The sequence below is a fragment of the Nocardia sp. CA-128927 genome, assembly GCF_050955855.1.
GTDB lineage: Bacteria > Actinomycetota > Actinomycetes > Mycobacteriales > Mycobacteriaceae > Nocardia.
In genome coordinates this window covers 113,378-170,638 of the sequence record NZ_CP192087.1, presented here as the reverse complement: position 1 = coordinate 170,638, position 57,261 = coordinate 113,378, and the positions used below count along the sequence as shown (strand labels likewise).

Annotated in this window: 52 protein-coding genes (2 of these 52 only partly in view); 32 read left to right on the top strand and 20 right to left on the bottom strand. The window is 67.5% G+C overall.

The window, feature by feature from the left end; genetic code table 11:
• Positions 1-637 carry the 3' portion of a DUF2470 domain-containing protein gene (locus tag ACQPW1_RS00860; RefSeq protein WP_433660868.1) on the top strand. 131 nt of this gene lie to the left of the window's left edge, so the window shows 637 of its 768 coding nt (coding positions 132-768); the start codon falls outside the window, past its left edge; it ends in the stop codon at positions 635-637.
• A 60-nt stretch (positions 638-697) separates the two neighbouring features.
• On the opposite strand, the gene ACQPW1_RS00855 is transcribed toward ACQPW1_RS00860, so the two are convergent.
• A complete protein-coding gene (locus ACQPW1_RS00855) occupies positions 698-1,612 on the bottom strand; it encodes an IS982 family transposase (RefSeq protein WP_433654482.1) in 915 nt (304 codons plus the stop codon).
• A 531-nt stretch (positions 1,613-2,143) separates the two neighbouring features.
• Positions 2,144-2,938, bottom strand: a complete 795-nt coding sequence (locus ACQPW1_RS00850; RefSeq protein ID WP_433660867.1) for a CPBP family intramembrane glutamic endopeptidase — start codon at positions 2,936-2,938, stop codon at positions 2,144-2,146.
• Positions 2,939-3,332: 394 nt separating this feature from the next.
• On the opposite strand from ACQPW1_RS00850, the gene ACQPW1_RS00845 reads away from it, so the two are divergent.
• From ACQPW1_RS00845 to ACQPW1_RS00835, 3 genes are all read left to right on the top strand, one after another.
• A complete protein-coding gene (locus ACQPW1_RS00845) occupies positions 3,333-4,655 on the top strand; it encodes an LCP family protein (protein ID WP_433660866.1) in 1,323 nt (440 codons plus the stop codon).
• Between the two features lie 10 nt (positions 4,656-4,665).
• On the top strand, positions 4,666-5,214 hold the full coding sequence (locus ACQPW1_RS00840; protein WP_433660865.1) for a ferritin: 549 nt from the start codon (positions 4,666-4,668) through the stop codon (positions 5,212-5,214).
• A 72-nt stretch (positions 5,215-5,286) separates the two neighbouring features.
• The gene (locus tag ACQPW1_RS00835) at positions 5,287-5,835 is read left to right on the top strand and encodes a ferritin (protein ID WP_433660864.1); all 549 of its coding nucleotides are present in this window, start codon (positions 5,287-5,289) and stop codon (positions 5,833-5,835) included.
• Positions 5,836-6,090: 255 nt separating this feature from the next.
• Here the strand turns inward: ACQPW1_RS00835 and ACQPW1_RS00830 are convergent, their stop codons facing one another.
• The 4 genes from ACQPW1_RS00830 to ACQPW1_RS00815 all read right to left on the bottom strand — a co-directional run bounded on the left by ACQPW1_RS00830 (position 6,091) and on the right by ACQPW1_RS00815 (position 9,526).
• Positions 6,091-7,011, bottom strand: coding sequence for a DUF5926 family protein (locus ACQPW1_RS00830; protein ID WP_433660863.1), 921 nt, complete (start codon positions 7,009-7,011; stop codon positions 6,091-6,093).
• A gap of 215 nt (positions 7,012-7,226) precedes the next feature.
• Positions 7,227-7,994: a glycerophosphodiester phosphodiesterase gene (locus tag ACQPW1_RS00825; protein ID WP_433660862.1), complete on the bottom strand. Its 768-nt coding sequence runs from the start codon at positions 7,992-7,994 to the stop codon at positions 7,227-7,229.
• Positions 7,991-9,061 carry a DUF4328 domain-containing protein gene (locus ACQPW1_RS00820; RefSeq protein ID WP_433660861.1) on the bottom strand — a complete coding sequence of 357 codons (1,071 nt, stop codon included), beginning with the start codon at positions 9,059-9,061 and terminating at the stop codon, positions 7,991-7,993. Before ACQPW1_RS00820 ends, ACQPW1_RS00825 begins: the two co-directional genes overlap by 4 nt.
• 93 nt (positions 9,062-9,154) lie before the next feature.
• On the bottom strand, positions 9,155-9,526 hold the full coding sequence (locus tag ACQPW1_RS00815; protein WP_433660860.1) for a rhodanese-like domain-containing protein: 372 nt from the start codon (positions 9,524-9,526) through the stop codon (positions 9,155-9,157).
• 531 nt (positions 9,527-10,057) lie between these two features.
• Between ACQPW1_RS00815 and ACQPW1_RS00810 the strand changes: the two genes are divergently transcribed.
• The 4 genes from ACQPW1_RS00810 (at position 10,058) to ACQPW1_RS00795 (ending at position 13,679) form a co-directional block, all read left to right on the top strand.
• Entirely contained in the window at positions 10,058-10,669 is a 612-nt protein-coding gene (locus ACQPW1_RS00810) for a hypothetical protein (protein WP_433660859.1), read from the top strand.
• A 382-nt stretch (positions 10,670-11,051) separates the two neighbouring features.
• A complete protein-coding gene (locus tag ACQPW1_RS00805) occupies positions 11,052-11,675 on the top strand; it encodes a superoxide dismutase (protein WP_357380064.1) in 624 nt (207 codons plus the stop codon).
• 453 nt (positions 11,676-12,128) lie between these two features.
• Positions 12,129-12,656, top strand: a complete 528-nt coding sequence (locus ACQPW1_RS00800; protein ID WP_433660858.1) for a peptidase — start codon at positions 12,129-12,131, stop codon at positions 12,654-12,656.
• Between the two features lie 294 nt (positions 12,657-12,950).
• Positions 12,951-13,679 carry a TMEM165/GDT1 family protein gene (locus ACQPW1_RS00795; RefSeq protein ID WP_433660857.1) on the top strand — a complete coding sequence of 243 codons (729 nt, stop codon included), beginning with the start codon at positions 12,951-12,953 and terminating at the stop codon, positions 13,677-13,679.
• 22 nt (positions 13,680-13,701) lie between these two features.
• Here the strand turns inward: ACQPW1_RS00795 and ACQPW1_RS00790 are convergent, their stop codons facing one another.
• Positions 13,702-14,379 (bottom strand): TetR/AcrR family transcriptional regulator, encoded by a 678-nt coding sequence (locus ACQPW1_RS00790; RefSeq protein WP_433660856.1) that lies wholly within the window; start codon positions 14,377-14,379, stop codon positions 13,702-13,704.
• Positions 14,380-14,405: 26 nt separating this feature from the next.
• Positions 14,406-15,284, bottom strand: coding sequence for an SDR family NAD(P)-dependent oxidoreductase (locus ACQPW1_RS00785; protein WP_433660855.1), 879 nt, complete (start codon positions 15,282-15,284; stop codon positions 14,406-14,408).
• Between the two features lie 192 nt (positions 15,285-15,476).
• On the opposite strand from ACQPW1_RS00785, the gene ACQPW1_RS00780 reads away from it, so the two are divergent.
• Both ACQPW1_RS00780 and ACQPW1_RS00775 read left to right on the top strand, forming a co-directional pair.
• A complete protein-coding gene (locus ACQPW1_RS00780; protein ID WP_433660854.1) occupies positions 15,477-16,220 on the top strand; it encodes a DUF4352 domain-containing protein in 744 nt (247 codons plus the stop codon).
• 126 nt (positions 16,221-16,346) lie between these two features.
• Entirely contained in the window at positions 16,347-17,114 is a 768-nt protein-coding gene (locus ACQPW1_RS00775) for an SDR family NAD(P)-dependent oxidoreductase (protein WP_357380070.1), read from the top strand.
• Between the two features lie 64 nt (positions 17,115-17,178).
• On the opposite strand, the gene ACQPW1_RS00770 is transcribed toward ACQPW1_RS00775, so the two are convergent.
• From ACQPW1_RS00770 to ACQPW1_RS00755, 4 genes are all read right to left on the bottom strand, one after another.
• Positions 17,179-17,997, bottom strand: coding sequence for a class I SAM-dependent methyltransferase (locus tag ACQPW1_RS00770; protein ID WP_433660853.1), 819 nt, complete (start codon positions 17,995-17,997; stop codon positions 17,179-17,181).
• Positions 17,998-18,150: 153 nt separating this feature from the next.
• Positions 18,151-18,609, bottom strand: coding sequence for an N-acetyltransferase family protein (locus ACQPW1_RS00765; RefSeq protein WP_433660852.1), 459 nt, complete (start codon positions 18,607-18,609; stop codon positions 18,151-18,153).
• A gap of 73 nt (positions 18,610-18,682) precedes the next feature.
• Complete coding sequence (gene htpG, locus ACQPW1_RS00760) at positions 18,683-20,653, bottom strand: molecular chaperone HtpG (RefSeq protein WP_433660851.1); 1,971 nt, start codon at positions 20,651-20,653, stop codon at positions 18,683-18,685.
• A complete protein-coding gene (locus ACQPW1_RS00755; protein ID WP_433665577.1) occupies positions 20,650-22,248 on the bottom strand; it encodes a TM0106 family RecB-like putative nuclease in 1,599 nt (532 codons plus the stop codon). Before ACQPW1_RS00755 ends, htpG begins: the two co-directional genes overlap by 4 nt.
• Positions 22,249-22,608: 360 nt before the next feature.
• Between ACQPW1_RS00755 and ACQPW1_RS00750 the strand changes: the two genes are divergently transcribed.
• From ACQPW1_RS00750 to rraA, 9 genes are all read left to right on the top strand, one after another.
• Positions 22,609-23,250: a DUF6474 family protein gene (locus ACQPW1_RS00750; protein WP_433660850.1), complete on the top strand. Its 642-nt coding sequence runs from the start codon at positions 22,609-22,611 to the stop codon at positions 23,248-23,250.
• Positions 23,251-23,261: 11 nt separating this feature from the next.
• Entirely contained in the window at positions 23,262-23,780 is a 519-nt protein-coding gene (locus ACQPW1_RS00745) for a hypothetical protein (RefSeq protein WP_433660849.1), read from the top strand.
• A gap of 41 nt (positions 23,781-23,821) precedes the next feature.
• Positions 23,822-24,481: a YcnI family copper-binding membrane protein gene (locus ACQPW1_RS00740; RefSeq protein WP_433660848.1), complete on the top strand. Its 660-nt coding sequence runs from the start codon at positions 23,822-23,824 to the stop codon at positions 24,479-24,481.
• On the top strand, positions 24,478-25,023 hold the full coding sequence (locus ACQPW1_RS00735; protein ID WP_433660847.1) for a copper resistance CopC family protein: 546 nt from the start codon (positions 24,478-24,480) through the stop codon (positions 25,021-25,023). Before ACQPW1_RS00740 ends, ACQPW1_RS00735 begins: the two co-directional genes overlap by 4 nt.
• Positions 25,020-25,979, top strand: coding sequence for a copper resistance D family protein (locus tag ACQPW1_RS00730; RefSeq protein ID WP_433660846.1), 960 nt, complete (start codon positions 25,020-25,022; stop codon positions 25,977-25,979). Before ACQPW1_RS00735 ends, ACQPW1_RS00730 begins: the two co-directional genes overlap by 4 nt.
• Positions 25,980-26,043: 64 nt before the next feature.
• Complete coding sequence (locus ACQPW1_RS00725; RefSeq protein WP_433660845.1) at positions 26,044-26,523, top strand: SRPBCC family protein; 480 nt, start codon at positions 26,044-26,046, stop codon at positions 26,521-26,523.
• A 91-nt stretch (positions 26,524-26,614) separates the two neighbouring features.
• Positions 26,615-26,989, top strand: a complete 375-nt coding sequence (locus tag ACQPW1_RS00720; RefSeq protein WP_433660844.1) for a DUF5313 family protein — start codon at positions 26,615-26,617, stop codon at positions 26,987-26,989.
• 50 nt (positions 26,990-27,039) lie between these two features.
• Complete coding sequence (locus ACQPW1_RS00715) at positions 27,040-27,405, top strand: DUF5313 family protein (protein WP_433660843.1); 366 nt, start codon at positions 27,040-27,042, stop codon at positions 27,403-27,405.
• 86 nt (positions 27,406-27,491) lie between these two features.
• Positions 27,492-27,983, top strand: coding sequence for a ribonuclease E activity regulator RraA (gene rraA / locus ACQPW1_RS00710; protein WP_433660842.1), 492 nt, complete (start codon positions 27,492-27,494; stop codon positions 27,981-27,983).
• Positions 27,984-27,993: 10 nt separating this feature from the next.
• Here rraA and ACQPW1_RS00705 read toward each other — a convergent pair whose 3' ends face one another.
• Positions 27,994-28,212, bottom strand: coding sequence for an RNA-binding S4 domain-containing protein (locus ACQPW1_RS00705; protein WP_433660841.1), 219 nt, complete (start codon positions 28,210-28,212; stop codon positions 27,994-27,996).
• A gap of 143 nt (positions 28,213-28,355) precedes the next feature.
• Between ACQPW1_RS00705 and lysX the strand changes: the two genes are divergently transcribed.
• Positions 28,356-31,679, top strand: coding sequence for a bifunctional lysylphosphatidylglycerol synthetase/lysine--tRNA ligase LysX (gene lysX, locus ACQPW1_RS00700; RefSeq protein ID WP_433660840.1), 3,324 nt, complete (start codon positions 28,356-28,358; stop codon positions 31,677-31,679).
• 126 nt (positions 31,680-31,805) lie between these two features.
• Positions 31,806-32,012, top strand: a complete 207-nt coding sequence (locus ACQPW1_RS00695) for a hypothetical protein (protein ID WP_433660839.1) — start codon at positions 31,806-31,808, stop codon at positions 32,010-32,012.
• A 63-nt stretch (positions 32,013-32,075) separates the two neighbouring features.
• Here the strand turns inward: ACQPW1_RS00695 and ACQPW1_RS00690 are convergent, their stop codons facing one another.
• Together ACQPW1_RS00690 and ACQPW1_RS00685 are read right to left on the bottom strand one after the other, a co-directional pair.
• Entirely contained in the window at positions 32,076-33,518 is a 1,443-nt protein-coding gene (locus ACQPW1_RS00690) for an MFS transporter (RefSeq protein WP_433660838.1), read from the bottom strand.
• Positions 33,519-33,639: 121 nt separating this feature from the next.
• Positions 33,640-34,218 carry a Uma2 family endonuclease gene (locus tag ACQPW1_RS00685; protein WP_433660837.1) on the bottom strand — a complete coding sequence of 193 codons (579 nt, stop codon included), beginning with the start codon at positions 34,216-34,218 and terminating at the stop codon, positions 33,640-33,642.
• Positions 34,219-34,370: 152 nt separating this feature from the next.
• Between ACQPW1_RS00685 and ACQPW1_RS00680 the strand changes: the two genes are divergently transcribed.
• Together ACQPW1_RS00680 and ACQPW1_RS00675 are read left to right on the top strand one after the other, a co-directional pair.
• A complete protein-coding gene (locus ACQPW1_RS00680) occupies positions 34,371-34,982 on the top strand; it encodes a histidine phosphatase family protein (protein ID WP_433660836.1) in 612 nt (203 codons plus the stop codon).
• A 137-nt stretch (positions 34,983-35,119) separates the two neighbouring features.
• Positions 35,120-35,398 (top strand): hypothetical protein, encoded by a 279-nt coding sequence (locus ACQPW1_RS00675; protein ID WP_433665597.1) that lies wholly within the window; start codon positions 35,120-35,122, stop codon positions 35,396-35,398.
• Between the two features lie 71 nt (positions 35,399-35,469).
• Here the strand turns inward: ACQPW1_RS00675 and ACQPW1_RS00670 are convergent, their stop codons facing one another.
• The 4 genes from ACQPW1_RS00670 to ACQPW1_RS00655 all read right to left on the bottom strand — a co-directional run bounded on the left by ACQPW1_RS00670 (position 35,470) and on the right by ACQPW1_RS00655 (position 44,600).
• A complete protein-coding gene (locus tag ACQPW1_RS00670; protein WP_433660835.1) occupies positions 35,470-36,369 on the bottom strand; it encodes a cutinase family protein in 900 nt (299 codons plus the stop codon).
• Between the two features lie 590 nt (positions 36,370-36,959).
• Positions 36,960-38,429 carry a glutamate synthase subunit beta gene (locus ACQPW1_RS00665; protein WP_433660834.1) on the bottom strand — a complete coding sequence of 490 codons (1,470 nt, stop codon included), beginning with the start codon at positions 38,427-38,429 and terminating at the stop codon, positions 36,960-36,962.
• A 59-nt stretch (positions 38,430-38,488) separates the two neighbouring features.
• Positions 38,489-43,138, bottom strand: coding sequence for a glutamate synthase large subunit (gltB, locus tag ACQPW1_RS00660; RefSeq protein ID WP_433660833.1), 4,650 nt, complete (start codon positions 43,136-43,138; stop codon positions 38,489-38,491).
• Positions 43,139-44,012: 874 nt separating this feature from the next.
• The gene (locus ACQPW1_RS00655; protein ID WP_433660832.1) at positions 44,013-44,600 is read right to left on the bottom strand and encodes a chorismate mutase; all 588 of its coding nucleotides are present in this window, start codon (positions 44,598-44,600) and stop codon (positions 44,013-44,015) included.
• A 320-nt stretch (positions 44,601-44,920) separates the two neighbouring features.
• Here ACQPW1_RS00655 and ACQPW1_RS00650 point away from each other — a divergent pair, with 320 nt between their 5' ends.
• Entirely contained in the window at positions 44,921-46,633 is a 1,713-nt protein-coding gene (locus tag ACQPW1_RS00650) for a DUF4407 domain-containing protein (protein WP_433660831.1), read from the top strand.
• Positions 46,634-46,957: 324 nt separating this feature from the next.
• Positions 46,958-48,577, top strand: coding sequence for an adenylate/guanylate cyclase domain-containing protein (locus tag ACQPW1_RS00645; RefSeq protein WP_433660830.1), 1,620 nt, complete (start codon positions 46,958-46,960; stop codon positions 48,575-48,577).
• 44 nt (positions 48,578-48,621) lie between these two features.
• On the opposite strand, the gene ACQPW1_RS00640 is transcribed toward ACQPW1_RS00645, so the two are convergent.
• The gene (locus tag ACQPW1_RS00640; protein ID WP_433665576.1) at positions 48,622-50,139 is read right to left on the bottom strand and encodes an MFS transporter; all 1,518 of its coding nucleotides are present in this window, start codon (positions 50,137-50,139) and stop codon (positions 48,622-48,624) included.
• Between the two features lie 114 nt (positions 50,140-50,253).
• On the opposite strand from ACQPW1_RS00640, the gene ACQPW1_RS00635 reads away from it, so the two are divergent.
• The 7 genes from ACQPW1_RS00635 to add all read left to right on the top strand — a co-directional run.
• Positions 50,254-50,841: a TetR/AcrR family transcriptional regulator gene (locus ACQPW1_RS00635; protein WP_433660829.1), complete on the top strand. Its 588-nt coding sequence runs from the start codon at positions 50,254-50,256 to the stop codon at positions 50,839-50,841.
• 84 nt (positions 50,842-50,925) lie between these two features.
• Positions 50,926-51,720 (top strand): hypothetical protein, encoded by a 795-nt coding sequence (locus ACQPW1_RS00630; RefSeq protein WP_433660828.1) that lies wholly within the window; start codon positions 50,926-50,928, stop codon positions 51,718-51,720.
• On the top strand, positions 51,717-52,757 hold the full coding sequence (locus ACQPW1_RS00625; protein ID WP_433660827.1) for a DUF4129 domain-containing protein: 1,041 nt from the start codon (positions 51,717-51,719) through the stop codon (positions 52,755-52,757). The genes ACQPW1_RS00630 and ACQPW1_RS00625 overlap by 4 nt, the downstream gene beginning before the upstream one ends.
• A 73-nt stretch (positions 52,758-52,830) precedes the next feature.
• Positions 52,831-53,820, top strand: a complete 990-nt coding sequence (locus ACQPW1_RS00620; protein ID WP_433660826.1) for an AAA family ATPase — start codon at positions 52,831-52,833, stop codon at positions 53,818-53,820.
• Between the two features lie 3 nt (positions 53,821-53,823).
• Positions 53,824-55,119, top strand: a complete 1,296-nt coding sequence (locus ACQPW1_RS00615; RefSeq protein WP_433660825.1) for a DUF58 domain-containing protein — start codon at positions 53,824-53,826, stop codon at positions 55,117-55,119.
• 111 nt (positions 55,120-55,230) lie between these two features.
• Complete coding sequence (gene mraY / locus ACQPW1_RS00610; protein WP_433660824.1) at positions 55,231-56,307, top strand: phospho-N-acetylmuramoyl-pentapeptide-transferase; 1,077 nt, start codon at positions 55,231-55,233, stop codon at positions 56,305-56,307.
• Positions 56,308-56,363: 56 nt separating this feature from the next.
• Positions 56,364-57,261 carry the 5' portion of an adenosine deaminase gene (gene add / locus ACQPW1_RS00605; RefSeq protein ID WP_433660823.1) on the top strand. Its footprint extends 119 nt past the window's final position, so the window shows 898 of its 1,017 coding nt (coding positions 1-898); it begins with the start codon at positions 56,364-56,366; its stop codon lies beyond the right edge, outside the window.

Here is a 57,261-nt window from a genome sequence, read left to right as displayed (position 1 = left end):
CGAGTGCGGCGACGCGGTGATCGCGGTGCCGACCACCTCGGTGGCGGCGATCGTGGCCGGGAACTCCCCGGACGCGGGCGCACCCGCGGTCCTCGAGCTCACCGATCATGCGCCGCTGCCGTTGCGAGAGCCGGTCCGCGCGCTGGTGTGGCTGCGTGGGTGGGTGCGCGCGGTGCCCGCACAGGCTCAGCGTGCGCTGGCCGGTGAGGTCGCCAAGGAGAACCCGGATCCGGGCCTGCTCGACGTGGGGCACAGCGCGACGCTGCTGCGGTTGGTGATCAACTCCGCGGTGGTGGCCGACTCGACCGGCGCGGAATCGGTGAGCATCGACGAGCTACGGCTGGCTCAGCCGGATCCGTTCTGCACCTTGGAATCTGCCTGGTTGCAGCACATGGACGCCGACCACGCGGACGTCGTCGCGCAACTGGCCCGCCATCTGCCGCCCAGGCTCCAGCACGGCATCGTGCATCCGCTCGCCATCGATCGCTACGGCCTCACCCTGCGCATCGAGGGCCGTGATGGCGACCACGACTTCCGTCTCCCGTTCAACGCACCCGCCGACGACATCGAATCCCTCAGCCGCGCGGTGCGCACCCTGGCCGGTTGCCCATTCCTCAACGGACTTCGCCGCATCTGACCGCCGACTGGTCCAGCCGCTTGCTCGAACCCGGCAACTAGATGATTGATTCCAAGGGGATCAGTGGTCGTAGGCGGTCAGTGATCGGTGTACCGGTGCGCCGGTGGTGTCGTTGTGCCAGATCGCGGCGGTAATCGCCAGGATTCGTTGCAGGACACGCACTATGACTCCGCTGAGGGTGCGTCCACCGTGGCGTTCGAGATCGAGTTGGGCTTTGAACGTCTGGTTGATCGACTCGACGACCTGCCGTAATGGTTTGAACAGGGCGGCGCCAGGTCGTTCGGCTTCGCCCTTGCGAGCCGGCCGCAACAGCTGGATCCCGGTGGCGGCCAACTCGGCCTCGAACCCGGCACCGAAATAGTTCTTGTCGCAGATCAGGGTCTGTCCCGGTCGTTGGGCGGCCAGGGCGGGGTCACCGGCCAGGATACCCATCAGGGTTTCGCGTTCGTCGGCTTTCGCGCCGGTCAGAGCGAAACCGATCGGCAGCCCACCCAGGGTGGCGATCAAGTGCAGCCGCATGCCCCAGAAGAAGCGCGAATGCGAAGCGCAGTAACCGTATTCGGCGTATCCGGCCAGTTCGGAGCGCTTCACCGTTTCGCGGGAGCGCCCGCATTCCACCGGGGTGGAATCGGCGACCCATACATCGTCGGTCCACAGGCTTGTGTCGGTGGCCAGGTGCCGGATGGCGGCGGTGATCAGGGCGGCGGCTTTGCGGAGTCGTTTGTTGTAGCCGGGTTGCTGGGGCAGATACCGGAAGAGATGCCGTAGATGTTTGCGGGCGTAGCGCATCCAGCGGCGCTCGTTGGGGTAGCCCAGCAGGGCCTGCATCACGGCCAGGGCCACCAGTTCGGCGTCGGTCAACTGCGGGGTGAACCCGATCCGAGGGCGGGCAGGCGCCAGATCGGGGCGGGTCTTCACCAAGTCGTCGATCGTGACATAAAGTGCAGTGGCGAGGGTGTCGATTTCATTGCTCACAACCTTGATCTTCGGCGCCCTCGCCTACTTCGTCACATCGAATGCTGCTGTCGGGCAGAATCTTTCACTTCAGCACGGAGGAACAAGCACTGCGGCTGGGTGATCATCCATCAGGAGGTGTGTGGACTCGTCATGCACCACACCCCTTGGAATCAATCATCTAGCCGACTGTGGAATTCGCGCAGCAGGGTTGAACTCCAACCCAATTCGGCGGACTTCACACATTTGCTTGGGACTTCGCACAGCATCCAAGCCTTTGATGATGTGCGAGAAATCGTCCCCATTTGCGAAGTCCGGGTCGGGTTTTCGGTCAACGACCTCGGCCCGTTCACCGCCCGCCACCAGTCTCGGTGCTCGCGTCGCGGTCGCCAAGGTCCGTGGCGCGCCAAGCGTGACCGCGTTGTGGATCGTCAGCCTGCCGACGTCTTTGAACCCACTAGCGATTTCGAACCCACTGGCGATCTCGACCACCGCAGCAGTCCCGGCCACCGTCGGGATTCTCGCGAACTGCGGAGCGCAGCTCAACAGGTTCTACGGCAGCCAGGAAACGTGACCACGCAGAACCGTATAACCGACATACGCGACCGTGTCGATGGTGGCGTGCGCAAGTATCAGCGGCCACAGCTTGTTCGTGCGCTGCCAGTAGCGCCCGAAGATCAAGCCCATCACCAGGTTTCCGATGCCACCGCCGAGCCCCTGGTACAGGTGATAGCTGCCGCGCAGCAGGGCCGAGGCGAGCAGTGACGAGTTCTCCGACCAGCCGAGCTTGCGCAGTCGGGTGATCAGATAAGCGACCACGATGATCTCCTCGGCCAACGCGTTCGCGCAGGCGGAAAGGATCAGGGCAGGCAGCCGCCACCAGTGATCGCCGAGTGACGCGGGCACGATCGTCACGCTCATCCCCAAGGCGTGCGCGGTCAGATACAGGCCGAGCCCGGGCAGTCCGATGATGGCCGCGAGCACCAGTCCGGGCACCACGTCCGCGCGCCAGCGCAGCCGCGCCGCCAGCCCGATCAGTCGCGGCCCGATCCCGCTGCGCCACAACAGGTACAGGCCGAGCGCCGCCCACCCGACCAACCGCGCCACACTCAACAGCTGGAACAACAGATCGATCGTCGACTGAGTGGACCGCGACGGATTCAGCGCAACCGTGCGCCCACCCACCCCACCCGGCGCGAGCGCGCTCTCCAGCAGCGACAACGCCGCATTGAGCCCACTCAACCCGAACGTCACCACCAGCACGATCACGATCTCGAGCTTGATCCCGAGCCGCTCCCGCTCCGTCACCTCGGACGCGCCCCACTCGGCCCCGGACTCACCACGCATGACCTCGAATCTATTGCCCACCACCTCCCACCAACGCCGCGCACGCCCCGCGCGCCGCGCGTTCGAGTCGCACCCTCGGCCCCGGGTGAGCCCGAATAGCGGAGGCCACTCGACTCGGTGATTAGCAGTTTGCGGTGTCGACAAACACATCGATGCGGCGAAACGTCTCTCACCTGCATCGATAACACTGAGCGGACCTTGTGACCCAACTGTTTTCCACATCGCGATAACAATGCGGCAGCGCAGGCGAATTCATAGAGAGTGCGCGGACGGACGGGCACTGGTACCGGCGTGACCTTCGCCAGCTAGCTGGGCACCGTGCGCGCCGGAAACGGACCGAGATCATCCGTCGCACGACCGACCCGAACGACGACTGATAAGTAGAGTCTCAGTGATGAATGGCGACGACCCCCAGTACCGCGCGCGGATGCGCCGGGTGCCGCCGCCCGGCCAGCCGCCGATGCAGCGCCCCGGGCCGCACCGTGCTGGGCCACCGGCTGACCCGCAGTCGCCGTACATCGAGCCGACTCAGGTGTTGCACCGCGGCGGCCCGCAGCAGCCGCTCGCGTACTCGCAGGTCCCGCCGGAAAACGTGGCGTCGCGCAGGCCGCCGGTCGACAAGCCGCGGCGACCGCAGACGCACGCCCCGACCCAGCAGCCGGTCCCCTATCGCGAGGGTCCGCCGCCGCAGCGGCCGTACCGCGGCAGCCCGCCGCCGCCTCCGCCGCCCGTTCCCCCGCGCGGCGAACGCCAGCCTCGCCCCCCGCGGCCGCGCCGCAAGCGCCACTACTTCCGCTGGTTCCTGGTCCTGCTGTTGATCCTGATCCTGGCCGCGGTCGGCGCGGTCGTGAAGCTCGACGGCTCGCTGACCCGCATCCCAGCGCTGGCCGACTACGCCGACCGCATCGGCGATACGCCGGGCACCAACTGGCTGCTGGTCGGCTCGGACGGCCGCGGCGGCCTGACTCCCGAACAGGAGCAGGAGCTCGCCACCGGCGGCGAGGTCGGCCCGGAGCGCACCGACACGATCATGCTGGTGCACATCCCGAAGTCGGGAAAGACCACGCTGGTCAGCCTGCCGCGCGACTCGTACGTCAGCATTCCCGGCAACGGCAAGGACAAGCTCAACGCCTCCTTCGCGATCGGTGGGCCGCAGCTGCTCGTCCAGACCGTCGAGATCGCGACCGGCGTGCACATCGATCACTACGCGCAGATCGGCTTCAGCGGTTTCGCCGGTGTCGTCGATTCACTCGGCGGCATCGACGTCTGCCTGCCGACGGCCATCGACGACCCGCTGGCCGGGATCAACCTGCCCGCGGGCTGCCAGAAACTGACCGGACCGGAGGCGCTCGGCTTCGTGCGCAGCCGCGCGACCGCGCTCGCCGACCTGGACCGGATCAACAACCAGCGCATCTTCATGGCGGCGCTGGTGAAAAAGGCGACCAGTGCGGGCACCCTGGCGAATCCGTTCAAACTGTGGCCGCTGGCGACCGGCACCGTGAAATCGCTGAAGGTCGACGACGGCGACCATATCTGGAACCTGGCGCAGCTCGGCTGGGCAATGCGCGGCGACACGATTCCGACGACGGTGCCGATCGGCGGATTCGACGATACCGACAGCGGCAATGTGCTGCTGTGGGACAAGAACAAGGCGGGTCAGTTCTTCGATGCGATTGCTTCGGACAGACCGATTCCGGAGGACCTGCTGACGCGGTAGCGTCGATTACATGACGGACACCGAGCTCGATCAGCCGTTCCCCACTCTGCTCAGCGCACAGATTCGTCACGGCTTCAGCGCCGCGCAGCAGTATCTGGCGGTCGCCGTGTACCTGGACTCGAATCGGTTGCCGCAGTTGGCGAGACACTGCTACGGCAAGTCCGGCGAGCAGCGCGCGCACGCCCTACGGATGGTCCAGTATCTGCTCGACCGCGATCTGGCGGTCCACATCGGCGGGCTGGACGAGATTCGGTCTACCTTCGAATCTCCCCGTGCCGCAATAGCTTTCCTGCTGGACACGGAGCAGACCAGGAGCGCGCAGATCACCGGGCTCGCGCGCGCGGCCCGCGAATCGGGCGATTATCTCGGCGAACGCTTCATCCAGTGGTTCCTGAAGGAACAGGTAGAAGACACCGCGAAGATGACCACGCTGCTGACCGTGATCGACCGTTCGACGGACGATCTGTTCGACGTCGAGGACTTCATCGCGCGCGAACTTCGTGCCCCACAACGAGTCGACAACGCGACCCCAAGAATGGCTGGGGCCGCGAAGAATTAATTAGGCAATACTAGCCTCAATAAGGTTGCACTTGGATGACAAGCACCTTGACCAGCGCTAATGTCGCTTGCTATGTCCAGCCATCCGGAGTCCCCACGCAGCAAATTCCACGGCCTGCTCCATGATCAGATCAGGCACGAATTCAACGCCGAGCATCAATACATCGCAATCGCGGTGTGGTTCGACAATGCTGACCTGCCGCAGTTGGCCAAGCGTTTCTATGCGCAAGCGGTCGAAGAACGCAACCACGCGATGATGATCGTGCAGTACTTCCTCGACCGGGATATCAGCGTCGACCTGTCCGGCATCGATGGCGCCAAGTCCAAGTTCGAGAATGTGCACGAGCCGATCGCGCTGGCCCTCGCCCAGGAGAAGACGGTCACCGACCAGATCATCCAGCTGGCGAGCACCGCCCGCGAAGAGGGCGATTACCTGGGCGAGCAGTTCATGCAGTGGTTCCTGAAGGAGCAGGTCGAGGAGGTCGCGCACATGACCACCCTGCTCACCATCGCCGAGCGCGCCGGGTCCAACCTGTTCGATCTGGAAGAGTTCATCGCCAGGGAAATGGGTGGTCCGAGTGACGCTTCCGGTGCCCCTTCGGCCGCAGGCGGATCCATCTGATCGTTCAACGCAAACAGGCCCAGCTCTTCGCGAGCTGGGCCTGTTGCCGTTTTAGAAGGCGTCCTACTTGGCACTCATGGTGCTGAGCAGTTGCTTGAGTGCCGCGATAAGTTCGTTCATGAAACTTGTTTCCTCTTTCTTCATCAGGTCGGTGAGGCCACCCTCTACCAGCGTCCGATACTAGCCGAGAAACTGACTCCCGAGTAGCTTAGAAAGGACGATTCTTAGCAAAATTCCCTATTGATTCGCTGGGCGTCAGCGAAGCGTGACCTGCCGCGATCGCAAGCCGTCCCGCGACCGGCGCTCACCGGCGGTCAACGGCACATCTGAAGCGAGCGCCTCGGCCAGCCGAGCGTCGAATTCCTGTGCGGGCTTGGCCCATTCGTCCGGGTGCTGCTCGGGATCCAGGTCGAAGACCGGGACGAGCACACCGTGCGTGCGGAACGAGCCGGCGAACCGCGAGCCCTCGCCGAGGTGCAGACCACCCGCGGCGTGCAGCCGGGCCAGCGCCAGCATCAGGTCGTCCTCGTTCTCCGGACGGACCCAGCGGATGTGCGCCTTGTCGCCCGCGTCCACCCACCATGCCGCGCCGGTCGCGTCCGCGCCCAACGCGATTCGCGCCGACGGCTTGATCGCCTGCTTGGCTTGCTCGATGGTCGCCGCGACCTGCGGGTCGGGCTGCACGCCCTCGGGCACCCACCAGTCGAAGTCCTGGTGCACCGTGAGTTCCAGGTCCGCACCGGGATCGATCACATCGGTCAGTCGCGGACCGCCCGCGATGCTCTCCACCGAGGCCAGCGAATCGCCGGGCTCGGCGGACTGCGTCCACAGGATGGCGGCGGCGAGATCGGCACCGAGATCGGCGCCTTGGAACTGCACCTGCGCACCGACATAGCCGCTCGGCTGATCGCCCGCCCGCACCAGCGCGGCCACCGCACCGGGTAGCACGGTGGCGAGCACGACCGCGCGCTCGGCCGCGACACCGGGCGCCAGCTTCAGCTCCGCGGTCGCCGACGGCACGAACTCGCACAGCGCGACCAGATCGCACTCCGCGGCCAGCCCCTCGAAGGGACGTGAGACGGTCTGGGTCGCCTGCTCCAGCGCCACCTTCCGCTCGGCGAGACGCTGTGCCCGGTTCCCTCCGGGCTTAGGACTATTCCGCTTGCTCTTACCCACGGGGGGTCAACCTACATGGTGTGCGCGCCGCCACCCCGCGCGCCACGGCAGCGAACCCGGCCGAAGACGGTGCCTGGGCGGGGCGCCGACGGACGACTGACCAACTACGCAGGCGCACAACCTGGTTCGCCACACCCTCCGGCCGTGGTGAACCGGTCACCGGACCGACTCTGTCAAGCCACCTTTCGCCCGCCCGGATTGTTTCGCGCGTCGGCTCAGAGGGCGTCGAGCGTTGCCTTGGTGCGGCCGGGGTGGTTTGTCGCGACCCAGCTGACGCCGAGGTCGGCGCACAGGCGCACGTCGTCGGGGTCGTCCACGGTCCAGCAGTAGGTGGCGCGGCCTGCGGCAGCGGCCTTGTCGACCAGTTCGGGGTGATCGCGCAGCGTCTTCACCGACGGGCCGACCGCAGTGGCACCGACAGTGGTCGCGGCACCGCCGCCGAGGTAGCGCGACGACTCACCGAGCAGCACGGTCGGCAGCAGCGGCGCGGCGCGGCGGATCCGCCAGACCGCGGTGGCCGCGAAGGACATGACCACCGCGCGCGAGTGATCCGCGGACGCGGGGGTGGCGATGCCGAACCGCTGCAGTTCGGCGAGCAGCTTGTTCTCCACCAGCGCGCCGTAGCGGACCGGGTGCTTGGTCTCGATGAACAGCTTGGTCGGCCTGCTGCGCCAGTCGAGCACCAGCGTGATCAGCTCACTGAGAGTGAGCACCTCCGCCGCCTCGCCGTCCGCGCCGAAGTCGAGTTCCTTCAGCTCGTCCAGCGTCATCTCGCTGACCAGACCGGTACCGGAGGAGGTGCGATCGACGGTGCGGTCGTGCACGCACACCAGGTGCCCGTCCCTGGTCAGCCGGACGTCGCATTCGACACCGTCCGCACCCTCCTGGAGCGCCAATTCGTATGCGGCGAGCGTGTGTTCGGGGCGTGCCGCCGAAGCACCTCGGTGCGCCACAACGAACGGTGCGCGACTGACCTGGCTCACTTGGCCATAACCTCCTCGTGCTCACGGTCCACTGCACCGTTGTCATCATCTGCGTCCCGTGCCGGCTCGCTGTCCGCGTCCGCCGGCGGCTCGTCTGCCGCACGCGCGGCCCGGCCACCGGGCTGCACCGGCTCGATCACCGGCACGGCCGGGTCGACGGCGATCAACCAGCGCCGCGCGGTCCTGCTGCGGCCGAGCACGTCTCGCTCCTCGACCGCCCGCATCATGGCGAGGGTGAGCAGCGCGACCGCGGCGGCGACCAGGTCGGTGAACGCGGTGAACAGCACCCCGTCCGCCTTGACCTGCAACGAATCGGCGGTCCGCCACAGCAGCGCGGCCGCCGTGACCAGGCCGCCGAATACCCAGGCGGCCCACCAGATCCGGATCGCCCGCAGCGCCCGCGGATCGGACCGCTGCGCGACGATCTCGGTCAGGAAAACGCCGGGCCACAACAGATTGACCACCGGAATCACACAGCCGAGCACCAAGGTCCGCACCGAGCGCGGGTCGGTGCGGCCGGATTCCTGGAACGCGAGCCTGCGCGCGTCGACCAACCAGCCGACCACGCCCACCGCCGCCAGCAGCGCGAACAACAGGGCGAACAGCGCGGCACCGACGACAAGCACATCGGAGCAGACCAGCACCGCGGGATGGATCAGCCGCGTGCGATTGCGCAGCAGCAGCAGATAACGCAGCAACTCGCCGACGGCCGCGACCGCGAACCACGACGTGGTGACGATCAGCAACGTGGACGCCCACTGAGTCAGCCTGGTGAGTGGACGCGGCGCGTCGGCGGCGGGTCGTGGCGGCGGGTCGAGCAGACCCCAGCGCGGAATCTGGGTGTAGCGCGGGGTTTCCCGGCTCTGCGGGCGGCCGGCGACCGGAGTCCGGCGCGCGCGGTGGTCGGGCCTGCGCGCCACCCAGCGATAGTTGCGTCGCTCGGCGGGTGCGTCGATGGGCGCGGGCGAGAGCAGCACGCCGCGGCAGCGCGGGCACCAGTGCATCGGGGTCGACTGCACGGCCCAGCGCGCACCACACCGCGCACAAGGTTGGACGACCGTGCTCACCGTGCCTCCTGTGTCTTGCGGGACACCCGCACCCGGTCGGCTCTGATGAGCGCTGCGCCATTGTGTCTCATCACGCCTCCTTCGCGGCGTCCGCTAGTAGATCTTCGCCTGCCGGTCGCCGTCCGCGACCAGCGGGCGGCCCGCCTGTTGCCAGGCAACCATGCCACCGTTGACCTGGATGGCGTCGAAGCCGATGTGCGTGAGGTATTCGACCACCTGGAGGGAACGACCGCCTTGCCTGCAGATGACGTAGAGATCGACGTCGTAGTCCAGCTCGTCCACCCGGGCGGGCACGTCGACCATCGGGATGTGCACCGCCCCCGGCGCGTGCCCGAGCTGCCACTCGTCGTCTTCGCGCACATCGAGCAGGATCGCCCGCGCGCCGTCCGCCGTGGTCGGCTCGCTGCTGTCGAATTCGCTCGGCACCGCGTCCACCGGGACCGAAGGAACATGGGGACTCGTCACGGTTTCGATCCTGCCATGGGTGGACGGGTGCCGTGGAGTTCCGGTCCGCGCCCCGGCCCATGGCGGCTCGACATCGAGCCGGTACTTCAGGTATGTTCTGCGTCCCGGAACCCTGATCGATGCCCCGCTCAGGACCGGGTTGTGCATACCTCCGACAGAGTTATCCACATAATCCACAACTTCATCCACAGGCTGCAGCTATCAGACAGCGCACCACTTTCAGGGTTTGGCTATCAAAGCTACCCAGCGGCTAACTCGCCCTCCGGCCCCACGCACCCCGATCCGGGGCGTTTCCAGGCCATCAGCAGATTCGCGGCGTGCCCCTCCCGGCGCGAAGGACCGATCCGGGACTCCCCTCCAGCATCCGATCCCGGAGCGATCATTCGCCGCCGACCTCGGAACTCGCGGTGCGTGCGGGTTCCGATATCTACTTGGACGGCGGCGAGTCCGATTCGGTTCCATAAAAAACGAGAACACTAGCGAAAAACTGAAATACTGGGCTCCACCGGTAGCTGTCGGTAGCCTGTGGCCATGAACGTGAGCAGGGGGCTACTCGACGGAATGGATACGGCTGGGCTCAACGTCGCTCTGTCCGAGGCGACATGCCTCGGCTTGGAGATCGACGCGGCAGCCAAGCAACTACGACTCGACTTAGAGGTGTTGACGCTTCCGGAGAACGGGACGCCCACCGAGGATTACCGCGTTCAGGTGACCTTCACCGGGGTCGGCCGCGTCGCGGCATCGCTGCGCATGCAGAACTGGGACGACCTCGAACCGCAGGTCCTGCCCCTGCAATTGAACGGCCTCGACGAGGCGATCCGCAGCTTCGGCGGCGGCAGGCTGCACGGCTGGGAGTTCATCGACCTCGACGACAGCGGCTGGGCCCTGTGGAGCGAGCTGCTCAGCTTCGACACCGAGATCGACGAGCACATCTCCGCACACGTGCTGGAGTTCTCCCAGGAAGAGGGCATCGACCCGCGCGAGCTGGACGTGCGCGTCTGGTTCGACAACCTGGTCATCAACGACTCGACCGGCCGGGAGATCTCCCTCGCGGAATTCATCGCGGGCGCCGCACGCTGGTGGGAGGCACACGACGCGGGCGACCCGCGGGCTACTCGACCGGGCATCGCGCCGCCGCTCTGACCCACCGATTTCGATACCGCACACCCGGTTCCGGATGTGCGGTATTCGTTTCTCTGCACGACCCCGGAAATCGAGGGGGTGACCGTGGAGGTAGTGGGTATCCGGCACGAGGATCGGTGCCGCCCGGCCGGGCGGTGTCCGATTCGGCGTAATCGTGACGGACGCGGGGAGGCGCAGCCGCTCCACTAGTTCGTCGTACTACGACATGGTTCGATGCATGCGTGAGGTTCGACCCGGTGCCGATCCGACTCCGGACGATGCGCAGCCCAAGCCCACAACGGAATGCGGGGGCATCAGGCCCGGTTGGAACCGAGCGGGTGTACGAATGATGGTTGGGTGTGCTCGAGATGGGCGCACACAGCCCGACATAGGAAGGGACATCGTGGCTGAGTACACGCTGCCAGATCTGGATTACGACTACAGCGCCCTGGAGCCCCACATCTCCGGGCAGATCAACGAGCTGCATCATTCCAAGCACCACGCTGCGTACGTCGCAGGCGCGAACACCGCACTCGAGAAGCTCGAGGCCGCCCGCGACAGCGGCGATCACGGCGCCATTTTCCTGTACGAGAAGAACCTGGCCTTCCACCTCGGCGGCCACGTCAACCACTCCATCTGGTGGAAGAACCTGTCGCCCAACGGTGGCGACAAGCCGACCGGCGACCTCGCCGCGGCGATCGACGACCAGTTCGGTTCGTTCGACAAGTTCCGCGGTCAGTTCACCGCCGCGGCCAACGGCCTGCAGGGCTCCGGCTGGGCGGTGCTCGGCTACGACACCCTCGGCCAGAAGCTGCTGACCTTCCAGCTGTACGACCAGCAGGCCAACGTCCCGCTGGGCATCATCCCGCTGCTGCAGGTCGACATGTGGGAGCACGCCTTCTACCTGCAGTACAAGAACGTCAAGGCGGACTACGTCACCGCGTTCTGGAACGTCGTCAACTGGGAAGACGTGCAGGATCGCTTCGCGCGCGCCGTCGGCCAGGGCAAGGGCCTGATCTTCGGCTGAGTTGAATTGCCGCGCCTCCGCGCGGCGTGTTCGCGGCCCCTTTATGGCTCGGCCCCGAGCGACCGATACTCGCGACTGCGTCGCAATCGCATCGGCCACTCGGGGCCGAGCCGGGCCGCGAACGGGCAATGCTCGATCTCGCTTCGCTCGAAACCCGCGGTGATGCCGGTGTGGTTGCGATAGCAGTCAGTGACCCGCGAACAGGAGTACCTGTTCGCGGGTTTGCTCGTTTCAGACCAGTCCTTGGGCCGGACACGCCCGGGACGCAACGGGGTATCGGTCCGGCCAACAATCCGCCCGACAGCGGCATGTAGGCGGAGACAACTGCTGGTCAGGCAGTTTCCTGTGGCCACTGGCACTCTTTGGTACTTGTGTGCCAGGTGTTTCGTAAGTCATCCTCGGAGTCCACAGAGGACGGGCACAGCCGCCCCCGGTTACACGACGGGAGGCAACATGCGGACGAATGGACCGATCGGCATCACGCCGTTCCATGCCCGCGGCTCGCTGCGGGGCTTTGTCATCTCCGGCCGCTGGCCGGACACCACCAAGGAATGGGCGCAGGTGCTGGTGCTCGCCGTTCGGGTGGCCACGCTGCCTGGACTGCTGACCACCTCGACGGTGTTCGGGGTGCGCGAGGAGCTGCCGGACGATCCGGCACCGGGCACGGTCGGCCTGGTGATGGCCGAAGGCACGGTGCTCGGCGCGGAGGCGCTCGCGCCCGGCCGGTTTGCCGACCATGTGCCGGCCGCCCTGCTGATGCTGCATCCGCCCTCGGAAACCCGGCCGTCGCTGCCGGAATGCGCGGGTGCCGCCTCGGGCTGTGTGCTGCTGCCCGGGGTGCCGCATCTCGGTCTGGAACACCGGGCCGCGTGGGCCGAGGCCGAATCCGACGGCACGGTGACCTCGCTGGTCAGCCGGGTGGGTCTGGACCCGATCAGTGATCCCGACACCGCGGTTCTGGCCATGCTGCTGGCCGCGTAAGGGTTCCCGAAACCTCTGCGTGGGATCACCAAACTTATTGCGCGCATTGCGATTTGGGCAACAGTAGGTTGGCACACTCGACGGCGTGCGGGTAGAGTCGGTGACAGCGAAGGGGAGTAGCCCCCAATTGCACAGTCGACATACTGACCCGCAGCCCCACGAGGGCTCGGGTCCGGCTGTGTGAACCGGAACAATCCGGTGGGCGAGACCTTCGGCCGAGACAACTAATCGTTGTCGGCCGGAGGCATACCCAGACTCCGACCGGCAGGCCGGAGACCCGGGAGCCGCACAATCATGATCGCCACTGTTTTGCTGAGTATCGGCATCGTCTTTCTCGCCGAGCTGGGCGACAAGTCCCAGCTGATGGCGTTGACGTTCGCGCTGCGCTATCGCTGGTGGGTAGTGCTCGGCGGGATCGCGACCGCTTCCGCCGCGGTCCACCTGATCTCGGTCGGTGTCGGTTACTTCCTCGGATCCGCGTTGCCGACGCGAGCCATCTCGCTGGTCGCCGCACTCACCTTCCTCGCCGTCGGCCTGTGGACGCTGCGTGAACACTTCCGCGCGGACGAGGAAGACCCGGCGCCGAAGTCATTGCGCGCGAGCACCGCGCCGTTCTTCGTGGTGCTGTCCGCCTTTCTGCTCGCCGAGCTCGGCGACCGGACCATGTTCGCGACCGCCGCACTGGCCACCGACTACGACTGGGTCGGCGTGTGGATCGGTTCGACGATCGGCATGGTCGCCGCCGACGCGCTGGCCATCGGCATCGGCATTCTGGTCGGCAAGCACCTGCCGGAACGGGCCATCGGGATCGGCTCGGGTCTGCTGTTCCTCTACTTCGGTGCGGCGACGCTGATCTCGACCGCCGCGCCGACACTGAGCGGGCTGATCGTTGCCGCGCTCGCCACGATCGCACCGGCGTTGGGCGGGGCGGCCATGCTGCTCATCCGTGCACTTCGCCCCGCACCGGTGGCGGCCGATGAGCCAGCGCCGGTCACGGTTGCGGACCCGGAAGTTCGTCGATAGGCCGACGGCCATCCTCGGTCAGCTAGGTCGAGGAAAGCAACGCATCCCCGAACAACGCCCCACCTCGGCGCACCAGATCCAGCAGCGGCACCCGCAGCGCGAGCAGACCGTCCAGATCGTCGGCCGCGATCCGGCCGGTGACCATCGCGCTGATCGCGGCGGCCAGGGTCTGGCAGGCGAAGCGCTGCTCGTCGGTCCGGGCGCCGAGCACGTCGGCGATCAGGCCGACGAACAACTCCTGTAGCTGCGCCCGGCGGGTGAGCGCCGCCGAACCCACCGCGTAGACCTCGACGAGGAACAGCCGCGCACTCGCCGGATCGTCGGCGAGGTGCTGGAGATAGGCCGCGAAGATCCGGTCCATCCGAGCCATCCGGTCCGGCTCGGGTTTCGGCGCGATGGGTGCCGGATCGTCGCTGTCGCCGGAGGCATCCGCGATGCGGCCGAGCAGGTTCTGCACGGCCTGCTCGTAGGCGGCCTCGAAACAAGCCTCCTTGGAACGGAACTGCTCGTAGAAGGTCTCCCTGGACACTCCGGCGCGTTTCAGGATCGCCGCGACCGACGTTCCGACGTAACCGTTCTCGACCATCGCCTCGGCCATCGCGATCAGGATGCGCTCGCGTTGCGAGGCGACCACCTGCTCCCGCGGCAGGCCGTGCCTGCCGCGCGGGAGTTGGCGTGCGCTGGTTGCCGATTCGGTCATTCGATGGCTCCGGTGGTTAGGTCGGGCTAAGCTTTCCGCTCCATTTTGCGGGGTCGGTCCGGTTGGTCCGTGGTGAAGGGTGCCTCTTCATCGCGCGCGATCTCCAAGGCGCGCCGCACACCGTGGCGCAGGGCGAGCGCGATAACGCGCTGGGCGATCGGCCGGAACGGCAGCACCACGGCCACCCACCAGGGCGAGACCACCTGACGTCGCCGCCGCGCGATCGCCTTCTCCACCGAATCGATGGCGGGGCCCAGCGGCGCGACGCCGGAAACGGTGGAGCGGCCGATGATGGCGCGGGCCGCGGCGGTGCCGAACCCGCGCGAGGTCATGTCGGTGTCGAGCTCGGCGAAGTACGCGACGCCCACCTTGGCGCCGGTGTGCTCGAGCTCGATCCGCAACGTGTTGCCGAGCGCCTCCACCGCGGCCTTCGACGCGCTGTAGGCACCGACCAGCGGCAGATGCACCGCGGCCGCGAGCGAAGAGACAACCAGCGCATAGCCATTCGGGTGGCTGATGTGCGGCCCCGCCGCGCGCAACGTGTAGTAGACGCCGAGCACATTGACGGACAGGGTCTCCTCCATCACCGCCGGATCGCCCCCGATCAACGGCAACTGCCGCGCCACCCCCGCATTGGCGACCACCACATCGAGCCCACCGAGCTCCCCCGCCAACGTCTCCACCACCCGATCCAACTGTTCCCGATCCCCCACATCGCAATACCGCCACGGCGCATCCCCGCACTCCCGCGCCACCTCCCCCAGCAGCTCGGCTTCCAATCCCAGCAGCGCGACCTGGGCCCCATCGGCATGCAACTGCCGAGCCAGCGCGGCCCCGATCCCCCGCGCCGCGCCCGTAATCAAAACCTTGCGCCCAGCAACAGACGCCCCCGCGAACAGTTCCATGCAGCGACCGTACCACTAAAGAACATGTTTGTTCGCAAATAGCCGGGGGGCGGCTCGAATTACAGCTCGAGCCTGGCGAATACCCAACTACCTGCACGTATTTCAGTTATGCCATTAGCGCATGAATGTAACTCACATCACAAGAGGTCGATACAGCAGTCACGAGCTAGATCACTTCTCGAGAGGCAACAGATGACGTCACCGCAGGGGGAATACCCACCGCAACAACCTCAGAATCCGAACTGGGGCAATCACATTCCCCCCGGCGGCGGCCAGCAGTTCGCACCTCCCCCTGCGCCCGGATACGGTCGCCCACCGCAGCAGAAATCCAATGGCGGCAAGATCGCGCTCATCGTGGTCGCGGCCATGGTCGGGCTGTGTGGATTCAGTGCGATCATCGCCGCGGTCACCGGCGGCGACGACAAGAAGTCCGACACCGCGACCAGCAGTGCGGCGGTCGTGCCTGCCACCGTCGCGGCGGGTGAACCTGCCGCTCCGCTGACCACGAAGCCACCGGTCGAGAAGCCGTCGGCGAGCACGCCCGGCCTCAATACCCCGGTGCGCGACGGCAAATTCGAGTTCGTCGTCACCGGGGTCCAGGTGGGCCCAACCGAAGTGGGCGACAATCCATACCTGCAGCGAAAAGCTCAGGGCGCGTACACGATCGTGTCGATAACGGTGAAGAACACTTCGAACAAGCCGCAGGGATTCAGCCCCGGCGACCAGTATCTGTTCGACGCACAGAACCGCAAATTCGAGAACGACACCATGGCCGCGATCAATCTGCAGGCCGACACCAGCATGTATGCCAGCGTCAACCCGGGCAATACGGTGACGGCTCAGGTCGTATTCGATCTGCCGCCCGACGCGGTGCCGAGCCACCTCATGCTGCACGATTCGATGTTCTCCGGCGGTGCCAAAGTAGCGCTCCAGTAGTCGCGTCCCGGGTAAGGCGATGGTCCTCTTCGCGGTGAGAGGGAGGCCTCATGGGTCTTGTTGGGTGCAACCGTTAGGGTGCAATTGACAAAGGGCCAACTGGCTGTCACGAACGAGAGGACCATCGTGGAGATTTCGGGTTCCGCCGCCATTGTCACCGGAGGCGCATCCGGCCTCGGCGCCGCCACCGCCAAGCGTTTCGCCGAGCTGGGGGCCACTGTCTTCGGACTGGATGTGCCGCAGTCGATCGAGCGCGCCGGCGACAACGTGCCCGCCGGGGTCACCCTCATTCCGGCCGATGTCACCAGCAATGACGAGGTCAGCGCCGCGGTCGCGCAGGTCGTCGAGTCGGGCGCACCGCTGCGCATCGTGGTCAACTGCGCCGGTGTCGGCTGGGCCGGGCGCATCCTGTCCAAGAACGGCCCGCACGATCTGGAGCTGTTCCGCACCGTCATCACCGTGAACCTGCTCGGCACCTTCAACGTGATGCGGCTGGCCGCGGACGCGATCTCGAAGACCGACACCGTCGACGAGTACGGCCAGCGCGGCGTCATCATCAACACCGCCTCGGTCGCCGCGTTCGAGGGCCAGATCGGCCAGATCGCGTACTCGGCGTCCAAGGGTGGCGTGCACGGCATGACCGTGCCCGCCGCGCGCGACCTGGCCCAGTTCGGCATCCGGGTGAACACCATCGCCCCCGGCATCATCGACACCCCGATGCTGGCCGGCGTCACCGAGGAGTACCGCAAGGGCCTCGAGGCCGGCGTGCCGTTCCCGTCGCGCCTCGGCCGCCCGGACGAGTACGCGCAGCTGTCGCAGTACATCGTCGAGCACGACTACCTCAACGGCGAGACCATCCGCATGGATGGCGCGCTGCGCATGGCCCCGCGCTAAAGACACCACGCAAAAGCCGCTGCCGACCAACTCCGGTCGGCGGCGGCTTTTCGTTTCCCTACGGTCAGGACGCAGGCTTGTGCCCGATGCCGAGGAACGCGGTGGTGGACAGCGGCTGCTGCGGCCGATAGTGCTCGGCGAGGTAGGACTTCATCACCGCGACGCGCTCGGCCCACACCTGTTCGCCGACGTTGCGGCGCATGAGCCGCAGCGGTGCGCTGCTCTGCCCCATGGTTTCCCACATCTGGTCCGCGCTGCCGAAGGCGAGCGCGGTCGAATGTCGTTGGATGGACACGGCTTCGAAGCCCGCCCGGCGCATCTCGGTCTGGAAGACCTCGGGGTTTTCCAGGCTGAGGTAGTTGGGCTGCGGTTCCTGGATGCTCGGGTCGGCGGCGTGGAACGCGCCGAACATCATCCGCATCAGCGGAGATTCGGCGATCGGCGCCCAGCTGGACACCACGGCCGTGCCGCCGGGCCGCAGCACCCGGAACAGTTCGGCGAAACCCTTGCTCCGCTCCGGGAAGAACATCAGCCCGAACATGGAGAACCCGGCGTCGAAGCGGTCGCTGTCGAACGGCAGCGATTGCCCGTCGCCCACGCGCGCTTCGATATTGGTCGATCCCACGGCCGCCGCCGCGGCGGTGAGTCGCTCGATCATCGGGCCGGAGAAGTCGATCGCGTGCACCTGCGCCACCTGCGGCGCGGCGAGCAGACTCAGCAATCCCGTCCCGGCCGCGACGTCGATGACCTGGGAAGACGTTGTCAGCGAGGCGAATTCGAGGGCCCGGTCGGAGAAGGGCTGCATGATCGCGGGCGCGAATTCGGCGTAGCCGTCGGCGACGAGATCCCACGGCTCGGCGACGGCAAGAGGGTTTCCGGACATATGCTGACGATCCTTTCGATCGCCCAAATCTAACCGCTTCACACCCCGATAGACCACCAACTCAGGCGAATATCGCTGTGCGCGAAGGAATTCGGTGCGCGTGCCAGAAGGTAGCGAAACCTACTGTTTCACTCTATGCGCAGCACAGCGGGCTCAGATCTCGCGTCGGAAGATCATCAGGTGACGCCCGGGCCCGTTGTAGTCCGGCACCGGCCCGCCGACGGTGAACCCCATCCGGCGATGGAACGCGATGGAGGTCTCGTTCGCCGGTGCGGTGACCGCCGTGACGACCCGCCTGCCGTGCTCCCGAGCGGTCACGAAGAACCGCTGGTAGAGCTCCCGCGCCAACCCACTCTTCCGCGATTCCGGATGAACTCCCACGAAATGGATGTAGGCCTCGTCGGATTCGGACGGCGACGGAAACCCGATCAGGAATCCCGACAGCCGCTCCCCCGCCTCGGCGACCAGGCTCGTTCGATGGAAGTGATCGAGAAACAAGCGCGGCAGCACCGGAAGGACCTCGCGTCCCCACCACTGGTCGACCACGCTCGCGATCGCGTCGTAGTCCGCGGCCCGCGCCGCCCCGATGACCAGCTCAGTCGAATTCGGCACAGGCCTCATTGTGCCGATCGCCCGCTCGGCCGAGCACACCGGCGAGGACCAGTGGTCCCCGCCGGTGACCCGATCAGAGCGTGCGGGTGAGCCGATCGGTGAGGATGTGCGCGAACCGCGCCGGATCCTTCAGCTCGCCGCCCTCGGCCAGGACCGCTGTGCCGTAGAGCAGTTCGGCGGTCTCGGTGAGCTCGGGGACCTTGCCCGCGTCGGCGTCTTCCTTGCGGGTGTCGTAGGCGTCGCGCAGGCCGGTGACCAGCGGATGGGTCGGGTTGAGCTCGAGGATCCGCTTGGTTTCCGGCATCAGCTGACCGGACGCGCGATACATCCGCTCCAGCATCGGGGTGAAGTCGAAGACGTCACCGACGAGGCAGGCGGGCGAGGTGGTGAGCCGACTGGTCAGGCGCACCTCCTTGACGCTCTCGTCCAGGGTCTTGCCGAGCCAGCCGAGCACCTCGGCGAAATCCTTGTCCTGCTGTTCGCGCAGCGCCTCGGAGGCCTTCTTCTCGTCCTCCGACTCCAGGTCGACCTCGCCCTTGGCAATGGACGTGAACGCCTTGCCGTCGAACTCCGGCACCGAGCCGACCCACATCTCGTCGACCGGCTCGGTGAGGATCAGCACCTCGCGGCCTTTGGCCTTGAAAGCCTCCATGTGCGGGGAGCTTTCGATCTGCTGACGGGACTCGCCGGTCATGTAGTAGATGGCGTCCTGGCCCTCGGGCATGCGCTCGACGTACTGGGCGAGCGTGGTCACCTCGGACTCGGAGTTCGTCGAGGCGAACGAGGAAACCTGCAGGATGGTTTCGCGGTTGTCGACGTCGCCGAGCAGGCCCTCCTTGAGGACGCGGCCGAATTCCTTCCAGAAGGTCTGGTACTTGGTCTGGTCCTCGGCGCCCTGCAGGTCCTTGACCGTGGACAGCACCTTCTTGACCAGCCGCTTGCGGATCATCTGGATCTGCCGGTCCTGCTGCAGAATCTCGCGCGAGACGTTGAGCGAGAGGTCCTGCGCGTCCACCACACCCTTGACGAAGCGCAGGTACTCCGGCATCAGCTCTTCGCAGTTGTCCATGATGAACACCCGCTTGACGTAGAGCTGCACGCCACGCTTGTGCTCGCGGGTGAACAGGTCGAACGGCGCCTGCGACGGCAGGAACAGCAGCGCCTGGTATTCGAAGGTGCCCTCCGCCTTCATCGGGATGATCTCCAGCGGATCGTCCCAGGCGTGGCTGACGTGCTTGTAGAACTCCTTGTACTCCTCGTCGCTGACCTCGCTCTTCGGGCGGGTCCACAGCGCCTTCATGGAGTTGAGGGTCTGGTCCTCGACGACCGTCTTCTCGGTCTTCTCCTCCCCTTCACCCTCGGTGACCGTCCGCTCGACCTGCATACGGACCGGCCAGGCGATGAAGTCGGAGTACTTCTTGACGATCTCCCGGAGCTTCCACTCCTGGGTGTAGTCGAAAAGGTGGTCTTCCTCGTCGGCCGGCTTGAGGTGCAGCGCGACCGTGGTGCCCTGCGGCGCCTCGTCGAGGGTTTCGATGGTGTAGGTCGAGCTGCCCGCGGCGGACTCCCAGCGGGTGCCTTCGGTCTCCCCTGCGCGCCGCGTGGTCAGCGTGACCTTGTCGGCGACCATGAAGGTCGAGTAGAAGCCGATGCCGAACTGGCCGATCAGCTCCGCGGTGTCGACGTTGCCCGCCGCGGCGCTCTTGGCCTCGTTGAGCTTCTTGCGCAGCTCGGCGGTGCCGGACTTGGCCAGGGTGCCGATCAGGTCCACCACCTCGGCCCTGGACATGCCGATGCCGTTGTCCCGGACGGTCAGGACCCGGTTGTACTGGTCGACCGCGAGCTCGATGTGCAGGTCGGCGGTGTCGACATGCAGGTCCTTGTCGCGGTAGGACTCCATCCGCAGCTTGTCCAGCGCGTCCGAGGAGTTGGAGATCAACTCCCGCAGGAAGGTGTCCTTGTTGGAGTAGACCGAATGGATCATCAGCTCGAGCAGCTGATGGGTCTCTGCTTGGAACTCGAGTTGTTCGACGTGCTCAGTCACGACGCGATAGTACGACGCCCGAAATCCGCGAGGCCAGGAACCTCGAGGTCTGCCCGGTTCGACATCCAGTCGCGCAGCACCTGGGTGGCCCGAACATCGTCCTCGTTGTACTCCAGCAGACGGGTGCGCTGGGACATGTCTGGCTCGGCCTCGTAGCCGACGGCCAGCCGATACCAGCTCATCGACGCCTCGCCGCCCGCCTCGGCATCGCGCCAGGCGAAGCCCGCGACCGGGGCGATCTTCTTGAGGCCCTTACCGTTCGGGCAGATGAACTGGTCGGAGACGGCCTGGAACATGTCCACCCACTCCGGCCCGTCGACGAACGCGCGCACCTGGTCGACCGTCGGCACCCCGGGACGTCCGGCGAAGCGGCGCGCCGACTCGTACAGCCACTTGTCCTCGGCGGTGCGCGAGTAGCAGTAGGCGGCAAAGGTTTTCCCGTTCGCGGCGGCTTCCGCGCGAATCGCCATCAGCCAGGTCCAGAACTCGCCGAACGAGCGGCCCTCGTCCTCGGTGGGCAGCGGGTCCCAGGTGACGAACGGGCGGTACACGTCGTCGAGCAGTGTGCCCCACAGGTATGCGCCGTATTCCTGGAAGCTCTCCAGGTCGACATCGACCTCGACGTCGGCGCGTTGCACCCGGACCGGCTCGACCCGGCGCACCAGCGGCGCGCCCGCGATCCAGGCCCGCGCGGTGACCACGGCCTCGTCGAACGGCCCGTGCTGCCAGTCGTCGGGGTCGTCGCCCGCCCAGTCGGCCAGGTCGTCGATCGTCTGCACGCCGTGCCTGCGCAGCACCTCGGCGCGCGAGCCGGGCGCGACGAGACTGACGTCGCGGTGCTCGACCAACCAGCCCTCGCAGCTCGGGCCGTCGATGCCGCGGGTCCACCACGGGCACTGCCTGCACTCGGGCACCTTCGACGGCACGGTCGGCAGTTCGCCGCGCACCACCGCGACCCGGTCGGCGTAGCGCTGGTCGTAGTCGGCGAGCACCGGGCCGAGGTCGTGCACCAGGATGCAGTCGAAGTGGTAGCCGATCGCGCCGCCGACCAGCGCCGGGCTGGCCATGCCGTGGCGCTGCAACATTCGGTAGAGGTGTGCGAGCCGCTGCTGGTCGCGCGGCTGCTGACGCAGCTTGCGGTGCCGATCCGGGCGCGGGTTCCAGTGGAACGGGTCGGACGTGGTCGGGTGGAAGTCGGCGGGTTCGGGATTACGCGGGTCGGTCACCTTGTGGTTCACCACGATCACCGGGATGTACCCGCCGCGATCGAGATCGCGCAGCAGAATCTCCGAGCCGCCGCGCCTGCCCGTCTCCGGTTCCTGCGGCAGCAGCCCGCCCCAGATGTGTTGCACGCCAGCCGCGCACGCCTGCATGGTGGCCTCGGCCCGCTCGGACGCGCGCAGCGTGGGATCGATCACCAGCCAGCCGTCCGGGTCCGCCGCGATCAACGCGTCGCGCACCCGCAGCCGATGCGCCGTCGCCGCCTCCCGGCGCTGCCGCACCCCGGGATCCTCGGTGACCCCGAGCAATGCCCCGGGATGGACCGCGTCCAGATGCAGCCGATGCCGACAACCGATCAGCGCCCTGGCATCGATGAACGGGGTCGGCGCACCCGCAACGCCGGTCGGCCGTTCGACGGCCGTGCCGTTGTGCTTGCGACCTTCTCGGTCACCGATGCCCGATTCCACGTTATGCAGTATGGTCCCTACCCCCGACAAACCCACGAACCCCGTGGGCACAGCAGTGGTTCGAACCCGCGCTCACTCCACACAGGACCGCCGCAGCGCGAGTTCTGCGAGCGCCGTTCGCGGCCACGCGGCCGACAACTCCGCTCCCCTACGCTCGCTCGTGTCAACATGGACCCGATAGGGTATCGACAAACCGTGTGACATGGGCGGACGGGCTTTCCCCGGCGTCGTACTGCCATGGCAAACCAGCATGACGGAGGGCCTTCGATGGGGTTGTTCACGAAGCGCAAGCGGCGCCCGAGCCGCAGGGCCGAGGCGAAAGCTCTCAAGCACAAGGCCGGTTTGGAAGCCAAGCTGGTCGCCAAGAACGATCGCAAGTCCCGCCGCGCGGAGGCCCGTACCCAGCGCAAGGTGGCCAAGGCGCAGATCTCGGCATTGCAGGCGGAGGAGAAGGCCTCGCTCAAGCTGGCCGCCAGGGCCGAGCGTGAGCTGTTCAGCGCGAGTCAGGTGAAGAAGTACCTCGGCGTCGCGCGGGTGCTCATCCCGGTGCTCGCGCCGCTGGCCTACCGCGCCGCCACGTTCCTGCGCGCGCAGCTGGACACCCGCAAGGCCCAGCAGCTCGGCATCGGCATCGAACAGCTCGGCGACTTCGGCGGCCACGGCGCCAAGCTGCAGGCCAGGATCGCGAACAGCGAAGCGGCCCTTGGCAAGGTCAGCGCGCAGGGCAAGGACAAGGGCGAGACGCAGAAGTTCGTCGCCGCCACCCAGGCCCGGCTGGACAGCCTCGCCACCGCGGTGCAGGCCGCCGAGCAGATGCCCGCACCGCGCCGCCGTGCCGTGCACACCTCGATCGCGGAGGAACTGTCCGGGGTCGAGGCGGACGTGCTCGCCAAGCTCGGCGTGCGCTGACCTTTCCCCGGATGCCCCCATCACCGCTCACCGGCCACCTGCGTGGTGGCCTGGTCGGCGTGTTGGTGGGGGCGCTCGCCGTCGCCGCGCACGGCATCGCGGGCGGCGGTTTTCCCGGTTCGGCCGAGCTGACGCTGCTGCTCGCGGTGGCCGCACTGGCCGGTGGCACGGCGAATGTGCTTGCCCGTAGCCGTGGTTCGGTGCTCGGCCTGCTCATGCTCGGGCAGCTGGCGAGCCATGTCGTGCTGTCCGGCCTGCTCGGCCACGAACACTCCGCTGCCGCAACGAATCCGCTGCCCACCGGCTGGATGCTGGTCGCGCACGCCGTCGCCGCGCTCGGCTGTGCCGCGGTCATCTCGATCACCGAGCGGCTCTACGCCGTGGCCTCCGGCGCGGTCCGCGCCGTGCTCGCCAAGCCGCACTTCCCCCGCGTCCGCGAACCGGCGCACTGGTCCAATCCTGGTCTCCCGCACTACCGCTGCCCACCGAACGGGGCGATCGGCCCGCGCGCGCCGCCGGTGCCTGCCTGACCCGCCGCACCACTCCCCTTCGGACAGAAAGCTTTTCCCTCATGCACCGTTCGATTTCGCGCGCCACCGGCACGGCCGTGGCCGCCGCCACCCTCGCATTCCTGGCCGGCGGCACCGCCGCCGCACACGTCAGCGTCGATGCGCCCGGCGCCCAGCAGGGCAAGTACGGGGTCGCCACCTTCCGGGTGCCCAACGAATCCGAGACGGCGAGCACCACCGCGCTCACCGTCACCCTGCCCAACCTGAAAAGCGCACGCACCGAGCCGATTCCTGGCTGGTCGGCCAAGGTAGAGAAGAACGAGAAGTCGGAGATCACCGCGATCACCTGGACCGCCGAACCGGGCAACCCCGGCGTCGGCCCCGGCCAGTTCCAGCGCTTCGCGGTCTCGGTCGGCCCGCTGCCCGCGGCGCCGACGGTCAGCTTCCCGACGAAGCAGACCTACAGCGACGGCAAGGTCGTCAGCTGGGATCAGCCCGCGGGCAAGGACGGCGCGGAGCCCGAACATCCCGCCCCGTCGCTCACCCTGGCCAAGGGCAAGGCCGACGCCGCCGATGATCACAAGGTCGACAGCGAGGCCGCGGGCACGTCCGCCGATGACACCGACAACACCGCCCGCTGGCTCGGCGGCATCGGCCTGGCACTGGGCCTGCTCGGCGTCGCGCTCGGCCTCGGCAACGTGATCCGGGCGCGGCAGTCGTGACCCGGCGGCTACTCACCGCGCTCGTCGCGGGGGTGTTCCTACTCGGATTCGGTGTTGCCGCAACGGGAACCGCCGCCGCGCACTCCGCCCCGACCGCCAGCATGCCCGATGACGGCGCGACGATCGAGGCGGGTCCGGCGCGGGCCAGCATCACCTTCAACGAGGCACTGCAGCCGAACTTCCCGTCGCTCACCGTGGTTGGCCCGGACGGCAACCTGTGGTCGAAGAGCGCGCCGACTGTCGACGGCAACACGGTCAGCGTCGAGGTCGGCGAGCTGGGTCCGGTCGGCGAGTACACGGTCGCCTACCGGGTGACCTCCGCCGACGGCCATCCGGTCAGCGGCAAACGGCATTTCACGCTCAGCAAGGCGGGCAACGGCGTGCCCGGACCCAAGCCGACCGCCAACGGCGGTAGCTCCGGCGACGACGGCTCCGGCGGAGTTCCGTTGTGGGTCTTCATCGTCGGCGCCGTCGTGCTCTTCGGCGGCGGGCTGGCGTTCGCGCTGTTCGGCGGCAGGAGCCGGAAACCGAAGCAGCAGTGACGGGTAGGACGATCGGCGGCCGGGGCGGTGCGCGGCGGGGCACCGCGCGCGCGCCGTGGTCGGTGCTGCTGATCGTCCCGGCCGGGTTGCTCGGCGTCGTAATCGCCTGGGCGCTGGCGCTTCCTGCGGGTTTCGCCGCCGAGGCGACCGTGCGGGTGCTCGCGGACGGTGTCGGTGCGACGGTGCTCGGGCTCGCCGCGTTGCCCCGGGTGCACGAGCGGCTGGTGCCGCCGTGGCGGTTGCTCGCGGTGCTGGCCGGATTCTGGTGCAGCACCGAGTTCGCGGTGCTGGTGTTCGAGGCGGCCCAGGTGGTCGGCATGCCGGTCGGCAGGTTGGGTGCCGGGCAGTTCGGCACCTATCTGGTGGAGATCAGCGGTGGGCAGGTCGGCATCGCGATCCTGGTGGGTGTTGGCGCGGTCGCCTGTTACTCGGCGATCGCCTTCCGAAGGGCGGATATCGCGTCCGCCGACCTGGTTCTGGTGTTCGCGGCGGTCGCGCTGGCGCTGCGGCCGATCACCGGGCACATGTCCCAGCAGGCGTTCGGATCGGTGCTCGCCGCCGTGCACGCGCTGGCGGCGGCGGCCTGGTTCGGGCTGCTGGTCGCGCTCGCGCTGGTGGTGCGCACGCGTGGCGAGTGGGCCGTGGTGTTGCCGAGGTACTCGGCGGTGGCGTTGCCGCTGGTCGCGGCGGTGGCTGTGACCGGGTTGCTCAACGGGCTGGTGCGGGTCGGTGGGATCACGCCGTTCGTCACCACCGGCTACGGCCGCATCCTGCTCGCGAAAACCGTTGTACTGGTTGGCCTGCTGGCCCTCGGTTGGTGGTGGCGTCGCAGCTGGGTGCACCGGGCGGCCGATCATCGGATGACCGCCGAGGCATCCCTGCGCCGAGCCGCCGTCGAGGTGGTGGTGATGGCGCTGGCCTTCGGCCTGGCCGCCACCCTCGCGCTCACCGCGTAACTCGCACCGCCCGTGGCCGCACGCAGGCGCGGCGACCTAGATCGAAACCAGTTACTGTTTTCGCATGACCGAAGTGAAGATCGTCGAGGACTGTGCCGCGTCGGCGGAGTCCGCGTTCGCCTACGTGAACGACTATCAGAGCCTGCCCCGCTTCCTGTACGGGATCCAGTCCTTCACCCCGGTCGGCGCGCAGACGGTCGGCGTCGGCGCCGCGTTCGACGGCCACATCAAGCTCGGGCCCGCCTCGCTCAAGTCCCGCATCGAGGTCGTGCGCTGGGAGGAGAACGCCGTCATCTCGGTGAAGTCGATCAAGGGCTTCGAGGTCGAGTCGACCTTCTTGTTCCACCCCAAGGGCGACGGGTTGTGTACCGTCGACGCGATCGTCGACTTCCGGGTCGGCGGCGGGCTGGCCGGACGCGCGCTCGGCAAGACCATCGAGCCGTTCATGAAGATCGCGGTGCAGCACACCACGCACAACCTGATCACCCAGATCACGGCGTTCCACAAGAACCGCGCGGCCGAATCGGACGAGTCCGTTCACTGATTTGTGCCGTGCGGGATGCTTGATCAATGAATGAGCGCAGCAAGCGAGTCCCGCCACGGCGCGGCTCGCGCGTGCCGGAGTGGGTGCGGTTTTGAGCGCCACACCGTCGTTCTTCCAGCGCATCGGCTACATCCTCGGCCGACCCTTACCCGCGTCGATGACCGATTGGGTGCGCGAGGACCTGGTCGGACCCGGCGCGACGCGACGTTATCTGCTGCGCATCCTGGTGCCGTTGATTCCGGTGCTCATGCTGTTCCTGCTGCTGCCCGGCCCGTTGTGGATGGGCCTGGCGATGATGGCGCTGCTGTATCTGCCGCTGATCTACTTCACGGTGGCGTTGATGTACGTGTACCGGCGGCACCGGCTGATCAAGCACGGACTCGATCCGACGCTGGCCGACGCGGATGCCCGCCGCAAGGCCGAGCCGGAACGCCTCGCTTACGAGCGTCGTCACGGCCGAGGTTGAGGGGCCCAGCAACCTAGCGGTGACCAACACCATAGGCATAGCCTTCAGGTATGAATACCCCCACAATTCGGCAGCGGGTCGCCTACGACCTGGGCCGCGAGCTCCCCGAGGAGCTGCACGAGTGGGTCATCCGCGACCTCGTCGGACACGGGGCCATGGAGCGATATCTCGTCCGGTTCCTCGGACCCGTCCTACCGTTCTTCGCGCTGGTCCTGCTCTTTCCCGGGCCGATGCTGCTCAAGATCGGCTTGATCGTGATGATGATCGTCCCGATGATCATCTTCACCGTGGCGCTCAGCTATGTCTGGCGTCGCTACCGTCTGGTCCAGCACGGGTTGAACCCGGATCTGGTGGACCGCGCCAAGTTCTCCGAGCACGATCGGGAGATGTACGAACTGCACTACGGGCACCGTTAGCGCCCCTCGGCACACCCATAGCGATCGATTTCACAACGGGACCGGCCCTCCCGGAAGTCCGGTTCGGCCAGTCCTAAGCTGAGCTGGTGACCGAATCGCAGAATGATGTTGTGGCTACTGCCGACCTGGCCGACGAGATCGGCCCCGAGATCCGCAGCTGCGACACGCAGTTCATCCAGTTCGGTGGCCGCGCGGCCTTCGCCGGCCGCATCACCACCATCCGCTGCTTCCAGGACAACCTGCTGGTCAAGCAGACGCTCGGCGAACCAGGCAACGGCAAGGTGCTGGTCGTCGACGGCGACGCGAGCATTCACACCGCACTGGTCGGCGACGTCATCGCCGGACGCGGCGTGGACAACGGCTGGGCCGGCGTGATCATCAACGGCGCGGTGCGCGACTCGGCGATCCTGCGCACCCTCGACATCGGTATCAAGGCGCTGGGCACCAACCCGCGCAAGAGCACCCAGACGGGTTCCGGCGACCGTGACGTGCCCGTCGAATTCGGCGGCGTCACCTTCGTGCCCGGCGACCTGCTCTACAGCGACCACGACGGTGTCGTGGTCCGCGCCGAGGACTGAAAAGGGCAGGTCAGACCGATACCCTCGCCTGACGGCCGGCCAGGGTGACGACGTCGCCGATCTGCAACTGCCGCCCGCGGCGCAGTTCCACCTCGTCGTTCACCCGCACCAGGCCGGAGGCGATCACCGTCTTCGCCTCCGAGCCGGATTCGATCAGATTGGCCAATTTCAGGAACTGACCGAGCCGAATGCCTTCGTCATCGATCGGTACGTCGACTGGTTCTGCCATGAGATACATCCTTACCTTGCACCCGAAATCGGTAAACGCCAGCCCCCGCGCGCGGCGCTGACACGCGTGTGCGACGCGCCGAGAACCGACATGCCCGGGTGGTCTTCGAGCACCCGGACGGCGGCACCGTACACACTGGTTCAGTGACCACCACGCAAGCCCGGCAACACCTGATCGAACCGCCCGCGGACAGACCGACCCCACCGGTCCCACATCGAGGGCACGGACGACTGACCGAGGTCCCGCATATCGCGGGGCTGGTGGTCGGGGTTTTCGCGGTGGCGTGTTTTCTCTGGAGCCTTTCGCCCGGCCTGCGCTTCCTGACCCAGGTCCCGCGTCGCTACATCGACAGCTACTACTTCGACGCACCCGACACCAACCTGATGTGGGCGCTGATCATCGGCCTGCTGGCCGGCGCGCTGGCCAGCCGCAAGCGCATCGCCTGGTGGTTGCTGATCAGCTACGTGCTGCTGCACGCGCTGCTGGCCGACGGCCTGGAGTTCGCGGATACCGGCTCGATCGACGCCCTGGTCGCGCTGATCGTGCACCTCGCCGTGGTCGTGGTGCTCGTCGCGGCCTGGCGCGAGTTCTACACGAAGGTGCGCCGCGGGGCGGGCTGGAAGGCGCTCGGTGTGCTCGCGGGCGGCCTGGCGGTCGGCTTCCTGCTCGGCTGGGGGCTGGTCGAGTTGTTCCCCGGTTCGCTGCCGCGCGGCGCGCAGCGGCCCGGCTGGGCGCTCTATCGGGTGACCGCAGCGGTGCTGGTGGACAACGAACACTTCGACGGCCACCCGCGCCCGTTCGTCAACTTCCTGCTCGGCCTGTTCGGCGCCATCGCGCTGCTCGCCGCGGTGATCATCCTGCTGCGCTCACAGCGCGCGGCGAACGCGATGACCGGCACCGACGAATCCGCGATCCGCGGCCTGCTGGAACGTTCCGATCAGGAGGACTCGCTCGGCTACTTCGCCACCCGGCGCGACAAGGCGGTGGTGTTCGCGCCGAGCGGTAAAGCGGCGGTCACCTATCGCGTGGAACTAGGCGTCTGTCTCGCCAGCGGCGACCCGATCGGCATCCGGGAGGCATGGCCGCAGGCGATCGACGCCTGGTTGCGGCTGGCCGACCAATTCGGCTGGGCGCCGGCGGTGATGGGTGCCAGCGAACTCGGCGCGACGTCGTATCGGCGGGCGGGCCTGTCCGCGATCCGGCTCGGCGACGAGGCCATCCTGGACACCAGGACGTTCTCCCTGGCGGGCCCGGAGATGAAGCCGGTCCGCCAGGCCGCGAACCGGTTGCGCAAGCACGGCATCGTCGTTCGGATCCGACGCCACCGCGACATCCCGGCCGAGGAGTTCAAACAGGTGATCGCTCGCGCGGATGCCTGGCGCGACACCGAGACCGAGCGCGGCTTCTCGATGGCGCTCGGTCGGCTCGGCGATCCGCTGGACGCGGACTGCCTGCTGGTGGAGGCGGTCAACGGCCAGGACCGGGTGCTCGGCATGCTGTCGCTGGTGCCGTGGGGCCGCACCGGTGCCTCGCTGGAGCTGATGCGCCGCGACCCGCACGGCCCGAATGGCGTGATGGAGCTGATGATTTCGCAGCTCGCGCTCAACTCCGAGCAGCAGGGCATCACCAAGGTCTCGCTGAACTTCGCGGTGTTCCGCTCGGTGTTCGAGGAGGGCGGGCGGATCGGCGCCGGTCCGATCCTGCGGCTGTGGCGCGGTGTGCTGCTGTTCTTTTCGCGCTGGTGGCAGCTGGAGGCGCTGTACCGCTCCAACGTGAAGTACCAACCGCATTGGGTGCCACGGTTTTTCCTGTTCGAGGAGCGCAGGCAGCTACCGCGGGTCGCGGTCGCCAGCGCGCTCGCCGAGGGCTTCCTGCCCCGGTTCGGCAAGGAGCCGGACACCATCACGCACACCGGCATGCACAGCGCGGTGCCCGCGACGATGACCGGGCTGCACGCCGACGGCAGTCCGCCCGACCTCGGTCCGGTCGAAGGCAAGGAACAACTGCCGCGACGTCCCGAGCAGGTGCGGGTGCGGATGGACAAGCTGGACCGGCTCACCGCATCCGGTGTCGAGGCCTACCCGGTCGCCTATCCCCCGACGCACACCGTCGCGGGGGCCCGGCAGTCGCCGCGCGGCACCACGGTCCGGGTCTGCGGCAGGCTGCTGCGCATCCGCGACTACGGCGGCGTGATCTTCGCCGTGGTGCGCGACTGGACCGACGACATCCAGCTGGTCATCGACCGCGATCGGGTCGGCGCCGACCGCAGCGCCGAGTTCACCGAGTTCTTCGACCTCGGTGACCTGATCGAGGTCAGCGGTCAGATCGGCCGCAGCCGCCGCGGCGAGCTGTCGCTGCTCGCGGCGGACTGGCGGATGCTCGGCAAGTGCCTGCATCCGTTGCCGGACAAGTGGAAAGGCCTGTCCGACCCCGAGGCGAAGGTGCGTCAGCGCTACGTCGACATGGCGATCAATCCCGAGACCAGGGAGGTGCTCGCCAAGCGCAGCGCGGTGGTGCGCTCGCTGCGGGACTCGTTGAACGCCTGGGGTTATCTGGAGGTGGAGACGCCGATCCTGCAGCAGGTGCACGGCGGCGCCAACGCCACCCCGTTCCTCACCCACATCAATGCCTACGACCTGGATCTGTATCTGCGGATCGCGCCCGAGCTGTACCTGAAGCGGCTCTGTGTCGGCGGCATGGAGAAAGTGTTCGAGATCGGCCGGACCTTCCGCAACGAGGGCGTCGACTTCAGCCACAACCCCGAGTTCACCATTCTCGAGGCGTACGAGGCGCACAGCGACTACGAGCGGATGATGCACGTCTGCCGTCAGCTCATCCAGGAGGCCGCGCTCGCGGCCAACGGCGCGATGGTGGCGTTACGGCCGCAGCCCGACGGTTCCTATGAGCAGGTGGACATCTCGGGCGAGTGGGCGGTGAAGACGGTGCACGGCGCGGTGTCCGAGGCACTCGGCGTCGAGATCACCCCGGAGACCGAGCTGGACCAGCTGCGCGAGATCTGCGACAAGGCCGAGGTGCCCTATCAGCACGGCTGGGACGCCGGGCAGGTCGTCTTGGAGATGTACGAGCACCTGGTCGAATCCGCTACGGAGGAACCGACTTTCTACATCAACTTCCCCACCTCGGTGTCCCCGCTGACCCGCGCGCACCGCCTGATTGCGGGAGTAACTGAACGCTGGGATCTGGTCGCCTGGGGTGTCGAACTCGGCACCGCCTACAGCGAGCTCACCGATCCGGTCGAGCAGCGGCGCAGGCTCACCGAGCAGTCGCTGCTCGCGGCCAACGGCGACCCGGAGGCGATGGAGCTCGACGAGGACTTCCTGCAGGCGCTGGAGCACGCGATGCCGCCGACCGGCGGGCTCGGCATGGGCGTCGACCGGGTGGTCATGCTGATCACCGGGCGCAGCATCCGCGAGACATTGCCGTTCCCGTTGGTGAAACCTCGCTGAACTCCAGCATTGCCAGCGAAGGGTTCACAGGGGACGAATCGGACAGCTACCCTGGGAAATTCGGGCCGGGGCGGCCGGGAACATTCGGCCCCGGGAGGAGTCCGATACACGAGATGGGGTTCGGAAATGTACCTTGACCTGCTGACCAATATGAGCCTGGTGGACCACAGCGTCTGGGCGAGCCCAGATACCTGGAACTCGGCGATGGAACTCGCGGCGAAGAAAAAGAAGCGCAGCAGCGGCGGCCTGATCATCGGCGGCCTCTGCTGCCTGCTGGTGGTCGCGGCCATCATCGGCGGCGTCTACCTGCTGATGCGGCGCAGGAAGCAGTAACCGGACAGACGTCAACGGCCCGGCTCGCGCGATGCGAGCCGGGCCAATTGCGTTGAGCTACCGTCAGATAGCGGTGCGCGCGGATGCCACTTCCGCCTCGAGCAACAGCTCGTCGTCGAGGTCGTGGCTGCCGTGTGTGACGGCCGGAACCGACTTCAGGACGAACACCGCCGCCAGCAACGCGGCGGTGACCAGTGCGGCGCCGATCCAGAACGCGAGTTGGAACCCGCTGGTCAGTGCCTCGTTCACCGGCGTGCCCGCCTTCAGCAGGTCGGCGGACTTGCTCGCCGACAGGGTGGCGAGCACGGCGAGACCGAGTGCGCCACCGACCTGCATGGTGGTGTTGGCCAGGCCGGAGGCCAGCCCTGCTTCCTCCGGTTCCACCCCGGACATCGCCAGGTTCATCAGCGCCGGGAAGGCAAGTCCCGCACCGGTTCCGAACAGCACCATCGGGCCGAAGATGTGCAGCCAGTAGTTGCCGTCTACCGGCGCCTGGGTCAGCCAGAGCAGCGCCGCGAGAATCAGCGACAGACCCGGAATCAGCACCTTGCGCGGGCCGTACTTCATCACCAGGCCCTCGGAGTAGCGCACCGAGAGCAGACCCATGATCGCGGCGACCGGGAAGAACGCCAGACCCAGCTGCATCGGCTCGTAGCCGAGCACCTGCTTCAGGTACAGCGAACCCATGAAGAACATGCCGAACATGCCCGCCACGGTGACCACCTGAATCACGTTGGCGCCGGACAGGTTCCGCGACCGGAAGATCTTCAACGGCATCAACGGCATCAACGGCATCAGCGGCGTCTTCGCCGTCGCCTCCCGGGCGACGAACCCGGCGAGCAGCACCAGCGAGGCCGCCCCGAGACCCAGCGTGACCGGATCGGTCCAGCCGTACTCGGCCGCGGGCTTGACGATGGTGTACACACCGAGCATCAGCGCCGAGGTAATCAGCACGGCGCCAGGCACATCCGCGCCACCCTTCAGACCCGCACCCTGATCCTTGTCCAGGATCTTCAGTGCACCGAACCCGACCAGGATGCCGATCGGCAGGTTGACCAGGAAGATCAGCCGCCAGTCGAGCGCGGTGAGCAGCCCGCCGAGCAGCAGCCCGATCGCACCACCGGCCGACGCGACGAACGCGTAGCGCCCGATCGCCTTGGCCTGCTCCCGCGGATCGGGGAACATCGCGAAGATCATGCCGAGGATGACCGCGGAGGTCATCGCGCCGCCGATGCCCTGCAGGAACCGGGCCGCGATGAGGGTGACCTCGTTGATGGCCAGCCCGCACAGCACCGACGCCACGGTGAAGACCACCAGGCCGGACAGGAACATGGTGCGGCGGCCGATCAGGTCACCGAGCCGGCCCGCCAGCATCAGCAGGCCGCCGAACGAGATCAGGTATCCGTTCACCACCCAGGCCAGGCCCGCAGACGTAAAGCCCAGGTCCTGCTGGATATCGGCCAGCGCGACGTTCACGATCGTGGCGTCGAGCACGATCATCAGCATGCCGCCGCACAGCACATACAGCGCGAGCCAGCGACTGCGGTCCTCCGCCGCACCTCGGCGTAGTCGTGCGGCTCAGCACCTTGTTCAAGCTGACCGAAGAGCGCGTCGAGGGTTTAAAAGTTCAAAGCCGATCGAGGTCGGTCAGATCAAGGTCGATATCGAACGGAACGGTCAGCTTCAAGCGGTCATGGTGAATTCCGGTGAGCGCGTACGCCTTCGTTGCCGGGTCGAGCTCGTAGACGTAGACGACCGGGCGGCCGTCGACATTCTCCACTCGCCAGAAGTGGGCAATACCGGCCCGGGCGTAGAGCTGGGGCTTGCGCTCCCGATCACGAGTACGCGACTCGACGGAAACCACCTCGACGGCCAGGACCACATCGTCGGCCTGGTAAGTGGTGAGGTCCGGGCCGCCGTCGCGATCGGCATGAACCACGATGAGGTCCGGCTCAGGGCGTTGAGCGGGCCCGAGGGTAACCGTCATCTCACGCCGAACACGTAGCCGCGCAGGTGCAAGCGCCCGCAATGCCGAATCGAGCAGCGTGATGACCAGCATGTGGAACTTCGCCTGCGGACTCACGAAAACGAGACTCCCGTCGATCAGCTCGGTATGCGGGGGCAGGTCGGGCAGGCGGTCCAGATGCTCGGCGACGAACCCCCCCGGCGGCGGGCGAAGCCACTGCGGAAACGGTTCGACGGTCATGGCTCCGAGTATCGCACGGGTGTCGATGCTTGACGACGCCCCGAGCGGTTCACCACCTTCTTCGAGGCGCCGCGGGAGTGCACCGGCGGCTCGTCCTAGTTCGGCGTTCGCCCGAATCGAGGCTTTGCCGTCGATGCGGCAGAGTGGGGCTTGTGCAGTTGATCCTCGTTCGCCATGCCCAACCGGTCCGGATCATGAACTCGGCCGGTCCCGCCGATCCCGAGCTCGCTCCCGTCGGCCTCGAGCAGGCCGAGCGGGTACCTGCCGCGTTGAGTCAGCATCAGATCACCCGGGTGGTGAGCAGCCCGCAGCGCCGGGCCCGCGACACTGCGGCACCGACCGCCGCGAAGCTCGGTCTCGGCGTGGACATCATCGACGACCTGGCCGAATACGATCGCGACCTGCCCGCCTACATTCCCATCGAGGACGCCAAGGTCGAGTTCCGCGAGGTCTACGAGCAGATCAAGGCCGGCCACCTGCCACACCAGATCGACGGCGGGGCGTTCAAATCCCGGGTGCTCGACGCCGTCACCGAGATCGCCGCGGCCGCCGATCCGGCCGACACGGTGCTCGCGTTCACGCACGGCGGCGTGGTCAACGTGCTGCTGCAGGAGATACTCGGGCTGGAACGGCCGCTGACCTTCCCGATCGACTACTGCTCGATCACCCGAATCCTGTTCTCCCGCACCGGTCGACGGACCGCGGCGACGATCAACGAGAACGGGCACGTCTGGGACCTGTTGCCGCGCAATATCAAATCCTGACCGGTCATTCACAGACGATTGGCAGGGATGTCGCACCGCCATCCCAGCGACGGAACCTTCTATGGGACCGGTGAGCCACCACCCCAGTGGCGCACAGTTCGAGAGAAAGGAATTCCGTGTTGCTCTCCAGAACATCCATGCGGCGTCGCATTGTCGGGATCGCCGCGGCGGGCGCGCTCGTCGCCCTGCCGCTCGGCGCGTTCGCGGCCACCGCCTCCGCCGAGGCCCCGGCCGATGCCACGATTCAGGTTCAGCCGGCCAATGGTGACGTGGACCAGCAGGGTGCCGACATCAACCGGCCCCACCACAAGCACCGTCCCGGCGGCCCGCACCGCGGCCAGCACCCGCATCCGGGTGGCGCACCGCAACAGTTCCAGCAGTTCCAGCAGCTGCTGCCGCCGACCGGCTCCGGATAATCCCTGCTCGGCATAAAGCGAAGGCCCACCTCCCGTGCCAGGAGGTGGGCCTTCGCTTTATGCCGGGTGGATCAGGCCATGCCCGCGATCCAGTTGTGCATCCAGGAGACGGCGGTCTGACCGCCGCCGACCGGGTAGCTGCCGTACAGCGTGTGCGCCTGCGACTTGTAGAACCGCTCCAGGTCCTTGGCCCGCTGCTCGTTCGCCGAGTCGGTCAGCTGCGCCTGCAGGGTGGGTACGCCACCGTTCGCGAACAGGTCGTTCATGATGTTTCCGGCTTCGATCTGGTAGCGCCACACGTTGGCCGGGTTCGCGTCCGAGGCCTGCGCCATGAAACCGGCGAACCGGGTGACGAAGTCGTCGGGCGCGGTCGCGCAGTACAGGTCGTCCAGCGCGCAGATGCTGCGGGTGCGATCGCTGACCCAGCCGAAGCCGCCGACCCGGGGGCCACCGGCACCCGCGCCGGGCGCGGGCGCGCCGACCTGGACATCGGTCGGCGAACGACGCGGGTCGGAGATCAGGCCGACGCCGGAGATCCGTTCCGGCGCAACGACGCTGAGCCCGGTGCCGATCTCGGCGGCGAGATCACCGGCGGCGTCGGCGCCCTGGCTGTATCCGATGAGCGCGATCTTCGTCGCGCCGCACGTGTGCGCCATGTCCGAGATCAGGCCGCGCGCCCGATCGACGGCTTCCTTCTTCGAGTTGCCGTAGACCTCGCCCTCCCAGGGGAAGGCGGTCGCGGCGTAAGTCACGTAGTCGACCTCCGTCGACCGCGGCAGCTTGTTGGTGACGCCGGCCAGCATGCCGGGTTGCGGCTTCTTGTCTTTGCCGGTCTCCCAGGTACCCGGGATCGCCACTACGTAGAGGTTCGGGCAGCCAGGATCCGCGCTCACGGAACCGGCGCCGAAAACCATGCCGGACAACACCGTCGCGGATGCACCAAGAGCCGCGACAACATTCTTCAACTGCATACCGCTCCAGTCCAAACCAATGCCCCTCGTGGGCATCCCCGACAAGTTGCGCACCAACTCTGAACCCGGCGAGTGACTTCCAGTGCACGCTGGGTTAACTCCAGTCACCCTCCGACATGACGGCTGCGACCCTAAACCCACATCCCAAGATCAGCAGCGCGACGGGATCACAATAGAGGGACAAAGCCGCTCGCGCCATCCGAAACCCCGGGCCATGTCCGTTTTCCGTCGAATGCCCAAACCCCCACGTCCCCAGCACAACCCGGCGCCCAACAGCCCGCCGGCGTCCCGAAATCCACGGCTCAGCAGTCGGCAATCACATAGCAAACATGAATTCATGGCGAATAGCACACCCTTTAAGCGGCTATAACAGCCTTCGAACGCCAACTAACAACGGAGTGACACAGGGATGCGGCAAATACGGAGGGCGTCTCGACATAGCGTGCCAAGCACCACCGCACGCTCGGCTGGAATCCGTTGAGGCCAGAACTATCTCCGGGAGTGTCGCGTCACTGTCGAAATACAAAAGCGCCTGTGGACGTCAGTGTCCACAGGCGCTTTTACCGCTCCGGTAAGAGAGGGGTTTCAGCTCATCGCTGGGCGACCATGGTGGGGGTGATCGGGGCGGGCAGCGCCGTCTCACCTTCCAGGAAGCGGTCCACCGAGGAGGCCGCGGCGCGACCCTCGGCGATGGCCCAGACGATGAGGGACTGACCGCGGCCCATGTCGCCCGCGACGAAGACGCCGGGGATGTTGGTCGCCCAGCCCTTGTCGCGCTGGACGTTGCCGCGCTGGTCGTAGCCGACGCCGAGATCTTCGAGCAGGCCGGGCTTCTCGGGACCGGTGAAGCCCATGGCGAGCAGCACCAGGTCGGCCTCGAGGGTGAAGTCGGTGCCGTCGACCTTCTCGAAGCGGCCGTTGGACATCTTGACCTCGTGCGCCTGCAGGCCGGTGACCTTGCCGTCGGTGCCGACGAAACGCTCGGTGTTCACGGAGAACACCCGCTCGCCGCCCTCTTCGTGCGCCGAGGACACCCGGAACATCAGCGGGTAGGTCGGCCACGGGGTGGAGGTGGCACGCTCCTCCGGCGGGCGCGGCATGATCTCGAACTGGTGGATGCTCGCGGCACCCTGCCGGTGCGAGGTGCCGAGGCAGTCGGCGCCGGTGTCGCCGCCGCCGATGATGATGACCTTCTTGCCCTTCGCGTGGATGGGCGGCAGGCCGTCGGCATCGGTGACGTCGTCGCCGAGCTGCACCTTGTTGGCCCACGGCAGGAACTCCATGGCCTGGTGGATGCCGTCGAGTTCGCGACCGGGGATGGGCAGGTCACGCGCGATGGTGGCGCCGCCGGACAGCACGATCGCGTCGTACTGCTCGCGCAGCTGCTCGGCGGTGATGTCGATGCCCACGTTCACGCCGGTCTTGAAGATGGTGCCCTCGGCCTCCATCTGCGCCATCCGGCGATCGATGAAGCGCTTCTCCATCTTGAATTCCGGGATGCCGTAGCGCAGCAGCCCGCCGATGCGGTCGGCCCGCTCGAACACGGTCACGGTGTGACCGGCGCGGGTGAGCTGCTGCGCGGCAGCCAGTCCGGCCGGGCCGGAGCCGACGACGGCGACCTTCTTGCCGGTCAACCGGGTCGGGTAGACCGGGGTCACCCAGCCCTCGTCGAAGGCGTTCTCGATCAGGTCGATCTCGACCTGCTTGATCGTCACCGGGTCCTGGTTGATGCCGAGGACACAGGACGCCTCGCACGGCGCGGGGCACAGCCGCCCGGTGAACTCCGGGAAGTTGTTGGTGGCGTGCAGGCGGTCGATGCCCTCGCGCCACTGTCCCTTGTAGACCAGGTCGTTCCACTCGGGGATCAGGTTCCCGAGCGGGCAGCCGTTGTGGCAGAACGGAATACCGCAGTCCATGCAGCGGCTGGCCTGACGCTGCAGGGTCTCCTTCGGATATCCCTGCTCGTAGACCTCTTTCCAGTCCATCAACCGCAACTCGACCGGTCGACGGGTGGGTAGTTCCCGCGAGGTGTGCTTCAAAAACCCTTGTGCGTCAGCCACGTTCGGCCTCCGTAATCTTGCCTGTGGACATCGGACTCAGCTGTTGGATGCGTCGTGCGTCAGCCACGGGCCGCCTCCATGATCGCTTCGTCCACGTCCTTGCCTGCCTTCTCCGCTTCGGAGATGGCCAGCAGAACCTTCTTGTACTCGCGGGGCATGAGCTTGACGAAGTGGTTCACCTGCTGCGACCAGTCGCCCAGAATGCGTTCGGCGACAGCGGAACCCGTCTGATCGCGATGCTGGGTGATGATGTCGCGCAGCCAGGTGAAGTCGTCACCGGACAGCTGCTCGACGGCGTCGGCCTGCTCGGGGTTGAGCCTGGCCTCGAAGGTGCCGTTCGGGTTGTAGACGAACGCGACACCGCCGGACATACCGGCGCCGAAGTTGCGCCCGGTCTCGCCGAGGATGACCACCCGGCCGCCGGTCATGTACTCCAGGCCGTGGTCGCCGACACCCTCGACCACCGCGAGGGCGCCCGAGTTACGCACGGCGAACCGCTCGCCGACCACACCGCGGATGAACGCCTTGCCGTTGGTGGCGCCGAACAGGATCACGTTGCCCGCGATGATGTTCTCTTCCGCCACGAACTCGGCCGGCGCGTTCAGCGACGGGCGGACCACCAGGTGGCCGCCGGAAAGTCCCTTGCCGACATAGTCGTTCGCGTCACCCTGCACACGCAGCGTGATACCGGCCGGCACGAAGGCGCCGAAGCTGTTGCCCGCCGAGCCGGTGAAGGTGATGTCGATGGTGTCGTCGGGCAGGCCCGCGCCACCGTAGAGCTTGGTCACCTCGTGGCCGAGCATGGTGCCGACGGTGCGGTTCACGTTCGTGATCTTGGTTTCGAACTTCACCGCCTGGCCACGCTCGAGCGCGTCCCGGCTCTGCGAGATCAGCTGCTGATCCAGGGCCTTGTCCAGGCCGTGGTCCTGCGTCTTGGTGCAGCGCCGGTCCTGGTACATGAACGCGGTCTCGACGTTGTCGAGGATCGGCGACAGGTCCAGCTTGCTGGCCTTCCAGTGCTGCTTGGCCTTGGCGGTGTCGAGCAGGTCGACCCGGCCGATGGCCTCGTCCAGCGTGCGGAAGCCCAACAGCGCCAGGTTTTCCCGGACCTCTTCGGCGATGAACAGCATGAAGTTCTCGACGAATTCCGGCTTGCCGGTGAAGCGTTCGCGCAGCACCGGGTTCTGCGTCGCGACACCCACGGGGCAGGTGTCGAGGTGGCAGACCCGCATCATGATGCAGCCCGAGACCACCAAAGGCGCAGTGGCGAAACCGAATTCCTCGGCGCCGAGCAGCGCGGCGACCATCACGTCGCGGCCGGTCTTCATCTGACCGTCCACCTGCACGACGATCCGATCGCGAAGTCCGTTGAGCAGCAACGTCTGCTGGGTCTCGGCCAGGCCGAGCTCCCACGGACCACCCGCGTGCTTGAGCGAGGTCAGCGGCGACGCACCGGTGCCGCCATCGTGGCCGGAGATCAACACCACGTCCGCGTGTGCCTTGGACACACCGGCCGCGACGGTGCCGACGCCAGGCTCCGCAACAAGTTTCACGTGAATCCGCGCCTGCGGGTTTGCGTTCTTCAGGTCGTGGATCAGCTGCGCCAGATCCTCGATCGAGTAGATGTCGTGGTGCGGCGGCGGCGAGATCAGGCCGACACCCGGCGTCGAGTGCCGCACCTCGGCGACCCACGGGTACACCTTGTGCGCCGGAAGTTGGCCGCCCTCACCGGGCTTCGCGCCCTGCGCCATCTTGATCTGGATGTCGGTGCAGTTGGTCAGGTAGTGCGCGGTCACGCCGAAGCGGCCGGAGGCCACCTGCTTGATCGCGCTGCGCCGCCAGTCGCCGTTCTCCTCCGGCTCGAAGCGAGCGGGCGATTCGCCGCCCTCACCCGAGTTCGACCGTCCGCCGAGGCGGTTCATCGCGATCGCGAGGGTCTCATGCGCTTCCGCCGAGATGGAGCCGTAGCTCATCGCGCCGGTGGAGAACCGCTTGACGATCTCCGCGGCGGGCTCGACCTCGTCGATCGAGATCGACGCGCGCTCCTTCTTGAACTTGAACAGGCCGCGCAGCGAGGCGAGCCGCTCGGTCTGGTCGTCGACCAGCTTGGTGTACTCCTTGAAGATCGAGTACTGACCGGTGCGGGTCGCGTGCTGCAGCTTGAACACGGTGTCCGGGTTGAACAGGTGGTACTCACCCTCGCGCCGCCACTGGTATTCGCCGCCGACCTCGAGCTCGCGGTGCGCGCGCTCGTTGCGGTTCTCCAGGAACGCGATCCGATGCCGCTCGGCGACGTCCGCGGCGATGTCCTCCAGGCCGATGCCGTCCAGGTGCGAGCGCAGGCCGGTGAAGTACTCGTCGGCCAGGTCCTGGGCCAGGCCAATCACCTGGAACAGCTGCGCGCCGGTGTAGGACGCCAGCGTGGAGATGCCCATCTTGGACATCACCTTCAGCACGCCCTTGCTGGCCGCCTTGTTGTAGTTATAGACGGCCGTGCGGAAGTCCTCGGCGTGATCGCCGGTGCTGCCGGGCATTTCGAGCGCGTCGCGCTCGAGCATGTCCTCGATGGTCTCGAAGGCCATGTACGGGTTGATCGCGGCCGCGCCGAAGCCGACCAGCATCGCCATGTGGTGCACCTCGCGGGCGTCACCGGCCTCGATGACCAGGCCGACCATGGTGCGGGTGCGCTCGCGCACCAGGTGATGGTGCACCGACGAGGTCAGCAGCAGCGACGGGATCGGCGCCAGCTTCTCGTTGGACTCGCGGTCGGACAGCACGATGATCCGCGCGCCGCCGTCGATGGCGGCCGAGATCTGGGTGTTGATCGCCTTGAGCGCCTTGCGAAGTCCCTTGCCGCCCTTGGCGACCGGGTACAGACCGCGCACGATCACCGAACGCAACTCGGGCTGGGAGCCGTCGTCGTTGATGTGCACCAGCTTGGCCAGCTGGTCGTTGTCCAGGATCGGCTGCTCGATGGCGATCTGCTTGCAGGACTCCGGGCCGGGGTGCATCAGGTCGGCCTCCGGGCCGATGGCCCGGCGCAGGCTGGTGACGACCTCTTCGCGGATCGCGTCCAGCGGCGGGTTGGTGACCTGTGCGAACAGCTGGGAGAAGTAGTCGAACAACAGCCGCGGCCGCGACGACAACACCGCGATCGGGGTGTCGGTGCCCATCGAGCCGAGCGCCTCACCGCCGGTCTTGGCCATCGGCGAGATCAGCAGGTTCAGTTCTTCATTGGTGTATCCGAAGATCTGCTGCCGGATCAGCACCCGGTCGTGCGACATGTGCACGTGCGGGCGGTCGGGCAGGTCCTCGAGCTTGGTCACACCCGAGTCCAGCCATTCCTGGTACGGGTGCTCGGCCGCAAGATCGGTCTTGAGCTCGTCGTCGCCGACGATGCGGCCCAGCGAGGTGTCGACCAGGAACATGCGGCCGGGTTGTAGTCGGACCTTGCGAACGACCTTGGACGGGTCGATGTCGAGCACGCCGACCTCGGAGGCCATCACGACGAGGCCGTCGTCGGTGATCCAGATGCGGCTGGGCCGCAGGCCGTTGCGGTCGAGCACGGCGCCGACCACGGTGCCGTCGGAGAAGCACACCGACGCCGGGCCGTCCCACGGCTCCATCAGCATCGCGTGGTACTCGTAGAAGGCGCGACGCCGCTGATCCATCGTCTCGTTGCGTTCCCACGCCTCGGGGATCATCATCAGCACCGCGTGGGGCAAGCTGCGGCCGCCGAGGTGCAACAGTTCCAGCACCTCGTCGAAGCGCGCGGTATCGCTCGCCCCCGGCGTACAGACCGGGAAGATCTTCTCCAGCCGGTTGTTGCCGGCCGAGTCGATGCCGAAGATGTCCGAACGCAGCAGCGCCTCGCGCGCCCGCATCCAGTTCTCGTTGCCGGTGACGGTGTTGATCTCACCGTTGTGCGCGACCCGGCGGAACGGGTGCGCCAGCGGCCAGGACGGGAAGGTGTTGGTGGAGAAGCGCGAGTGCACGATGCCGAGGGCGGACTCCACCCGGCTGTCCTGCAGGTCCAGGTAGAAGGCGCGCAGCTGCGGCGTGGTGAACATGCCCTTGTAGACGAAGGTCTGGCCGGACAGGCTCGGGAAGTACACCGACTCCTTGCCGACCGTGCCCTCGCCGGGGCCCGCCTTGCCGAGCTCGTGCTCGACCCGCTTGCGGATGACGTAGGCGCGACGCTCCAGGTCCATGCCGGACAGTTGCTCGGCCGCACCCCTCGGAGAGCCGATGAAAACCTGCCGGAACGTCGGCATCGCGTCGCGGGCGAGCGCACCGAGCGACGACTCGTCGATCGGCACCTCCCGCCAGCCGAGGACCTCGAGACCCTCTTCCTTGACGATCCGCTCCACGCCGTAGGCGGCACGGGCGGCCTCACGACGGGCCTGCGGCAGGAAGGCGATACCGGAGGCGTAGGAGCCCTCCGGCGGCAACTCGAAGTCCACGATGGCGCGGAAGAACTTGTCCGGAATCTGGATCAGGATGCCCGCGCCGTCGCCACTGTTGGGCTCGGCACCCGCGGCACCACGGTGCTCCAGGTTCAACAGAGCCGTAATAGCCTTGTCGACGATGTCGCGGCTGCGGCGGCCGTGCATGTCGACGACGAACGCGACACCGCAGGCGTCGTGTTCGTTCGCCGGGTCGTAGAGCCCAACGGGTCCAGGTGACCGGTGGCCAGGAAGTTGCATCATGCCTCTGCCTTCAAGAAGGGCGTTCGACGAAAAAGAAATAGGCAATTTCGTCTGAATGCCTCCGTACAAGACTGCGCCCGTACGTTCCGAAACCAGCCGCGCTGATGGTCTTCGGCGTGCAGTCACGTCTCCAGTTGTTCACCCGCTTCAGTGACGTCGTGGGTGCTCGTCGGTAGCAGATCCCTAACGAGATCCTTACCTCCAAGCGGGTTCCGGCCCGCTACGCTGAGCACCGGTTAGGAGCTGCCCGAGCGGGCGAGGGTGCCGATCATTCTGTGTTCGGCGTAAGAGCAAACGATAAGTCAGGTCCGGGGCCCAACCAACTTAGGTTGCACTAATAACCGGGTCTAGCTGGGCTTCTTCATTCGGTCCTCCACGTGTGCGCGTCGTCCAGTGTAAAGCAGCAGGCACCCCATGATCGATCCCGCAGAGCCTGCGGCCAGCCGCTTGGCGCTGGCGCGCGAGAGCGGCCCCAAACCTCGCAAAATGGTCAGGAAACCGCTCCCACCTGCATCGAAGATGATTTCCCTCGCTCAGCATCCGGCAAACCATTCCGCGGTGGCTAACTCGAAAGCGGGATGGATGAGAGATTTCCGACAGGGTCCTGACGAGCCTGCGACGAGATCCGACCGTCCGGATTCTTTTGCGTTCTGTGTCGTTCAGCACACATACAGCAAACTCGCCGGAGTGGCATTCGACACATTTCGGGAGCCGAAACCTATACGCCGTCAGGCGGTAATAGACGCGACTTATTGCGGGACGGAACGCCTTTCGCCGAACAATCGCCGACGGAGCCGACTAACGGCCCTGAAGGTCGCGCTTAAAAAGCGGTTAAGGGCGTCCTCAGAAACGTTCTGCGCGAGGCACGCAGCGTTCAGCGCGGCGCACACAGCGCGGCCGTGGCACGCACCAACGCGGCCTGATGCAGCGCGTCGGTATTACCGGCCGTGAATACGCCGAAGACGCTGACGGCCAATCTTTCCGCACAATCCGGGGCGGTCAGTTCGGCGCGCCGGGCGGCGAGTTGGTCGACGATCTCGATGTTCACCCGGTCGATCACCGGGCGCACCGACGCCAGATCGGGTGCCGCGCCGGGCGCGGCGGCCGGGTCGAACCGCCAGCCGGTGATCAGGCCGCGCTGCACGACCTTGTTGGACTCGATCTGACCGGCGAACACCTGCCGCACCCAGCTCTCCGGCAGGTCGAGGCCCGCGCCGAGCTCGGCCATCGAGTCGTAGACCACGGCCTCCCTGGCCGGATCGTCGATGGTGGGTTCGGTGCCGGTCCGCGCGGCGCTCACCCACTTCGCCGCGGCCACCGCGTCACCGGTGTCGAGCCGCTCGAGCACCAGCGCGACCAGGCGGTCCAGCGACCGGTCGCGGTCGCTGCCGGGATCCGCGACTGCGCTAACGGGCGACACGATCAGTGCCACCGACATGATCATCAGCGTGACGAACCGCATGACCTGACCTCCCCAGATGGTTCGCGCGGAAACGGATCATCGAGTCAGAGTAAGCGAACCCGATGCCGCGCTCCGGCCGTGTGCGGGCCCGAAACGACCTCCGCTCGACCGGCTCAGCGCCCCCGTACCCGCACCACATCGCTGGTTTTGTGAGCCTGGCCACATACCTCCGCTGCCACTCGGTGTGTCGGCTGCCGTCCTGTCACGCTGTGACAACGAAACCATGACGGTTTCAGCAGGTCCTTACGAGCGACCTGCAAGCAGTCGCTAACGAAGCCCGCGAGACCAATTCCACTGGGACCAAGAGGATGTGAGTTCCCATGACCCTCACCGGCTTGTTCACCTGGCTCGGCGGGGGTCAGCACAGCGAAGTCGCCTACCGCCACGAACGCACCGGATACGCCGTCACCGGCGCCGCGGTGCTGTTGTTCGCGATCGTGTCCGCCCTGATCACCGTGCTCGCGCTGGCCTCGACCGGTACCTGGGCGGTGCTCGCGATCATCCTGGTGGCGTTGCTCGTCGCGGTCCTCGCAGGCGCGATCGCGCGGGCGCTGGCGACCGCGCGACCCGCGGGCGGGCCCGACCGGCTCGGTCTGCTCGCCCGTCTGGCCGTTGCGGTGCTGGCCGGTGGTTTGATCGCCGAGCTCGCCGCCATCGTGGTGTTCGGCGGCAGCGTCGACCGGACCCTCGATGAAAGAACCCACCGCTCGGTCACTTCCGCGCCCCAGGTCGTCGCCGCACGCACGGAACTGGACCAGGCCCGCGCCGATCGGACAACGCTGGATCAGTCGATCGCCAAGGCGCAGGCCGATGTCGACCGGGCGCTGGTGATCGCCCGCTGCGAGTTGAGCCCGAGCGCGGACTGCCCGCAGCTCCAGATCACCCGCGTGCCGGGACGTGGACCGGAAGCGCAGACCGCCAACGACATGCTCGACGACGCCCGCAAGCAGCTGGCCACGGCGCAGGGCCGGGTCGACGCGCTGGCCCAGCGGATCGCCGACGACCAAAAGGCCGTGAGCACAGCCGAATCGGCCGCCTTCACCGGCGCCGACCGCGGCCTCGGCGCGCGCTGGCAGGCGATGAACGACTACACCACGCACCACGGCGGCGCCCTTCCGCTGCGCCTCCTGACGATCGTCGCCCTGATCGCGCTCGCACTGCTGCCGCTGGTGCTGCGGTGGTGGCGCGGACAGACCTCGTTCGACCGCCGGGCCGCCTTCCTGGATGTGCAGAATCAGGCCGAGCACGAGGCCGACGCCGCCATCGCCGTCAAGCGGGCCGAGGCGCGGGTCGCGGCCGAAGCCCTGCTCGCCGAACAACAACTCACCGCGGTCCGCCTCGCCGCCGAGGCGGACACCGCCATCGACCGGGAGCGGCAGCGCACCCGCATCGTCGCGGCCATCGGCGGCCTGCAGATCGGCATCACCGAACCGCCGCGCCGCCCCGAACTACCAGCCGGAACGGCTGACGATCGAAAGGACAGCTCCGTGTCTGCCGAAGGATTCGCGACGCCGAACCTGCCCGCCCCCGTCAACGCGCGCGCCCTCGCGCCGAGCACGGGCGCGCCTGCGCCCAAGACCGGTGGCGGCCTGGAACTTCCACTGATCGGCACGGTGCCGTTCACCGACACCGCGGCCCGCTTGATCCGCCCGCTGGTCCCGTCGTTCGTGGCCAACGCGATCGACAACGCCACGCACCCGCTGCGCACGGCGCGACAGGCGTTCGAAGAGGTCGAGGAGATCACCTTCACGCTGAAGCGCACCCGCAAGGTCACCGTCGACACCCAGGACTCGCACGTGCCGGCCGGTTATCAGCTCGCGCCGGGGTCGCCGGAGGCGCTGCACGCTCAGCGTGTCGCGGCCACTGTGGTGGACGCGGACTACGGGCAGCAGGACCCGCGCTACTCGGCGCTGCCGGACGGCTCGGGGAGCCAGCCGTACGGCCTGTCGGGCGCGCGGCAGGACGAGCTCGGCGGCCGTCGACAGTCCGAGCTTCCGGGTCGTGGCCAGCGCGAACTGCCGCGCGGTCGCTGATTGCCTACCGTGTGGGTCATGCGACGCGTTCGAGCGAACCGGGCCCGCACGATGTCGGCGACGTATTCGAACGCCGCCCTGCTACTGCGCTGTCCCATTCAGCATGAACTCGCACATCGGCGCAGGATCCACCTCGCAATGCGGGGCAGGCCAGCCACTCCCAATCCAGCCCCGCGTCCCGCTGTACAGACCGGCACCCGCCTCGATTCGCGGGCATGCACAGCACCGATACGGGCACACACGGCACCGCTCGTCGAGGCGCTCGGACGATCTTGGACGGCTGGTCCGGCTCTTCGCGGGTGGTCCGGCCTAGGCTTTCCTCCCATGGCCCACAGTGACCGTTCGACCGCCGCGTTCGGGTCGCGGCTGCTCGGACCGGTGGACGAGTCATCCGGGATGCGCAGGCTCCGGGTGCAGCTGCTGCTGACCATCCCGCTGGTGTCCGCGAACCTGGCCGGGATGGCGGTCACCTTCGCGTTGATCGGGTTCGTGCTGCCGGGGCCGACGATCTTCACCAGAGAGCTGCTGCTGCTCGACGTCGTCGCGACGCCGTTGTATTCGGCGCTGGCGCTGCTGGTCGGGATGTGGTGGGGCACCGTGAGCGGGCTGCGCGCGTTGCGCTGGGCGACCGATCCGGACCAGGTGCCCACCGAGGACGAGCAGATCGCCGCCACCAAGGTGCCTTGGCGTCTCGTGCTGCGGCAGGCGGCGCTGTGGCTCGGCGGTGCCGCCGTGCTGACGCCCCTCTACGGCTTGGTCGAGCCTGCACTCATTCCCAAGATCCTGCTCGGCATCGGATTCAGCGCCATCGTGGTGTGCGCCAACAGCTATCTGTTCGCCGAATTCGCGCTACGGGCGGTAACGGCGCGGGTGTTGAGCGCGGCGCCCACGCGGCGCCGACGCGGGATGGGCGTCTTCGTACGTTCGCTGATCGCCTGGATGCTCGGTGCCGGCGTGCCAGTGACCCTTTCGATGATTGTCGCGGTGTGGGCGCTGGTCGACTCGTCGGTGAGCACGGCCCGGCTCGCGGTCTGCGTGGTGTCGTTGGGCGGTGCGACTCTGTTGTTCGGTCTGTTGCTGATGATGCAGACCGTATCGGCCACCATCGCTCCGATTCGTGGCGTGCGGCGCGCCCTCCGCCAGGTGGAAGACGGCGACTTCCGGGTGACGATCACCGTGTACGACGGCACCGAACTCGGTGAGCTGCAAAGCGGTTTCAACCACATGGTGGAGGGGCTGCGCGAGCGCGAACAGATCAGAGATCTGTTCGGCAGGCACGTGGGCCGTGACGTCGCCGAGGCGGCGCTGGCCAGCAATCCCGCGCTCGGTGGCGTGGAGACGGAGGCTGCGGCGCTGTTCGTCGACATCGTCGGATCGACGACGATGGCCGCGACAGTGCCCGCCCCTGAAATGGTCGCCATCCTCAACCGCTTCTTCGACATCGTGGTCGACGAGGTAGAGGAGCACGGCGGACTGCTCAACAAGTTCGAGGGCGACGCCGCACTGGCCGTATTCGGCACGCCCGCCAAACTTCCCGACGCGTCGGGCGCGGCACTGGCCTGTGCCCGCGCGATCCGCCGCCGGCTCGACGACACCGCCAACGACTTCATCGCCGCAATCGGCGTCGCCGCGGGCCGCGTAGTCGCGGGCAACGTCGGCGCCAGGCAGCGCTACGAGTTCACCGTCATCGGCGATGCGGTCAACGAGGCCGCCCGCCTCTGCGAACTCGCCAAGCAGGACGACCTACTCCTCGCCTCCGGCAACACGATCGCCGCCGCGGACCCCGCCGAAGTCGCGCACTGGCAGCTCGGCGAATCCGTCACCCTGCGCGGCCGTCTCACCCCGACCCAACTCGCGCGCCCCCGAAGCTCCGGACCACGCGGCGGCGACATCCGCCCCGGCGAGCAGAGCGAACGACCGCGAAGCGACGGGCTTTCCACGTAAACGCACCCGCTCCGAAGATACGGAGCGGGTGCGGATCAACGGTGTTACGGACGCGCGGTGCGCAACCGGAACGCCACTACCGCGGCGATCAGCAGGATCGAGGCTGTGCCGATCGCGGCGAAGTGGATGCCGGAGACGAACGCCTCGTGCACCGAGGTGAGGAAGGCGCCGGATACCGACTCGGGTAGTTGTCGCGCGAAACCCGTGGCTGCGCCGAGGGATTCGGAGGCGACGCCGACCTGGTCGCTGGGCACGTGGGTCAGGTCGAGGCCGTTGCGGAAGATGGCCATGACCACGCTGCCGAGGATGGCGACGCCCAGTGCGATGCCGGTTTCGTAGGCGGTTTCCGAAACCGCCGCGGCCGCGCCTGCCCGCTCGACCGGGGCCGAACTGACCACGAGGTCCGACGAAACCGTCAGCGCGACACCGACTCCCGCGCCGATGAACAGGAAGCCGAGGATGAACGGCGTCGTGCTACCCGCGGGGTTCGGACCGAGCCAGAGGAACAGCGCGGAACCGAACGCGGCGACAGTCAGCGCACCGCCGAGCACCGCACCGGGCCGGACCCGCTGCACCAGCCACGCCGCGGCGAGCGACGCGACCACGCTGGCGGCCAGGCCGGGCAGCAACAGCAGTCCGGCTTCCATCGGCGAGTGGCCGAGCACCAGCTGCAGGTACTGCGAGCCGAAGAACAGCACACCGGCCAGCGCGAACACCGCGAGCAGGTTGGTGATCACCGCGGTGCGGAACCTGGGCAGCGCGAACAACTTCAGGTCCAGCATCGGGTTTTCCAATGTCCGCTGCCTGCGCACGAACACCACACCGGCGACGACACCGATCACACCGATCAGGGCCAGCAGCGGGCTGAGCCCGTGTGCCGCCGACTCCTTGATCGCGTACACGATCGGCACCAGCGCGAGCATCGACAGACCCGCGCTCGGCAGATCGAATCGACCGGGGTTCGGGTCACGCGATTCCGGAACGAGGAACGGGCCCAAGGCGATCAGCACCAGCATGACAGGCAGGTTCACCAGGAACACCGAGCCCCACCAGTAGTGCTCGAGCAGCCAGCCGCCGAGCAGCGGACCGGCCGCCGCGCCGCCGCCCGCCATCGCGCTCCACACCGCGATGGCGACGGTGCGCTGGCGCGGATCGAGGAACATCGAGCGGATCAGGCCGAGCGTCGCGGGCATCAGCGTCGCACCGGCGACACCCTGCAGCACGCGCGCGCCGATCAGCATCTCCGGCGAGACGGCCCAGGCCGCGATCACGGACGCGACACCGAAACCGGCCGCGCCGATCAGCAGCAGCCTGCGGCGGCCGATCCGGTCGCCCAGGTTGCCCATCATCACCAGCAGGCCGGCCAGCACGAACGAGTACACGTCGATGATCCACAGCAGCTGCGGCGTGGTCGGCGCCAGGTCGGCGCTGATCGCGGGCACGGCCAGGTCGAGCACCGTCGCGTCGACGGCGAGCAGCAGCAGGGCGAGGGCGAGCACGGCAAGACCGGCCCAGTCGCGTGCGGTGGCGCGGGGTGGGCTGTCGGTGGTCGGCCCGGTCATCCGGGGGTTCTTCGCGGTCTGGGTGGTCATTGGCTTTCTCGACTTCCGTCGTACTTCTTACCGTCCGGACGGTACAGTATCAGACATTACCGTCCAGACGGTATAGTTCGGCTGGTGACGGCTAACACCCGCGACCGAATCCTGGACGCGCTCGAATCCCTGCTCCTGGAAAAAGGCATGTCGCACGTGACGCTGGAGAGCGTCGCGGCCAAGGCCGGCGTCTCCAAGGGCGGACTGCTCTATCACTTCAAGAGCAAGGACGCGCTGCTCGCCGGGCTGGTCCGACGGCTCACCGAGCGCGCGAGCGACCAGCTGACGAGCTATACCGGCCGCGGCCAGTCGGTCGCCAGCTGGTACCTGCAGACCCCGAATCCGGACAACGCCGCCGACGCCGTGGAACTCGCGATCTACCGATCGATGCTGGCGACCATGCGCACCATCGACGCGGCGGCCGACACCGAGGCCGACGAGGTGCAGCAGGCGCTGATGGACATGATGAGCTCCTGGTCGGATGGCTTGGACAAGGAGATCGACGATCCGGTCCAGGCCGACATCGTCCGGCTGGTCGGCGACGGCGTGTACCTGCGCGCTCTGCTCGGCTTGCCGCCGATCGACCCGGCGCGCTATCGGCAGGTGGTCGACCGACTGCTCGGTCAGAGCGCCAAGCCTGCGACAAACCGCAAATCAGCCGCTGCCCGTTAGACTCGGCCCGTGCTACCAGCCACCGACCCGGCCGGTGCCGTCGGGGCGGGAGACGATCCGGTACCAGGGTCCCCTGGAACGACGGTGCCGATCCGTCCGATGACCTTCCGCGAACTGCTGGACGTGCCGTTCGCGCTGATCCAGGCGAACCTGCCCGCGCTGGCCTGGCTGAGTGCGCTGTCCCTGGTCGCCGCTGAGCTCGTGGTCGTCGCGATCACCGCGGGCATCTCGCGGCTGACCGATGACGCGGACGACGCCACCGCGTGGGCGGCGGTCCTGTCGACGATGGCCTGCGTGTGGCTGATGCGTTTCGTGCTGCGCGGCGCCACCGTCGCGATCGGGCTGGCGAGCGTGGGCGGCACCCCGATCGGCTGGCGCACCGCGCTGCGCAGGGTCGGCGCGACGGCCGGGCCGCTGCTGATGTTCCAGGTGCTCTACACCCTCGTCGCGATCGGCGTGCTCGCGCTGTCCAGTCTGCTGATCATCACCTTTCCGTTCGGTGTGATCTGGCTGGGCTGGCTGCGGGCCAAGCGTTTCGTCGCGGTCCCGGTCATGTTCGTCGAACGGGCACCGCATCAGGCGGCCGTCGCGCGCTCGAAACTGCTTGTCGCCGGAGCGGATTGGCAGACGGTCGGGCTGTGGTTGGGGCAGCGCTGCCTGCTCGTGCTGTTGTCGGTGCCGCTGCTGGGGATTCCGTGGTACCTCTCGGACTTCTCCGGCACCCATCGGTGGCCGGTGATCGTGCTGCTCACCAGCGGCGTGCTGCTGGTGGCGGCATTCGGCGAGGTTGCCGAGGCGGCCACCAGGGTGGTGTCCTACGTCGACCGCCGCTGCCGCCGTGAGGGTTTGGACATTCACATCCCGGGCCAGGTGCGATGAACGAACACGACGAAGCGCCGCAGGACCAGCCGCCGAGTCCACCACGTCTCGGCGCCGCGGCCGACCACCGCGCGGCCGCCGAAAACGCCGCCCAGCACCGCGATTTCGACAGCGCACTGCGCGAACGCTTCCGCGCCGTGCTGCGCGGACTGGAGCAGCGCGGCGTACTCGAGGTACGCCGGTCCCGCACCGCACGGGAAACCGCCGACGACGTGACGACCGCGCTACCGCTCGAGGTATCCGCCGAATTCGACCCGGCCGCACACAGTTTCGACGAGGTCGTCTACGGCGGTCGGCGCGCGACCGAGGACGAGTACCGCAGACTCGAATACGCCGACAAGTTCTCCGCGGCCGCACCACCGCCCGTGCTGGAACCCACGGAAATCACCGCCACCGAGAAGGCACCGCGCACCCGCCGATCGCTGCCGCCACTGCCGGATCTGCTGCGCAACCCCAAGTTCTGGGCCGCCCTGGCGGGCGCTGCCTTGCTGCTACTCCTGCTCTACGCCTCGCTGCAGTCCTGCGGTGCGCCGAACGCGCCGACGCCGCAGCAGCCACCGGACATCCCGCGCAACAGGCCACCGAGCGACTCCGGCAGATCCGGCTTCGGCACCGGCGACGACGCGATCTGGGACCGGCTGCCCGCACCGGTCTTCTTCGGCGGCCTGCAATTCCTGGTCGCCGCCGCCCTGGTGGTGTGGTGGCGGGCGCGGCGCCGTGGCGCGCTGGTGCGCGAACCGCGGCCGGTCGAGGTCGCGGCGAACGAGCTGCTCGCCGGGCAGGCCGCGCTGTATCGGCGCTCGAAGGACCACGATCACGTCGCGGCCAAGCTGCGGGCAGCAACATTACGTCGCATCCGCCCGACGCTCGGGATGACCCCGGACACCCCGCCGGATCGGCTGGTCGCCGCCGTGGCGGCCCGGATCGGCGCGGATCCGAATCAGATCGGCCGCGCCCTGTTCGGCGCGGTGCCCGACGCGGACACCTTGGAACTCGTTGCCACCCAACTCGAGTGGATCGAAGCGGAGGTCGGATGAGACGCCGACACCATGCCGCAGCACTCATCCCATCGACGGGGCGCGGGAACCCCCGCATGACACTGGAGGTCGGATGACCATCCCCACCACGAACACCAACCACACCCCCACCGCCGAGGAGGCGGGGGCGGCGTTCGCGGCGTTGCGCGCCGAGATCGGCAAGGCGGTGGTCGGCAACGACAACGCGATCGTCTTCCTGGTGCTCGCACTGCTGTGCCGCGGCCACGTACTGCTCGAAGGCGTTCCGGGCGTAGCGAAGACGCTGCTGGTGCGGGCGTTGGCAACGGCACTGGATCTGGACCATGCCAGGGTGCAGTTCACCCCGGACCTGATGCCGGGCGATGTCACCGGCTCGCAGATCTACGACCCGCACTCGGCCGAGTTCACCTTCCGGCACGGCCCGGTGTTCACCAACCTGCTGCTGGCCGACGAAATCAACCGCACGCCACCGAAAACCCAGTCGGCGCTGCTGGAATCGATGGAGGAGCGCCAGGTTTCGGTCGACGGCCAGCCGCGGCCGCTGCCCGATCCGTTCGTCGTGATCGCCACCCAGAACCCGATCGAGCAGGAGGGCACCTACCCGCTGCCGGAGGCGCAGCTGGACCGGTTCCTGTTCAAGGTCGACGTCCAATTGCCCAGTCGGGACGACGAATTCCGCATTCTGCAACGCCACGCCGCGGGCTTCGATCCGCGCGACCTGGCCGCGGCGGGATTACGTCCGGTGGCGGGACCCGCGCACATCCTCGCCGGACGTGCCGCGATCGCCAAGGTGACGATCAGTCCCGAAGTACTGGCCTACATGGTCGACGTGTGCCGCGCCACCCGCATGTCCCCCGCCGTGCAGCACGGCGCGTCCACCCGCGGCGCGACCGCGCTGATGGCCGCCTCGCGCGCCTTCGCGTGGCTGAACGAACGCGGGTTCGTGACCCCGGACGACGTCAAATCCCTTGCCGTCGCGGTGCTTCGGCATCGACTGCAGCTGCGGCCGGAGGCGGAGCTGGACGGCGTGACCACCGAGAGTGTCATGTCGTCGCTGCTGCTTTCGGTCCCGGTTCCGGTGTAGTCCGTGGTCGTCACCGGTCGGCTGGCCGCCGCGGCGGGTGTCCTCGCGCTGCTCGTCACCTTCGTCGTTCCGTCGTTGCTCGGCGTGGTCGTCGCGACGGGCCTGCTGGCCGCCGCTGTGCTCTTCGACCTCGGTTCGGTCGGCCGGGCCCGCGATCTCACGCTGTCCAGGGAGCCACTGACCGTGGTCCGGCTCGGTCGTTCCACCGAGGTCGAGCTCGTCGCGGTGAACACCGGCACCCGTCCCCTGCGCGGCATGGTGTGGGACGACTGGCCGGACAGCGCACGCACCGAAAATCGCACGCACCAGCTGGATCTGGCACCGTCCACCCTGGTCCGCTTCCGCACCACCCTCGCCCCGACGTATCGCGGCGACCGAGTGGCAGGCCAGGTGACCGTGCGACTGATCGGCCCGCTCGGCCTGGCGGGCAGGCAGACTCGCCGCCGGGTCCCGGCCCGCGTGCGCGCGCTCCCACCGTTCCGCAGCGAGCGACTGCTGCGCTCGAAAGTCAAACGGCTGCAACACCTCGAGGGCCGCAATGTGGCCAACCTGCGCGGGCAGGGCACCGAATTCGATTCGTTCCGTGAGTATGTCGCGGGCGACGACGTGCGCGGCATCGACTGGCGCGCCACCGCCCGCGCCACCGACGTGCTGGTGCGCACCTGGCGCCCGGAACGGCACCGGCACATGCTGATGCTGCTGGACACCGGCCGGATCAGCGCGGGCCGGGTCGGCGACGGCACCCGCCTGGACGCGAGCATCGAGGCCGCGCTGCTGCTCGGCGGGCTGGCCGCCGCCGCGGGCGACTCGGTCGACCTGCTCGCCTTCGACCGGGAACCGCGCGCCGAGGTGCGCGGCATCAGCGGAAAAGGCTTGCAGCTGAAGCTGATGCACGCGCTGGCGGGCATCACCCCCGCCCTCGTCGACACCGACAGCGCGGGCCTGGTCCGCGCCGCCATCCAGCGCACCCGCCGCCGCAGCCTGGTCGTCTGGTTCACCAGCCTCGACGGCGCCGCCGTGGAGGAGAACCTGCTCCCGGTCCTGCCCACCCTCGCCCAGCGCCACCGCGTGCTCATCGTCTCGGTCACCGACCCCGACGTCGCCAAGGCCGCCACGACCCGCACCACCCGCACCGACCTCTACCCCGCGGCCGCCGCCGAATCCATCCTCGCCGAACGCGCCCTGGTCCAGGAGTCCCTGCGCCGCAAGGGAATCGCGGTCGTCGCCGCCTCCCCCGACCACCTCCCCGAGGCCCTCGCCGACGAGTACCTCGAACTCAAGCAGTCCGGCACGATGTAACGTCTCGTGCTTCGTGGCGAGGTCCTGACATTGGCTAACATCTGACCGGCGCGCGTGCGTCGTTGTCGGACAACTCCGCCGGACCGACTCGGCGGATACGCAGGGGGGCGAATGAGACAGATTCTGTTTGCGGCGTTGATCGCGTTGGCGGTGTCAATCCTGTTGACACCGTTGCTGATCACGGTGTTCGTGCGGCTGGGACTCGGGCAGGAGATCCGGGTCGAGGGACCGGCCAGTCATCTGGCCAAGCGCGGCACCCCGACCATGGGTGGGATCGCGATCCTGATCGGTATGTGGACCGGTTACCTGGGGTCACACCTGATCGGGATCCGCTACCACGCGGACGGGCCATCGGCCTCGGGTCTGCTGGTCCTGGGTCTGGCCACCGCGCTGGGCGGTGTCGGGTTCCTCGACGACTTCCTCAAGCTCCGCAGGCGGCACAACCTCGGTTTGACCGGCACGGGGAAGATCATCGGCCAACTCGCTGCCGCAGTCGTTTTCGGTGTACTCGCGCTGCGGTTCCCCGGCAGCACCGGGTTGACGCCGGCCAGCCGCAACCTCTCGCACGTCCGCGACATCACCATGATCACGCTCGCGACGATCGTCTTCCTGCTCGTCGTCTGCTTCCTCGTCATGTCCTGGTCCAACGCGGTGAATCTGACCGATGGCTTGGACGGGCTGGCGGCCGGTTCGATGAGCTTGGCGCTGGGCGCCTACGTGATCATCACCTTCTGGCAATACGAAAACGCTTGCGCCACCAGCCCCGGCGCCGGGTGCTACACCGTGCGCGATCCGCTCGATCTGGCGCTGGTCTGCGCATCCGGAGCGGCGGCGTGTGTCGGTTTCCTGTGGTGGAACGCGGCCCCGGCCAAGATCATCATGGGTGACACCGGGTCGCTGGCGCTGGGCGGGCTGCTGGCCGGGCTGTCGATCGCCACCCGGACCGAGTTGCTGATGGCCGTGGTCGGCGCGCTGTTCGTTGCCGAGGTCGGTTCGGTGCTCCTCCAGGTCGTCGTGTTCCGCACCACGGGGAATCGGCTGTTCAAGATCACACCGTTCCATCATCACTTCGAGCTCAGCGATTGGGCCGAGATCACGGTGGTGATCAGGTTCTGGCTGGTGGCGGTGATCGCCTCGGCGATCGGTTTGGCCTTGTTCTACGGCGAGTACCTCTCCGCCATCGGGTGAGCACAGGCCCGACGAACTACCGGTGACGGAGGCGAGTGCGGAGCATTATGGAGCTCATGTCTGATCTCGCCGCTTTTGTTCGTGGACTGCCCAAGGCCGAGTTGCATCTGCATCTGGAGGGAACGCTGGAGCCGGAGTTGAAGTTTCGGCTGGCGCAGCGCAATGGGATCGAGCTGGCGGAGCAGACGGTGGACGAGGTCAAGCAGACCTATCAGTTCCACGATCTGACGTCGTTTCTGCAGGTGTACTACCCGGCGATGCGAGTCCTGCTGGAACCGGCGGACTTTCATGATCTGGCGTTCGACTACCTGACCAGGGCGCACGCCCAGGGCATCCGGCATGTCGAGATGTTCTTCGACCCGCAGGCACACACCGGGCGCGGTGTCCCGTTCGCCACGGTGATCGACGGGTATCGGTCGGCGATCGTGCAAGCGCGCCGGGAGTTCGGCATCTCGGCCGAGCTGATCCTCTGTTTCCTGCGCGACTACTCCGCGGAGTACGCGATGGCGACGCTGCTGGAGGCGCTGCCGTACCGCGACTGGATCATCGGCGTCGGGCTCGACTCGGACGAGCGCGGCAATCCGCCGAGCAAGTTCGCCGCGGTCTTCGCGCGGGCCCGCCGCGAGGGCTTCCTGCTGACGATGCATTGCGATATCGATCAGCAGGACTCGATCGAACACATCCGGCAGGCCCTGGAGGACATCGCCGTCGACCGGCTCGACCACGGCACCAACATCGTCGAGGACGACCGGCTCGTCGAGCTGGCCAAGGGCAAGGGCATCGCGCTGACCTGCTGTCCGGTCTCGAATTCGTTCGTCACCAACCGGATGAAGTCCGACGAGATCGTCGAACTGCTGAACCGCGGGCTCACCGTGACGGTCAACAGCGACGACCCCGCGTACTTCGGCGCCTACGCGGCGGACAACTACGTGGCCCTCGCCGAGCACGCCGACC

What these genes read in the sequence shown, in the direction of transcription:
- ACQPW1_RS00850 (WP_433660867.1), bottom strand. Translation starts at nt 2,938, where the DNA reads ATGCGTGGTGAGTCCGGGGCCGAGTGGGGCGCGTCCGAGGTGACGGAG.
- ACQPW1_RS00845 (WP_433660866.1), top strand. Translation starts at nt 3,333, where the DNA reads ATGAATGGCGACGACCCCCAGTACCGCGCGCGGATGCGCCGGGTGCCG.
- ACQPW1_RS00840 (WP_433660865.1), top strand. Translation starts at nt 4,666, where the DNA reads ATGACGGACACCGAGCTCGATCAGCCGTTCCCCACTCTGCTCAGCGCA.
- ACQPW1_RS00835 (WP_433660864.1), top strand. Translation starts at nt 5,287, where the DNA reads ATGTCCAGCCATCCGGAGTCCCCACGCAGCAAATTCCACGGCCTGCTC.
- ACQPW1_RS00810 (WP_433660859.1), top strand. Translation starts at nt 10,058, where the DNA reads ATGAACGTGAGCAGGGGGCTACTCGACGGAATGGATACGGCTGGGCTC.
- ACQPW1_RS00800 (WP_433660858.1), top strand. Translation starts at nt 12,129, where the DNA reads ATGCGGACGAATGGACCGATCGGCATCACGCCGTTCCATGCCCGCGGC.
- ACQPW1_RS00795 (WP_433660857.1), top strand. Translation starts at nt 12,951, where the DNA reads ATGATCGCCACTGTTTTGCTGAGTATCGGCATCGTCTTTCTCGCCGAG.
- ACQPW1_RS00790 (WP_433660856.1), bottom strand. Translation starts at nt 14,379, where the DNA reads ATGACCGAATCGGCAACCAGCGCACGCCAACTCCCGCGCGGCAGGCAC.
- ACQPW1_RS00785 (WP_433660855.1), bottom strand. Translation starts at nt 15,284, where the DNA reads ATGGAACTGTTCGCGGGGGCGTCTGTTGCTGGGCGCAAGGTTTTGATT.
- ACQPW1_RS00780 (WP_433660854.1), top strand. Translation starts at nt 15,477, where the DNA reads ATGACGTCACCGCAGGGGGAATACCCACCGCAACAACCTCAGAATCCG.
- ACQPW1_RS00770 (WP_433660853.1), bottom strand. Translation starts at nt 17,997, where the DNA reads ATGTCCGGAAACCCTCTTGCCGTCGCCGAGCCGTGGGATCTCGTCGCC.
- ACQPW1_RS00750 (WP_433660850.1), top strand. Translation starts at nt 22,609, where the DNA reads ATGGGGTTGTTCACGAAGCGCAAGCGGCGCCCGAGCCGCAGGGCCGAG.
- ACQPW1_RS00745 (WP_433660849.1), top strand. Translation starts at nt 23,262, where the DNA reads ATGCCCCCATCACCGCTCACCGGCCACCTGCGTGGTGGCCTGGTCGGC.
- ACQPW1_RS00740 (WP_433660848.1), top strand. Translation starts at nt 23,822, where the DNA reads ATGCACCGTTCGATTTCGCGCGCCACCGGCACGGCCGTGGCCGCCGCC.
- ACQPW1_RS00725 (WP_433660845.1), top strand. Translation starts at nt 26,044, where the DNA reads ATGACCGAAGTGAAGATCGTCGAGGACTGTGCCGCGTCGGCGGAGTCC.
- ACQPW1_RS00715 (WP_433660843.1), top strand. Translation starts at nt 27,040, where the DNA reads ATGAATACCCCCACAATTCGGCAGCGGGTCGCCTACGACCTGGGCCGC.
- ACQPW1_RS00705 (WP_433660841.1), bottom strand. Translation starts at nt 28,212, where the DNA reads ATGGCAGAACCAGTCGACGTACCGATCGATGACGAAGGCATTCGGCTC.
- ACQPW1_RS00695 (WP_433660839.1), top strand. Translation starts at nt 31,806, where the DNA reads ATGTACCTTGACCTGCTGACCAATATGAGCCTGGTGGACCACAGCGTC.
- ACQPW1_RS00690 (WP_433660838.1), bottom strand. Translation starts at nt 33,518, where the DNA reads ATGCTGATGATCGTGCTCGACGCCACGATCGTGAACGTCGCGCTGGCC.
- ACQPW1_RS00685 (WP_433660837.1), bottom strand. Translation starts at nt 34,218, where the DNA reads ATGACCGTCGAACCGTTTCCGCAGTGGCTTCGCCCGCCGCCGGGGGGG.
- ACQPW1_RS00675 (WP_433665597.1), top strand. Translation starts at nt 35,120, where the DNA reads ATGCGGCGTCGCATTGTCGGGATCGCCGCGGCGGGCGCGCTCGTCGCC.
- ACQPW1_RS00670 (WP_433660835.1), bottom strand. Translation starts at nt 36,369, where the DNA reads ATGCAGTTGAAGAATGTTGTCGCGGCTCTTGGTGCATCCGCGACGGTG.
- gltB (WP_433660833.1), bottom strand. Translation starts at nt 43,138, where the DNA reads ATGATGCAACTTCCTGGCCACCGGTCACCTGGACCCGTTGGGCTCTAC.
- ACQPW1_RS00655 (WP_433660832.1), bottom strand. Translation starts at nt 44,600, where the DNA reads ATGCGGTTCGTCACGCTGATGATCATGTCGGTGGCACTGATCGTGTCG.
- ACQPW1_RS00650 (WP_433660831.1), top strand. Translation starts at nt 44,921, where the DNA reads ATGACCCTCACCGGCTTGTTCACCTGGCTCGGCGGGGGTCAGCACAGC.
- ACQPW1_RS00645 (WP_433660830.1), top strand. Translation starts at nt 46,958, where the DNA reads ATGGCCCACAGTGACCGTTCGACCGCCGCGTTCGGGTCGCGGCTGCTC.
- ACQPW1_RS00640 (WP_433665576.1), bottom strand. Translation starts at nt 50,139, where the DNA reads ATGACCGGGCCGACCACCGACAGCCCACCCCGCGCCACCGCACGCGAC.
- ACQPW1_RS00625 (WP_433660827.1), top strand. Translation starts at nt 51,717, where the DNA reads ATGAACGAACACGACGAAGCGCCGCAGGACCAGCCGCCGAGTCCACCA.
- ACQPW1_RS00620 (WP_433660826.1), top strand. Translation starts at nt 52,831, where the DNA reads ATGACCATCCCCACCACGAACACCAACCACACCCCCACCGCCGAGGAG.
- mraY (WP_433660824.1), top strand. Translation starts at nt 55,231, where the DNA reads ATGAGACAGATTCTGTTTGCGGCGTTGATCGCGTTGGCGGTGTCAATC.